This is a genomic window from Pseudomonas sp. NFR16 (assembly GCF_900108875.1).
Lineage (GTDB): Bacteria > Pseudomonadota > Gammaproteobacteria > Pseudomonadales > Pseudomonadaceae > Aquipseudomonas.
Genome location: NZ_FNYJ01000002.1, coordinates 727,888 through 784,701, shown reverse-complemented (window position 1 = coordinate 784,701; position 56,814 = coordinate 727,888). Strand labels below are relative to the sequence as shown.

Genomic DNA, 56,814 nt, shown 5'->3' with positions numbered 1-56,814 from the left:
GTGGTGCTGGGGATCTTGCTGACGCTGGCGTGCGGCATTCTCCTGCGCAGCTCGTTCGGCGAAGCAGGCCTGTTCGCCGGCAGCATCATGGCGGGCGCCAGTATCGGCATTATCGGTGTGCTGCTGCCCGGCATCGTCAAGCGCGACTTCGCCAGCCAGGCCGGCACGATGACCGGCGTTTACACAATGGCGTTGTGCCTGGGTGCCGCCGTGGCGGCCGGGGCCACTGTGCCGTTGAGCCATGCGCTCGGGGATGGCGTTGGCGACAGCTGGAAATCGGGGCTGGGATTCTGGATCGTTCCGGCGATTGTCGCGGCTGTGTTCTGGCTGCCACAGACCCGCCAGCGTCACGGTCAGCATCAGGCGGCCTACCGGGTTCGGGGGCTTTTCCGCGACCGTCTGGCCCGACAGGTCACGCTGTACATGGGCCTGCAGTCGTCGTTGGCCTACATCGTATTCGGCTGGTTGCCTTCGATTCTGATCGGACGCGGCCTGACCGCGACCGAGGCCGGTTTGTTGCTGTCCGGCTCGATCATGGTCCAGCTCATCAGTTCATTGGCCACGCCATGGCTGGCGACGCGGGGCAAGGACCAGCGGCTGGCGATTCTGCTGGTCATGCTGCTCACATTGGCTGGCCTTTACGGCTGCCTGTATGCGCCGCTCAACCAGCTGTGGTTCTGGGCCGTGGTGCTCGGGCTGGGGCAGGGCGGCACCTTCAGCCTGGCGTTGACGCTGATCGTGCTGCGCTCTCGCGATTCCCACGTTGCGGCCAACCTGTCCAGCATGGCTCAGGGCGTCGGCTACACCTTGGCGTCCCTGGGGCCTTTTGCAGTGGGCGTGGTGCATGACTGGACCGGCAACTGGAGCGCCGTCGGCTGGATTTTCGGCCTGATCGGCGTGACGGCAATCGTCGCCGGGATGGGTGCCGGACGCTCGCTCTATGTGAATGTGACCAGCGAGAAAATCTGAGAAGCGGTATTTCCATCACGAATGTCCGTGGCAAAACGGCTCGCTGGCGCTTATCGTGCGAGCTTATTTCCCACGGATGTCCAACCGCATGAGCGAAATCCGCCTGAGTGAACAACACGCCGCCCTGATCAGCCGCTTCTACGAGGCGTTCAGTCGCCTGGACGCCGAAGCCATGGCCGCCTGTTACAGCGATAACGTGGTGTTCAGTGATCCGGTGTTCGGCGAGCTGCGCGGGCGGGATGCCAGCGACATGTGGCGAATGCTGACGTCGCGGGCCAAGGACTTCTCGCTGCGTTATGACGCTGTGCGGGCTGACGAGCGCACGGGTGGCGCGCATTGGGTGGCGACCTACCTGTTCAGCCAGACCGGTCGCACGGTGATCAACGACATTCAGGCGCGCTTCGTGTTTCGCGATGGCAAGATCTGCGAACACCACGATCATTTCGATCTGTGGCGCTGGTCGCGCCAGGCCTTGGGCGCCAAAGGCACTTTACTGGGATGGACGCCGTTGGTGCGGAACGCTATTCGCGCGCAGGCGCAGAAGGGATTGAAGGCCTTTCAGGCTGGCCGCTGATGCTCTGGTAGAATCGCAGCTTTCCTGTCCTCACCGCTTGTTCAGACGATGACCGAAGTCGCGATCCCCATTACCGCTGCCGTTGAAGTCACAGTCACTAAACCGTGGTTCGTTTATCTCGTGCGCGCGGCCAACGGCTCGTTGTACTGCGGCATCAGCACTGATCCCCAACAGCGCTTCATCAAGCACCAAAGCGGAAAAGGCGCGCGCTTTTTCAGTTCCAGCCCTGCGATGGCGCTGGTGTATGTCGAGGCGTGCCGCGACAAGGGCGACGCGCTGCGTCAGGAGCGGCTGATCAAAAAATTGCGCAAGCGGGCGAAGGAAGCGCTGGCCGCCAGCTATATACACAGGGCTGATGCCGCGCCATCAGCCTGAGCGGGTAGGCCATCGCCGCTGCGCCAGCTAAGCTGGGCGTTCACCTCTGCGGATGGACCGAAGCATGTCAGAACTGATCCTGCACCATTACCCGGCGTCACTGTTTTCCGAAAAAGCGCGTCTGATGCTCGGTTTCAAAGGCTTGTCGTGGCGCTCGGTCGTCATCCCTCCCATCATGCCCAAGCCGGATGTCACTGCGCTGACCGGCGGTTATCGCAAGACGCCGGTGTTACAGATAGGCGCTGACATTTACTGCGACACCGCGCTGATTGCGCGTCGGCTCGAGCAGGAAAAGTCGTCGCCTGCCTTTTATCCGGAAGGTCAGGAGTTCACCGCGTCGAGCCTCGCAGCCTGGGCCGACTCAGTGCTGTTCCTGCACGCCGTCAGCTTGGTCTTTCAACCCGCGTTGATGGCGGTGCGATTCGCCAAGGCCCCGCCGGAGGCCGTCAAAGCGTTCTCCGCTGATCGCGCATCATTCTTCGAGGGCGGTACCGCGACGCGCATTCCGCTCGAACTGGCCAAGCATCAGTGGCCGACACTCATGGGCCGTTTGCAGCTTCAACTGGAACGCAACGGCGACTTCCTGCTGGGCGCCCCTTCAATTGCCGACTTCGCCGTCGTTCATACGCTGTGGTTCCTGAAACAGACGCCCGTCACCTCACCGCTGGTGGACGACTATCCGGAAATACTGGCCTGGTATCAGCGCGTGATCGGGTTTGGTCACGGCGCGGCCAGTGAGTTGAGCTCTGCCGACGCACTGGAGATCGCCCGCCGCGCGGCCCCGCAGCCGCTGCCGGTGGAAGACTTTATCGACCCCAACGGCTTTGAGGTGGGTCAGCAGGTGAGTGTTTCTGCTGTCGACTACGGCGTGAACCCCGTGCAGGGTGAGTTGGTCTTCAACGGCCGCGAGGAAATCATCCTGTGTCGTGAGGACGAGCGCGCCGGGGACGTGCATGTGCACTTTCCGCGTTATGGGTTTCAAATCAAGGCCGCTTAAGGGCAACTCCCAACAGCGCATGGCCGTCACTTAAGCGCCGCAAGAATCTCGTCCGGTGAAAAACCTCTGATCAACGTGCCATTGACGTCGATCAGAGGGATGCCGCGGCCGCCCAACGCCTCGTAGGCTTTACGCCCGGCAGCGTCTTTCTCGATGTCGAACTCGGTGTACGGAATACCCTTGCTGTCGAGGAAGCGTCGGGTCTGTTTGCAGTAGCCACACCAGTCGGTCGCATACAGCGTGACCTTCGCGTTTGCCAGCACTTGCGCAGAAACCGAAGACGCAGGATGCACGAAGTTCTCGATCTTGCCCCAGTTCTGATAAACGACGACGACCAGCAGGATCAGCACGAACTTCTTGAGCGTGCGCACGAACATCGCCTTCAGCGCCTCTTCAACTGATCGGTGAGTTGAGTCGGCAGACCTTTGATGATCAGCGTGCCTTTCTCTTCGTCGTATTCGATCTTGTCCCCCAGCAGATGCGCTTCGAAGCTGATCGACAAGCCTTCGGCGCGACCGGTGAAGCGCCGAAACTGGTTCAGGGTGCGCTTGTCGGCGGGGATCTCTGGCGAGAGCCCATAGTCCTTGTTGCGGATATGTTCGTAGAACGCGCGCGGCCGATCTTCGTCGATCAGCCCGGACAACTCTTCCAGCGCAATGGGTTCGCCCATTTTGCTCTGGCTGCTGGCGTAATCGACCAGCGCCTTGGTTTTCTCACGGGTGGATGCTTCCGGCAGGTCTTCGCTCTCGACGAAGTCGCTGAAGGCTTTGAGCAAGGTGCGGGTCTCACCGGGGCCGTCGACGCCTTCCTGACACCCGATGAAGTCGCGAAAGTACTCCGAGACTTTCTTGCCGTTCTTGCCCTTGATGAACGAGATGTACTGTTTGGACGCCTTGTTGTTCTGCCATTCGGAAATGTTGATCCGCGCGGCCAGGTGCAGTTGGCCCAGATCCAGATGCCGCGACGGCGTGACATCCAGCGCTTCGTTCACGGCGACGCCTTCGCTGTGGTGCAGCAACGCGATGGCCAGGTATTCGGTCATGCCCTGTTGATAGTGCGCGAACAACACGTGGCCGCCCACCGACAGGTTGGACTCTTCCATCAGCTTTTGCAGATGCTCGACTGCCACGCGACTGAACGCGGTGAAATCCTTGCCCTCATCCAGATACTCCTTCAACCAGCCACTGAACGGGTGCGCGCCAGACTCGGCGTGGAAGAAACCCCAGGCCTTGCCCTGTTTGGCGTTGTAGCTCTCGTTGAGGTCGGCCAGCATGTTCTCGATGGCCTGGGACTCCGCGAGTTCGGAATCTCGAGCGTGGAGGACTGCGGGCGTACCGTCGGGTTTTTTGTCGATCAGGTGAACGATGGCATGACGGATCGGCATGGATTTCTCGGCTGCTGAAGTGGAACTGAACGGGTGGAAGCCAGGCCCGTGCGAAAGTCGGCAAGTGTACCGCACACAGGCCCGGGAACGCGCTGCGCTGGCCGAAAACACGGCACCGGCTCTATTAATATGACTTTTTTGGGGTTGAACCGCGATAAAGCTGACCAAATGGGCAGCAGGGTGCGGATATTTGCTTGGCTCTGTGCTAGTTTTGCCCGGTCTTGCGCACCGAAGCGCGCCAAGCACGCAGTTTGTGGGGTTCTGCCGAACCAAAGACCGAATTCAGCATCTACATTTCGCGTCTGTACACACTCTGCAAACCATTCGAATTTGATAGGGAAGGAACACCACCATGGCTCTGACTAAAGACCAATTGATCGCCGATATCGCAGAAGCTATCGACGCGCCAAAAACCACCGCGCGCAATGCTCTGGACCAATTGGGCCAAATCGTCGCTGACCAGCTGGAAAACGGTAGTGAAATTACTCTGCCAGGCATCGGCAAACTGAAAGTCACCGAGCGTCCAGCTCGCACCGGCCGCAACCCTTCGACTGGCGCAGCCATCGAAATCGCTGCCAAGAAAGTGGTCAAGTTCGTACCAGCCAAAGTGCTGACTGACTCGGTCAACAAGTAAGCGAAAACGCTACTTGTGTGAGGAAACCGTGTGACGGAGTGATCCGGACACGGTTTTTTTGTGCCCGGATTCAGCTGAAACAGGCTGGTATCCAGATCACTTGCCGACGCTCCAACGCTCGGCCCGCCAGGCAGCCTGCTGCGCTTTGTCGTGGAACGTCCAGGCGACAAACCGGCTTTGCTTCTGTCCCTGCGACATCTCGACCACATGGCTTTCCAGCGCGCCGGTTTTCTTCAGCGTGCTCCGAATCAGCGGGAGGTTCGAGGCCTTTGACACCAGCGTGCTGAACCACAGCACCTGAACGGCAAGCTGCGCGCTCTCGGCGATCAGTTGCGCGACGAATCGTGCCTCGCCGCCCTCACACCACAGCTCCGCTGCCTGACCTCCGAAGTTGAGCACAGGCAACTTGCGTTTGGGGTCAGCTTTACCGAGCGCCCGCCATTTGCGCTGACTGCCGCGCAGTGCTTCCTCCTGCGAGGCGTGGAAGGGCGGATTGCACAGTGTCACGTCGAAGCGTTCTTCGCGTCCGAGCAGCCCTGCGAGGATGTGGTTGCGATTGCTTTGCTCACGCACGCCGATCGCTTTGCCCAGCTGGTTGGCCTTGACGATGGTTGTAGCCGAGGCAAGGGCGATCTTGTCGACGTCCGATCCCACGAAATGCCAGCCGTACTCGCTGTGCCCGATCAGCGGGTAGATGCAATTGGCGCCGGTGCCCACGTCCAGCGCCTTGATCGCCGCGCCCCGCGGGATCACGCCGTCGTTACGCTCGGCCAGAAGGTCGGCGAGGAAATGCACATAATCGGCCCGGCCTGGAATCGGTGGGCACAGATAATCGGCAGGGATATCCCAGTGCGCGATGCCGTAAAAAGCCTTGAGCAACGCACGATTGAACACCCGAACGGCTGCCGGATTGGCGAAGTCGATGCTTTCCTTGCCGTAGGGATTGGTGATCACGAACTGGCCCAGTTCCGGACTGCTCTTGATCAGCCGAGGAAAGTCGTAATGGCCCTGATGACGATTGCGCGGGTGAAGGCTGGCCTTCTCACGAGGCGCGGCGGGCTTGACTCCAGTCGCGGGTTTTGGCGTCTTGCGCGGCGGTTTGGGATGCTCGGGCTTGGTCATGACGAATTCAATTCCGGTTGAAACACAAAACCCTGTAGGAGTGAGCTTGCTCGCGATAACGGTGTGTCAGACAACAATAATGTGGCTGATACGGCGCTATCGCGAGCAAGCTCACTCCCACAGGGTTTAGGGTAGTCAGCCAGCCCGGTGATCGGGCTGGCTGATCGGTCGATTACAAACTGGCAATCCGTGCGTGCTGCTCGGCCAGTTTGCTCAACGCCTGCTCAGCTTCGGTCAGCTTGGCGCGCTCCTTGGCGATGACTTCAGGTGGCGCCTTGTCAACGAATGCCGCATTGGACAGCTTGCCGCCCACGCGCTGGACTTCGCCTTGCAGGCGCTGGATTTCCTTGTCCAGACGCGCCAGCTCGGCGCCCTTGTCGATCAGACCGGCCATCGGCACCAGCACTTCCATCTCGCCCACCAGCGCGGTGGCCGACAGCGGCGCTTCGGCACCCGCCGCCAGTACGGTGAACGACTCGAGCTTGGCCAGCTTCTTCAGCAAGTGCTCGTTCTCGTTGAGGCGGCGCTGATCTTCGGTGCTGACGTTTTTGAGGAACAGCTGCAGCGGTTTGCCCGGTCCGATGTTCATCTCGCCGCGGATGTTACGCACGCCGAGCATCAGGCCCTTGAGCCATTCGATGTCGCCTTCGGCAGCGGCATCGATGCGCGACTCGTTCGCCACCGGCCACGGTTGCAGCATGATGGTCTTGCCCTGTGCGCCGGCCAGCGGCGCAAGGCGCTGCCAGATTTCTTCGGTGATGAACGGCATGAACGGATGCGCCAGACGCAATGCCACTTCCAGTACGCGAACCAGCGTGCGGCGGGTGCCGCGCTGACGTTCGACCGGCGCGGTTTCGTCCCACAGAACCGGCTTGGACAGCTCCAGGTACCAGTCGCAGTACTGGTTCCAGATGAACTCGTACAGGGCTTGCGCCGCGAGGTCGAAACGGAATTGATCCAGCTGGCGGGTCACTTCGGCTTCAGTGCGCTGCAGCTGGGAAATGATCCAGCGATCCGGCAGGGAGAGCTCGAATGCTTCGCCGTTCTGACCGCAGTCTTCGCCCTTGTCCAGCACGTAGCGCGCGGCGTTCCAGATCTTGTTGCAGAAGTTGCGATAGCCTTCGACGCGGCCCATGTCGAACTTGATGTCGCGACCGGTGGACGCCAGCGAGCAGAAGGTGAAGCGCAGCGCGTCGGTGCCGTAACTGGCGATACCGTCGGCGAATTCCTGACGGGTCTGCTTCTCGATCTTCTTCGCCAGTTGCGGCTGCATCATGCCGCTGGTGCGTTTCTGCACCAGTGCTTCAAGCTCGATGCCGTCGACGATGTCCAGCGGGTCAAGCACGTTGCCCTTGGACTTGGACATCTTCTGGCCTTGCCCGTCGCGCACCAGGCCGTGGACGTAAACGGTCTTGAACGGGATCTGCGGCGTGCCGTCTTCGTTCTTCACCAGGTGCATGGTGAGCATGATCATCCGGGCGACCCAGAAGAAAATGATGTCGAAGCCGGTCACCAGCACATCGGTCGGGTGGAAGGTTTTCAGGAATTCGGTCTGCTCAGGCCAGCCCAGCGTGGAGAACGTCCACAGGCCGGAACTGAACCAGGTGTCGAGTACGTCGTTGTCTTGCTGCAGCGCTACGTCAGGGCCGAGGTTGTGCTTGGCACGTACTTCGGCTTCGTCGCGACCGACGTAAACCTTGCCCGATTCGTCGTACCAGGCCGGAATGCGATGGCCCCACCACAGCTGACGGCTGATGCACCAGTCCTGAATGTCGCGCATCCAGGAGAAGTACATGTTTTCGTATTGTTTCGGCACGAAGGCAATGCGACCGTCTTCCACGGCGGCAATCGCAGGCTCGGCCAGTGGCTTGGTGGACACGTACCACTGGTCAGTCAGCCACGGCTCGATGATGGTGCCGGAGCGATCGCCTTTCGGCACTTTCAGCGCGTGGTCGTCGACACTGACCAGCAAGCCGGCGGCGTCGAAGGCAGCCACGATCTGCTTGCGCGCTTCGAAGCGGTCGAGCCCTGCGTACTGCGCCGGCAGGCTGCCGTCGATGGCGTCGTTCAGCGTGCCGTCCAGATTGAACACTTGAGCGGCGGCCAGCACGTTGGCGTTCTTGTCGAAGATGTTCAGCAGCGGCAGGTTGTGGCGCTTGCCCACTTCGTAGTCGTTGAAGTCGTGCGCCGGGGTAATCTTCACGCAGCCGGTGCCGAATTCAGGGTCGCAGTAGTCGTCAGCGATGATCGGGATGCGACGGCCCACCAGCGGCAGTTCGACGAATTTGCCGACCAGCGCCTTGTAGCGTTCATCGTTCGGGTTCACCGCGACGGCGGCATCGCCGAGCATGGTTTCCGGACGTGTGGTGGCCACGATCAGGTAATTCAGGCCTTCGGCGGTCTTCGCGCCGTCCGCCAGTGGATAGCGCAGGTTCCACAGGCTGCCTTTCTCGTCGTGGTTTTCCACTTCGAGGTCGGAAATGGCCGTGTGCAGTTTGGTGTCCCAGTTGACCAGACGCTTGCCGCGGTAGATCAGGCCGTCTTCATGCAGGCGCACGAACGCTTCTTTCACGGCTTCGGACAGGCCGTCGTCCATCGTGAAGCGCTCGCGGCTCCAGTCGACCGACGAGCCGAGTCGACGGATCTGACGGCTGATGTTGCCTCCGGACTGATCCTTCCACTCCCAGACTTTTTCGAGGAATTTTTCGCGACCCAGATCGTGACGGCTTTGGCCCTGCGCTTCGAGCTGGCGCTCCACCAGCATCTGCGTGGCGATACCGGCGTGGTCGGTCCCTGGCTGCCACAGGGTATTGCGGCCCTGCATGCGGCGGAAGCGGATCAGGGCGTCCATGATGGCGTTGTTGAAACCGTGGCCCATGTGCAGGCTGCCGGTGACATTCGGCGGCGGAATCATGATGGTGTACGAGTCGCCCGCGCCTTGCGGAGCGAAATAATTCTCGGACTCCCAGGTTTGATACCAGGAAGTTTCGATGGCGTGCGGCTGGTAGGTCTTGTCCATGCGCGGCGGGAACCTGATCTGCTTTCAGTCGGAAAAGCCGGGAAGTATAGCTTTTCAAGGCAGCGGCAAGCTACAAGCGCTAAACCGCGACCTTATGAGCGGCGCACATCGCTGCTTTTGAGCCCGGCCCGGAAGCGGCACCGAGTTGTCAGATCAGGTGTTGTATTGCGAAAGGAGCCGCTCCATCCGCGCATCCAGGCGGCGCTTGATTTCGTTTTCGATGTGCGGGGCGAAGTCGTCGATGACGTCTTGCATGATCAGTTGCGCAGCAGCACGCAGCTCGTTGTCCAGGTGCAGCAGGTCGTCCGGATTGGGTTTGCTGACGACTGGCTCGGCCTGTTCCGGCGCCGGCGGTTGCAGGGCAATGACCGGTTCGGCGGTCAGTGTCGGGATGTCATTGACGTCCGCTTCTTCAGCGGCGACGACCTGACCGCTGACCACGTCGAACAGCAACGGGATCTGGCCTTCGCCGGAAACGCTGTCGGTGAGCAGGGGAGGTTGCAGGGAATCATCGCCAAGCAACTGCCGGATCGACTCGAGGTCATCGAGCAGGTGCGCGGAATCTTTCAGGTTTTTTGAATTGTCCATCATGTGCTCAAAGACGCTGCAGTCGGTGATCTTGCAGAGGATAGCCCTGTTCACGGTAGAAGCGGAAACTCTCTCGTGCCGCCAGGCGGATGGCCGGATCCTCGACAACGATCTCGGCCACACGGGCAAAACGTTTGAAGAACTCAGGGATGCGCAGGTCCAGATTGACCAACAGATCCTGATGTTGCCCCGGGTCATCGCCGACACCGAGCGCAACCGGAGCATCCTGATCTTCCTCGCTCACGCCGTGGGGCACGAAAGTTTCGCCCTTGAAGCGCCAGAGCCGGGCATCAAGGTCTTCGCGCTGTTGCGCGTCGCTGCAGTGCAGGTAAATCCTGTGGCCGAGCCGCCAGGCTTTATCCGTGAGCTTGCAGGCGAAGTCCAGCCGCGCGAGTGGATCGGCGCTGGGCAGGATGTAAAAGTCGACTTGGGTCATGAAAGTTCCAGAGCGCCTGACGTGCCGACCCGGCGGGCCGACACGTTTCAGGGCGCTTTATACGCCAGCGCGGTCCAGCAAGTATTGGGTCAGCAGAGGAACCGGACGGCCAGTGGCGCCCTTGTCCTTGCCGCCGCTCAGCCATGCGGTGCCGGCGATGTCCAGATGCGCCCACTCGTAGGCCTTGGCGAAGCGCGACAGGAAGCAGGCGGCCGTGATGGTGCCGCCTTTCGGGCCACCAATGTTGGCGATGTCGGCAAACGGGCTGTCTAGTTGCTCCTGATATTCATCGAACAGCGGCAGTTGCCAGGCACGGTCATCGGCACGCTTGCCGGCTTCCAGCACCTGATTGATCAACGCGTCGCTGTTGCCCAGCAGGCCGGAGGTGTGACCACCCAGCGCAACCACGCAGGCGCCGGTCAGCGTAGCGATGTCGATGACGGCTTGCGGTTTGAAGCGTTCGGCGTAGGTGAGGGCGTCGCACAGCACCAGACGGCCTTCGGCGTCGGTGTTGAGGATCTCGACGGTCTGGCCGCTCATGGTCTTGACGATGTCACCCGGACGGGTAGCCGTGCCGCTCGGCATGTTCTCGGCCGCGGCCACGATGCACACCAGATTGATCGGCAATTGCAGTTCCAGCACGGCGCGCAGCGTGCCGAACACGCTGGCAGCGCCGCACATGTCGAATTTCATCTCATCCATGTTCGCCGCCGGCTTGATGCTGATGCCGCCGGTGTCGAAGGTGATGCCCTTGCCAACGAGCACGAACGGCTTGTCGGCCTTCTTGCCGCCGGCATAGTTCATCACGATCAGGCGAGGTGGCTGGGCGCTGCCTTGAGCGACGGCCAGGAACGAGCCCATGCCCAGATCGGCGATTTTCTTCTCGTCGAGCACGTCGACTTTCAGGCCCTTGTACGCCTTGCCCAGCACCTTGGCTTCTTCGCCCAGATAGGTCGGGTGGCACAGGTTAGGCGGCATGTTGCCCAAGTCGCGGGTGAATGCCATGCCGGCGGCGATGGCTTGAGCATGCTTTGCAGCGCGCTCCACCTCAGCGACGTTGGCCTTGGCCGTCAGCAGGGTCACTTTTTTCAGGGCGCGAGGATCGGCCTTCTGGCTCTTGAAACGGTCGAACACGTATTCGCCATCGGCCAGGGTTTCCACCAGCAGGCGGTTCTTGCCATAGATGTCACGGTTTTTCACGGCCAGATGATCGAGCGCGAATGCAGCGTCGGTGCCGCCCAGGCTCTTGAGCGTGCTGAGCGCGCCGCTGATGATCTTGCGGAACTGGCGATCGCTCAGCTCAGGCTCTTTGCCTGAACCTACCAGCAGAAGCCGGTCGGACTTGAGGTTGGGCAAGCTGTGCAGCAGCAGGCTCTGGCCCACTTTGCCGGACAGGTCGCCGCGCTTGAGAACGGCACTGATCGCGCCTCCGCTCAGTGCGTCGACGGTCTTCGCGATGTCGCTCAGCGTGCGGCCTTCACCGACGGCAACCACCAGCGTGGCGGTCTTCAAGGTTTCTGCACTGACGCTTTTAACAACCAATTCCATGTCGGGGTCCCCGGGTAAACTGTGGGTGATCGCAATAATCGAGTGCGCGGCAGAGTGCGCAGGTGTCTCGCATCGCCCTGCCAGCGGCAAGGCCCGCAGTTTGACCTTGCTTGCCAATGCATGACAACCCCGTAGCGTGGCCGGCGCCTGCATCGGTTGAATAAGTATCCGGCGCGCTCAGTGACAGACACACCCAATCACAGGATAATGCCGCATATTTTTTCGGTGATTCGCCGCAGCGCGTGATGGCTGATCCAATTCATTGTCAGGCTGCCTGAGCGTGACAACCCTGGAGTGTCTGGTTTGATTGTCTTCCGTTACCTGTCCCGAGAAGTGCTGGTTACCTTGAGCGCTGTGAGCGCTGTGCTGCTGGTAATCATCATGAGTGGCCGCTTCATCAAGTACCTGGCCCAGGCTGCATCGGGTGCCCTGGACCCGGGCGTGCTGTTTCTGATCATGGGCTTTCGCCTGCCGGGCTTCATGCAACTGATCCTGCCGTTGGGGTTGTTTCTCGGCATTTTGCTGGCATACGGGCGTTTGTACCTGGAAAGCGAAATGACCGTGCTGGCGGCCACCGGCATGAGTCAGCAGCGTCTGCTGTGGATGACGCTGGCGCCCGCCGCCGTCGTGTCTCTGATCGTCGCCTGGCTCAGCTTCAGCCTCGCGCCTCAGGGCGCCACCCAGTTTCAGCTGCTGATCAACAAGCAGGATGCGATGACCGAGTTCGACACGCTGGTGCCGGGCCGCTTCCAGCTGCTGCGTGACGGCAGCCGGGTAACGTACACCGAGACCATGACGGACGACCGCATCAACCTTGGCGGTGTGTTCATCTCGGAAAAGAAACTGAACGAGAAGAAAGATCACGGTATCACCGTACTGGTCGCCGAGAAGGGCCGTCAGGAAATCAAACCCGATGGCAGCCGTTACCTCATTCTGGACAACGGGTATCGTTACGACGGCAACCCTGGGCAGGCCAATTACCGCGCGATCAAATACGACACCTACGGCGCTTTGCTGCCCAAGCCTGAAATCAGCGACGAAATCACCGACCGGGACGCCATCCCCACGAGCGAGTTGCTCAATGGCGAAAACACTCTGCGCAACAAGGCTGAACTGCAGTGGCGCATTTCCCTGCCCATCCTCGTTTTCATCGTCACCCTGATGGCCGTGCCATTGGCCCAGGTGAACCCGCGTCAGGGCCGCTTCCTCAAATTATTGCCGGCGATTCTTCTGTACATGGCCTATCTGACCATCCTCATCGCCGCTCGCGGCGCGCTCGAAAAAGGCAAGATCCCGCTGGGCCTGGGTTTGTGGTGGGTGCATGCGCTGTTCCTGGCCATTGGAATGGGCCTGCTTTACTGGGAGCCTCTGCGTCTGAAACTGGCGAGCCGCCGCAGCGTGTCGGAGGTGGCTCATGGTTAAGCTCGATCGGTACATCGGCAAAAGCGTCTTCATGGCGATTCTCGCCGTGCTCGGGATCATTCTCGGGCTGGCGTCGCTGTTCGCATTCATCGACGAGATGGCTGACATCAGCGACACCTACACCTTCTGGGATGCCGGCAGCTTCGTAGTCATGACAGCGCCGCGCCGTCTGTATGAGATGCTGCCGATGGCTGCCCTGATCGGCTGCCTGATCGGCCTTGGCGCCCTGGCCAGCAGCAGCGAGCTGACCATCATGCGCGCTGCGGGTGTGTCCATCGGCCGGATCGTCTGGGCGGTGATGAAGCCGATGCTGGTGCTGATGGTCGCGGGTCTGCTGATCGGCGAATACGTCGCGCCGGTCACCGAGGCTCAGGCCCAGGCGGCGCGTTCCTTGGCGCAAGGCACCGGCGATGCGCAAAGCGCGCGTCATGGTTTGTGGCATCGTCAGGGCGACGAATTCATTCACATCAACACTGTGCAACCCAATGGCTTGTTGTACGGCGTCACGCGCTACCGCTTTGATGATCAGCGTCACATGCTCAGTGCCAGTTTTGCCAGACAGGCGAATTTCATGACCGATTACTGGCTGCTCAAGGATGTCTCCACGACGCTGTTCCATGAAGGCCGCACCGAGGTGGTGTCTGCTCCGGAAGAGCGCTGGAACGTCGCATTGAGCCCGCAGTTGCTGAGCACGGTGGTGCTGCCGCCCGAGTCGCTGTCGATGACCGGGCTGTACGGGTACGCACGCTATCTGGCAGATCAGGGCCTGAGCAACGGCCGTTACTGGCTGGCGTTCTACACCAAGATCCTGCAACCGCTGGTGACGGTGGCGCTGGTGCTGATGGCCATCTCCTTCATCTTCGGGCCGCTGCGCTCCGTGACATTGGGTCAGCGCGTGTTCACCGGCGTGCTGGTCGGTTTCACCTTCCGGATCGCGCAGGACCTGCTCGGGCCTTCAAGCCTGGTGTTCGGGTTCTCGCCGCTGTTCGCTGTTCTGGTGCCAGCGGGTATCTGTGCACTGGCAGGGCTCTGGCTGCTGCGTCGAGCGGGTTGATCGTCAGCGGACAATGAAAAAGCCGACCTCAGGGTCGGCTTTTTTGTGTCTGAGTGATCGCCTGGCTATTGCTTTCGTTTCGGAATCCGCACCAGCTGCGTCTCGGAATACAGGTCGTGCCAGCAGCGCTTTTGCTTGTCGAACAGGCTCCAGAAAAAACCGAGCCCCACGCATAGCCACGACGCGATCGCGACGACGAAACGCAGCAGCGCTTGCCAGAGGCTGATGCCGGTTCCGTCCGCGTTTTGCACGCGAATGCCCCAGACCTGCATGCCCAGCGTCTGGCCGGCGTGGGTCCAGAACTTGGCGAAGAACGCGAACAGGACGAACAGCAGAAGCGTGGAGAGCAGGGGATCGCCGTCCAGCGCGCCTGAGTCGGACAGCTGACGCAATCTGGTCTCGCCCACGACGCTCATCCAGACAAGTTTGTACAGGAAGGTAGTTACCATCAGCAGCGCAACGCACAGCAGCGCGTCGTAACAGATGGCGGCCATGCGACGGCCCAGACCGACTGCGGGGAAATCACCCTGTGGGCTTAGCAGGTGCTTGGGCATCTCGGACGCTCGTTCACGGGGAAGCGGGCAGTGTACGAAATCGCGGGCATAAAAAAGCCCCTGATGTCGCCATCAAGGGCTTTTATGCTTTCAGCGATCAGCCTTCAGCTTGTACTTCATCAGCCTGCATGCCTTTCTGGCCTTGCACGGCAACGAAAGTAACTTTCTGGCCTTCTTTCAGGCTCTTGAAGCCGTTGCCCTGAATAGCGCGGAAGTGGACGAACAGATCCGGACCGCTCTCTGGAGTGATAAAACCAAAACCTTTCTCGTCGTTAAACCACTTAACGGTACCGCTCTGACGTGTAGACATTTTCTTATTCCTAAACGCATAAATTAATGACAGTCCCTTTCACACGAAAGAGTACTGGGCTGGTTGCAGGAAGAAGAAACGTAGAGCGGGATGTAGCATTGCTTTTGGCGCTACTGCCCAGGTCACGATCCCAGCGACCTATGCAAACACAGTTGAGAAACTCTACGCTAACTCTCGCAGAAAAAACAAGCCCCGCTGATGCCCGGTTTCAGGGGGTTTGGCCGGTTTTTTGAAAACTTTAACCACATCGAGGGGATCGATAGTTTTTAATATCGAAGCCCCTTGGAAAGTGCATTTTTTTGACAGTTTGATTGCTGTTTGAGCGAGCGCCAGACTGCGGCATGCGCACAGTTGAATGCACTGTTGCGGTGCCGCAGTTTCTTGACGCGCCTGTCAGCCGCGGAAGTAACGTGGCGCAACGAAAGGCATTTTGCTAACGAGCATCGGTACTTTCTTGCCACGAACGATTGCCCAGACCGGTGTATCCAGCGCTGTGAATCCTGCGTCCAGGTAGCCCATTGCCAGTGGTGCGCCGAGGGTCGGTCCGAAGCCGCCGCTGCAGATCGAGCCGATCACTTTATCGTCGGCATCGACAATGTCAGCGCCCTCGCGCACCGGCGTGCGCTCTTGCGGCAGCAGGCCGACACGCTTGCGAGCCGCACCGGTTTGGTGCTGGGCGAAGATTTGATCAGCGCCTGGGAAGCCGCCTGCGCGAGTGCCGTCGGCGCGACGGACCTTGGAAATCGCCCATAGCAGACTGGCCTGAATCGGCGTGGTTTCGGTATTCATGTCATGACCGTAGAGGCACAGGCCTGCTTCCAGACGCAGCGAATCACGTGCGCCGAGGCCGATTGGCGCGACTTCCGGCTCAGCCAGCAGGCGACGAGCCAGCGATTCGGCCTGGTCGGCCGGGACTGAAATCTCGTAGCCGTCTTCCCCGGTGTACCCGGAACGGCTTACATAGCAGTCGATGCCGTCGATCCGCGCGGAGGTGTACTGCATGAAGGTCATCTTCGCAACTTCCGGTGCCAGGCGAGCCAGCGCCGTGACGGCCTGAGGACCTTGCAAGGCCAGCAGTGCACGCGCTTCGAACAGCGGCGTGATCTCGCAGCGATTGCCGATGTGCGCGCGAAGGTGAGCGAGGTCTTCGTTTTTGCAGGCGGCGTTGACCACCAGCATCAGTTGCTCGTTACCCAGATTCGCCACCATCAGGTCGTCGAGGATCCCGCCGGTCTCATTGGTGAACATGGCGTAGCGCTGCATGCCCACCGGCAGGTCGATGATGTCCACCGGCACCAGGGTTTCCAGCGCACGGGCGGCATCAGGGCCGCTCAGCAGGATCTGTCCCATGTGCGACACGTCGAACAGGCCAGCCTGATCGCGGGTGTGCAGGTGTTCTTTCATCACGCCCGCCGGGTATTGCACGGGCATGTCGTAGCCTGCGAATTCGACCATCTTGGCACCCAGTTCCCGGTGCAGGGCGTTGAGCGGGGTTTTCAGCAGTTCAGCGGACATCGATGGCTCCTTGAATGTGTTTACGTGCGCCGGCCTGAAAACCGGAAACGCGATGAAAGTGGGCTGATATCAGCACTCGATAATGTTCACGGCCAGCCCGCCCCGGGCTGTTTCCTTGTATTTGCTTTTCATGTCGGCGCCGGTCTGGCGCATCGTCCGGATGACTTTGTCCAGCGAGACGAAGTGCTGACCGTCGCCGCGTAACGCCATGCGTACCGCATTGATGGCCTTCACCGACCCCATGGCGTTGCGCTCGATGCAGGGCACCTGAACCAGGCCGCCGATCGGGTCGCACGTCAGACCGAGGTTGTGTTCCATGCCGATTTCGGCGGCGTTTTCGACCTGCTGAACGTTGCCGCCCAGCACCTCGCAGAGCGCGCCGGCGGCCATCGAGCAGGCGACGCCGACCTCACCCTGACAGCCGACTTCGGCGCCGGAGATCGACGCGTTCTCCTTATAAAGAATGCCGATGGCGGCGGCGGTCAGGAGGAAGCGGACGACGCCGTCTTCGTTCGCACCGGTGATGAAACGCATGTAGTAATGCAGCACCGCAGGAATGATGCCTGCCGCGCCGTTGGTGGGCGCCGTGACGACGCGTCCGCCGTTGGCGTTTTCTTCGTTGACGGCCAGCGCGTAAAGATTGACCCAATCCAGCACGGACAGGGCATCACGCAAGGCGGCTTCCGGGTTTTTGCACAGCTGGCGATGCAAGGCTGCCGCGCGCCGCTTGACCTTCAGGCCGCCCGGCAAGATTCCTTCGTTGCGGCATCCCGCTTCGACGCAGTCCTGCATGACCTGCCAGATATTCAGCAGTCCGGCGCGGGTCTGCGCTTCGGGTCGCCAGGCGGATTCGTTGGCCAGCATCACCTGACTGATCGACAGCCCGGTGCTTGCGCAATGGGCCATCAGTTCCTTGCCGGTCTTGAACGGGTAGGGCAGTGGCGTGCTGTCCTCGACGATACGGTCGGCACCGGCAGCGTCTTCATCGACGACGAAACCGCCGCCCACCGAGTAGTACTCGCGGCTGCGGATCTGCAGGCCGGCGGCGTCGAAGGCGCGGAAAATCATGCCGTTGGGATGGTAGGCCAGCGGCTTGCGAATCATCGCCAGGTGCTGCTTTTCGATGAACTCGATGCTGTGCTCGCCCAACAGACTGATCCGCTCGCTGCTGCGTATGCGTTGCAAGCGTTCGGCAACGTGCTCGGTGTCGACGGTGTCCGGATGCTCGCCTTCGAGCCCCAGCAAGACGGCCTTGTCGCTGCCGTGACCTTTGCCGGTGGCGCCGAGCGAGCCATATAGCTCGACCCGCACGCTGGTGGTGCCGGAAAGCAGGTCGTCACGCCGCAGCCCTTCGGCGAACCGTGCCGCAGCACGCATGGGGCCCACGGTATGAGAGCTGGAGGGGCCGATGCCAATCTTGAACAGGTCAAACACGCTCAGGGACATGATTGGGCTCCGGTGTTGTTTTTATGGTTATTGCAGGCTGATCGGGCTGGGCTCAGTCGCAGCAAACTCACTCCTGCAAGGTCGGGGCGTTCATGCATATCTGTGCGCCACAAGCGTGTAGAAGTGAGCGTGCTCGCGAAGTGATTTCAGCACCACGCGGGATCTATCTTGAAAAGGGCCACTGCTCGCACAGTAGCCCCTTATCCGTCACGCGTCCTGATAGCTTTCGATCGAAGGACAGGCGCAGACCAGGTTGCGGTCGCCGAAGACGTTGTCGACACGACCGACCGGAGGCCAGTATTTGCCTTCGATCAACGAGGCGACCGGATACACCGCCTGCTCACGGCTGTACGGGTGGCTCCATTCGCCGACCAGCTCGGCCGCCGTGTGCGGTGCGTTTTTCAGCGGGTTGTCTTCTTTGTCCAGCGCGCCACTTTCCACTGCGCGGATTTCCTCGCGAATCTTGATCATCGCGTCGCAGAAGCGGTCCAGCTCTTCTCTGGATTCGCTTTCGGTCGGCTCGATCATCAGCGTACCCGCTACCGGGAACGACATGGTCGGCGCATGGAAGCCGAAGTCGATCAGACGTTTGGCGACGTCATCGACGCTGATGCCGCTGGTTTCTTTGAGCGGGCGCAGGTCGAGGATGCATTCGTGCGCTACCAGGCCGCTGCTGCCGGTGTACAGCACGGGGTAGTGCTCTTCCAGGCGGCGCGAGATGTAGTTGGCGTTGAGAATTGCCAGTTGCGAAGCGCGTTTCAGGCCTTCGCCACCCATCATGCGGATGTACATCCAGGTGATCGGCAGAATGCTCGCGCTGCCGAAAGGTGCCGCGCAGACCGCGCCTTCCTTGCGTTCCATCTTGCCGTGACCCGGCAGGAACGGCGCCAGATGAGACTTGACTCCGATCGGGCCGACGCCCGGACCGCCACCGCCGTGCGGGATGCAGAAGGTCTTGTGCAGGTTCAAGTGAGAGACGTCGCCGCCGAACTTGCCCGGCGCACAGAGGCCGACCATCGCGTTCATGTTCGCGCCGTCGATGTACACCTGGCCGCCGTTGTCGTGAATGATGCTGCAGATTTCGCGAATGCCTTCCTCGAACACGCCGTGGGTCGAAGGGTAGGTGATCATCAGTGCCGCGAGGTGATCGCGGTGCTCGATGGCCTTGGCGCGCAGGTCTTCGATGTCGACGTTGCCGCGTGCGTCGCAGGCGGTCACGACCACGCGCATGCCCGCCATGTTGGCGGTGGCCGGGTTGGTGCCGTGGGCCGACGAAGGAATCAGGCAGATATCGCGACGGTCATCGCCACGGCTCTGGTGATACGCACGGATGGCCAGCAGGCCGGCGTATTCGCCTTGGGAGCCGGCGTTGGGCTGCAGCGAGATCGAGTCATATCCGGTCGCGGCGCAGAGCATCGCTTCCAGCTCGTCCGTCAGTTGCTGATAACCGGCGCTCTGTTCAGCGGGCGCGAAGGGGTGAAGGTTGCCGAACTCGGCCCACGTCACCGGGATCATTTCACTGGCGGCGTTGAGCTTCATCGTGCACGAGCCCAGCGGGATCATGGTGCGGTCCAGAGCCAGGTCCTTGTCCGCCAGACGGCGCAGGTACCGCATCAGTTCGGTTTCGGAGTGATAGCGGTTGAAAACCGGATGGCTCAGGATCGGCGACTGACGCTGGAGTTCGGTGGGCAGGCGGGCTTGAACGCTTTCGGCCAGCGAATCGAAATCGGGCAGTGCCTGGCCTTCACCTGCGAACAGTTGCCACAGGACTTCCACGTCGGCTTGCTGGGTGGTTTCGTCCAGCGATACGCCCAGACGATCGGCGTCGACTTCGCGCAGGTTGATCTGCTGAGCGCGCGCCTTGGCATGCAGGTCGGCAGTCTTGGCGCCGGTGTTGAGGGTGATGCTGTCGAAGAACGAAGCCTGCTCAACGTTCAGGCCCAGCGTGCTCAGGCCCTCGGCAAAAATCGCGGTCAGCTGGTGCACACGATTGGCGATGCGGGTCAGGCCGCGCGGACCGTGGTAGACGGCGTACATGCTGGCGATGTTGGCGAGCAGAACCTGCGCGGTGCAGATGTTGCTCGTCGCCTTCTCGCGGCGAATGTGTTGTTCACGCGTCTGCATCGCCAGACGCAGTGCGGTCTTGCCGAAACGGTCGATCGAAACGCCTACCAGACGGCCCGGCATGTCGCGCTTGTAGGCATCTTTGGTGGAGAAGTAAGCCGCGTGTGGGCCGCCGAAACCCAGCGGCACGCCAAAGCGCTGGGCGCTGCCGATGGCGACGTCCGCGCCGAATTCACCGGGTGGCGTCAACAGGGTCAGCGCCAGCAGATCCGCTGCAACGGCAACCAGTGCGTTGGCGGCATGGAAGCGTTCGACCAGGTCGCGGTAGTCGAACACGTCGCCGTTGCTGGCCGGGTATTGCAGCAGCGCGCCGAAGAATTCGCTGACGTCGGTCAACCGGCTTTCGTCAGCCACGACAACGTCGATACCCAGAGGCTCGGCGCGTGTGCGCAGGACATCCAGGGTTTGCGGGTGGCAGTGGGCCGAGGCGAAGAATTTCTGGCTGGACTTGTTCTTGCTCAGACGCTTGCAGAAGGTCATGGCTTCGGCGGCAGCGGTAGCCTCGTCGAGCAACGACGCGTTGGCGATCGGCAGGCCGGTCAGGTCGCTGATCAGGGTCTGGAAGTTCAACAGCGACTCGAGACGACCTTGGGAAATCTCGGGCTGATACGGGGTGTAAGCGGTGTACCAGGCCGGATTCTCCAGCAGGTTGCGCAGAATCGGTGCCGGCGTATGGGTGTTGTAGTAACCCTGGCCGATGTAGGTCTTGAACAGCTGGTTTTTGCTGGCGATGGCTTTGATGTCAGCCAGCGCATCGGCTTCGCTCTGACCTGCCGACGGGCCCAGTACGCTGGTGCCTTTGATGGATTCGGGGATGACGCTGGCGCTCAGGGCTTCCAGCGAGTCAAAACCGAGCGTGGCAAGCATGGCTTTTTCATCGTCGGCGCGCGGGCCGATGTGGCGTGCGATGAACTCGTTGGCGGTGCTCAATTCGATGCGGTCAGTCATGGCAGTCTCCTCAGGCTTCGGCGTTGGCTTTGATCAGACGGTCGTAGGCGTCCTGATCCAGCAGTTTGCCGACAGCGTCTGCGTCGGAAGGAATGAAGCGGAAGAACCAGCCCTGGCCCAGCGGGTCTTCGTTGACCAGTTCGGGATTGGCGTCCAGCGCCGGGTTGACCTCGACGACTTCGCCATTGAGCGGCATGTACACACCGCTGGCGGCTTTGACCGATTCGACCGTAGCGGCTTCTGCGCCTTTGTCGTAGGACGCAAGCTCGGGCAGTTGCACGAAAACCACGTCACCCAGTGCGTCCTGCGCGAACGCCGTGATGCCGACAGTCACACTGCCGTTAGCCTCGGCGCGCAGCCACTCGTGATCTTCAGTAAAACGCAACTCGCTCATGAAATCTCCCCAGATGAAATCGCTCGTCGTTGGCGCGAGCATGATGGGTAGCTGCTTAGCAAGTTTGCGGCCAACCTTGCTTGGCGCCTGTAGATCAAGGCTTTCAGCGATTTTTCACCGACCGCAACAGATGAGGCTGTAGCGAAATCGTTACGGAATCCGGGTGTTTGAAAAGCATTGCAGGATCAAGGCCTTGCTGCGAGCGGATATGCCTTGAATGGAATGAAATCGTTACGATGTTTCGAAATCGTTCCGCGTAGCGTGTTGCTGGGCGAGTCGCCGGTCAGGGCCTACGGCTTCCCTGTAATTCCATATTTGCGTAAACGGTGGGCAATCGCGGTGTGGGACGTCTGCAAGCGCGCGGCCAGTTGCCGGGTGGAAGGATAGTGGCTGTAGAGCTTCTCCAGCAGGGATTTTTCGAATTGCTCGACGGCGGCCTCCAGGCTTTCGATTTCGCCGTCGCCCTGACGCGCAACTGACGTCCCGGCAATGTCCAGATCGCCGATGTCCACCAGCGAGCTTTCGCAAATGGCCGCCGCGCGGAAGATCACGTTCTGCAACTGCCTGACGTTGCCCGGCCAGCGGTTGCCTAACAAGGCCGGATAAGTAGCAGGCGCCAGACGACATACAGGGCGCTGAATCTGCGTGCAAGCCTGTTCCATGAAAAAACGCGCGAGCAGAAGGATGTCCTGACCGCGCTCACGCAACGGCGGGACCTCCAGGTTCAGCACATTGAGGCGATAGAACAGGTCCTCACGGAATGTCCCTTCAGCGACCATTTTTTCCAGATCGCGGTGCGTCGCGCTGAGGATGCGCACGTTGACCTGCACTTCCTTGTCGCCGCCAACGCGGCGGAAAGTGCCGTCGTTGAGAAAACGCAGCAGCTTGGCTTGCAGATAGGGCGACATTTCGCCGATTTCGTCGAGGAAGACCGTGCCCTGGTTGGCGAGCTCCATCAGGCCGGGCTTGCCCCCGCGTTGCGCGCCAGTGAAAGCGCCTGGGGCATAACCGAACAATTCGCTTTCGGCGAGATTTTCCGGCAGCGCCGCACAGTTGAGCGCCAGAAAAGGCGCGCCGTTGCGTGCGCTGACCGCGTGGCAGGCCCGCGCGACCAGTTCTTTGCCGGTGCCGGTTTCGCCCTGAATCAGCAGCGGCGCATCGAGGGCCGCCACCCGCTGGGCGCGCGCCTTGAGGGTCCGGATGGGCGCTGAATCGCCAAGCAGCGCGTCGAAGCCTTCTGCGTGATCGTGGTGCAGGGCGGACAGGCGTTCACCAATGCGGCTGGGCAGATACAGCGTCAGCAACGCGCCTGCATCGGTGATCGGCGTCGCATCCAGCAGCAACGCCTCGCCGTTGAGCGTGACTTCGCGCAACGGCAAGCGAAAGCCGTTTTCCAGCAGCGCCGCTTGCAACGCGGGGTCGCCGAACAGCTCTCCAATAGGTTCGCCAGCGGGTTCGCGACCATACAGCGCGACAAGCGCGGGGTTGGCGAGCAGCACATGCCCGCCGCTGTCGAGCGCCAGAACCGGATCGGTCATCGCCGCCAGCAACGCGTCCAGCTGCAAGTGGCGGCGCTGCCCCGGGAGGATGTCCACGACAGTAATCGCCTCCACGCCTCGCACCCGGAACAGTCGGTCTTTGAGTTCTTCGAGCAGTTCGTGGCTCAGGGTCGGCGCGTCGATATAGACATTCGGCGGCACCATTTCCACGGCATCGAGGTTCAGGTTGCGTGCGCCGAGAATCGCCAGCACTTCCTGGGTAATGCCGACGCGGTCGATGAACGTAACGTGAATGCGCATGGGGAGCGAAGAGGTTCGGGCGATTGAAGGGGGCGATTATGCCAGTAAATGATGAGGTCCTGCCCTACACAGCGGGGCCAGGGGAATCTTCGATGTTCTGAGATCCGTGGGAGCGGGCTTGCTGGCGAAGAAGAAGCTCTGAAATGTCCCTGTCGGCCATGGCAGCGTCTTCGCGAGCAAGTTCGCCCCTACAGGGGCGATGCAAGATTCGATGTCAGGCGCTGCCCGGCTATTCCAGATGCTCTGGCTTGACCGCATCGCCTGACTTCATATCGAGCTTGTCGCGAATGTCCTCGAACATTGCGTCGTACTGGCCGTCCATTGCGTGCAGGTCGGCGTCTTTGGGCAGGCCGTATGTTCCGGCGATGCGCGAGGCTTCGCTGGCAAAGTTGTAGGCCTTGTCCTTCGGCAGATCGAAGGACTCGTTGAAGCCCTTGCCGTTGATCTCGCCTTCCAGCGTGAAGTGCATGCCAGGACCTTCGTCCGTCTGCGCGACCTCGTAACGGATATGAATGTCGTAACCAATGTCCTTCGGTTGCAGGGCAGGACGGGCGATGTGCAGATGGCCGGGCTCGAACATGGGGTGCTCCAGCGAAATGTGATGACGGTTAAGGACAGACCCTGCGGTCTGCTCAGGGTTCATCACGGGCAGGCGTCTTGCCGTTACCGACAGCCTGAGGTCCGGGCTCGGGTCGCGACCAGATCCACAGGTTGACCAGCACCATGCCCGCCACGGCGAAGTAGATCCACCAATTGTGTTTGAGCAGCACCAGCATCATGACGGCGCAGATCAGCATGGTCACCGTGGCGCTGATCTTGGCGCTGCGTGCGATCAGTTTGCCGTTGCGCCAGTTGGTCAGCATGGGGCCGAAGACACGGTGGCTTTCCAGCCAGGCACTCAGGCGAGGCGAGCTTTTGGTCGCCGCCCACGCCGCCAGCAGGATGAACTCGGTGGTGGGCAGTCCCGGAATGAAAATGGCGATGATGCCGATCGTCAGACTCACGTAGGCCAGAATGCCAAACAGGATGCGGGACAGTTTGCTGCCTTGGGGTGTGCTGGTCATGGTCTCGGAAACGGCAGGGTAATGATGCAATGCGCGGGAATGCTTCCCGGCAAAGGCGCCTAGCTTAACAGTGCCGGGCGCCAAACGCGCGGGGTCAGGCCGGTTGCGCCGCTGCCGGACAAGCATAGGCGTGCTGCAGCAGCACGTTGAAACGTTCGAAGGCGGCGACGGCGCCACGATCAATCTGCTCTTCCTGCTCGGGGCTGAAGGGCAGGTCGTCGAGGATCCTGATGAAGCGCTTCCAGCCATCGGCGCGACCACCGGCGGGCTCGCCCAGATGACGTGCGCCAAAGGTGTCGCTCAGGTTCAGCGCCTCGGCGCGCTTGATCAGAAACGCTGCGCCCAGCTTCGACCCTTCGGAGACGAACAGCCAGCCAAGCGCCTGAGCCATGCTGGCCGTCGCTACGGCACCTGACACCGGGGCCGGAATGGGCGCACCGAGGTCATTCAGGTCCGCCCTGGCCTGTTCTGCCCGGCATCGCGCAGGTAAATCGGTGATCAGTTCGATCAGTTGCGGATCGGTGTACAGCGCTTTGAGTTCTTGCTGAAACAGATACTGCGCGCTGAGGAAGCGACGGTAGCTGGCCAGGGTTTCGAACGGCGCATGGGCTTTAACGGCCTTGTCCAGTTGCTCATGCGGGGCGTGGGTGATCTGGTTCAGTCGTTGGGAGCGACGAATCGGGTCGTGGGACATTTGTCTTCCTTGGAAAAGAGGCGTGTGTTAACGAGACGAGTGAGTGGCGTTCGAGCGTAAAAACAACCGCACCCCTACCGGGGCGCGGTTGTCATTTCAGTCAGATATCCCACACCAGGTTGACCGCGAAGTGACGGCCCGGCTCGGTCAGACGATCCAGGCTGGACGGCGCAGTCACACCTGCCTCGCCGACGCCGTCGTAGCCACGCACGTCGTCCCAGCGCCAGTATTTCTTGTCGGCCACGTTATAAACGCCGCCATTGACGGTGACGTCATCGGTCACTTTGTAGAAACCAGTGAGGTCAACGACGCCGAAGCCTGGCGTCCTGAAACCGCTCGACACACCATTCGGGGCGTGGAATTGCGAATCGTCCACGCGGGTCTTGCGCTTGACCAGCGTCCAGCTCACCAGTGCGCCATAGTCGTCCTGGTCATAACCCAGACCGAACACGCCAGTCAGCGGATTGATGCTGTTAAGCGGTTGTCCCGTGTCATCGTTGCGACCGTAGGCATACGCCAGGGAGCCCTGTGTGTAGAGGCCTTCAGGCGCGCCGAAGCTGTCCAGATTCAGACGGCCCTTGAGCTCCACACCCTTGATGGTGGCGTGCTTGATGTTGTTGGACTGGAAGACCGTAGCCGACGAGGTTGCCGGTTGGATGGCGTCCTCATTGATGAAGTCGCGATACTTGTTATAGAACACCGCCACGTCGAACGTGCCCTCGTCGAAGCGGCCCCGCAGACCGGTCTCGTAGCTCCTGCTTTTTTCCGGCTCAAGGTCCGGATTCGGCTCGACGATATAGTTGCCGCTGACGTTTTCAAAGCGCCCGTACAGGCTCTTGGCCGTCGGAGTACGGAAACCTTCGGCGTACTGGCCATACCAGGTGTAGGCGTCATCGAACGCGTACGTGATGCCAAGTTTTGGCGACAAGCGATGCCACTTCTTGTCCTTGTCGTTGAACTGGTCGGGATGGGTCAGGCTGTAGGCTTTCAGAAACTCGTCTGTCGCATGCGGTGACAGTGTCGTGTAGTCATAACGTGCGCCGGGCATGAAGGTCCAGCTGCCCCATTTGATCTGATCCTGGGCGAACAGGGCGTAGGTGTTAACGGTCGGATCCGGGAAATCGCTGGTCGGCAACAGGCTATCCGTCGAACTCGTGCTGGGCGCGCCAATGGCGGTGCAGGTGCGCCCGACCGCCGCACAGGTGGCACTGCCGCTGCGCTCACCGGTGACTTTCTGCTGTTTGAGCGTGGTGCCGTAAGTCAGCAGATGCTCGGTGTCAGCGATGCTGAACGCCTTGTCCAGCTGGGCATCGAAAATCCATTGACGCTCTTTGTAGAACGTATTGCGTGCGCGCCAGACATCCCGGGAGACAGCGCCGGTGAAAGGGTTTTTCGGGACGTACCGCTCGAGTGTGTCCTGATCGGTCTTGGCGATCTGATAGTTCAGGCTCCACTTGATGTTGTCCGCCAGCAGGCTGTCCAGCGCGAAAGCGTTTTCCACGCCGAAGCGCTCGCGGGTCACGACATCGTTGCCTTCACGGGACTGGTAATAGCCCATGCCGCTGCCCTCGTTGAAAGGCCCGCCGACCGCGCTTTTCTGATTGGTATGGGTATCGTCCTTGAACTTTTCGTAGGTGAAGCCCAGCCGGTCATTGTCGCCATAATTCCAGCCCAGTTTGGCCAGCACGTTGGTCGCGCGTTTGTCTTCCGGGTTGGCGGCGGTGCGGTCCAGCCCGGTGCCGCCATGCTCGCCGTAGGACTCGGTTTCCCGGCCGTTACGCTGGCTGACGTGCAGCATGGCGTCGAAGTCGCCCTCGCGCCCCGCCACGGTCGCGGAGTTCAGCCAGCTGTTGTCCGCTGAGCTGTAGCCGGTTTTCAGGCGTGCGCCGACGTCTTTGCCCGGCTTGATGATGTCTTCCGGATCGAGCGTGTAGTAGCTCACCGCGCCGCCAATGGCGTTACTGCCGTACAAGGCTGATGCAGGGCCACGTAGGATTTCCACATGCTTGACGATTTCGGGGTCGACGTAATTGCGATGGGTGTTGGCGTAAGGGCCTGAGAAGTAGTTGTCCGGGACTTCGACACCATCGACCTGAGTCAGGACGCGATTGCCGTCGATCCCGCGGATGTTGTAACCGGTGGTGCCGGCACGCTGCCCCGCGCCGCCTACGGACACGCCCGGCTCGTCACGTACCAGATCGCGAATGCTGTTGACGTTCTGCCGATCAAGGTCGGCGCGATCTCGCACGCTGACCGTGTTGGGCACCGAGGCTATCGACTGGGCCTGGCGCGTGGCACTGATGGTGACCTGATCCAGCGCCAGTGCGCCGCCGGTGCGACGCTCGAGCACGACGTTGTTGTTGCCCAGGCTGCGGTAGCTCAGATTGCTGCCCGCCAGCAGGCGCTCCAGTGCTTGCGCGGCCGACAGGGTTCCGTTCACGCCGGGCGAGGTGACGTTCTGCGCCAGATCCGCCGAAAGCCCCACCTGCCAACCCGTGATCTTGCTGAATTCGTTGAGCGCCGAAACCAGCGGTTGTTGCTTGATTGAAAATTGATAGGCGCCGGCCACGCGCGCCGGTTGCTCGGCAGCGGCGGTGGCAGGGCTGTGCAGACTGGCGCCCAGGATGGCGACGGTCAGCAGTGAGAGGGTGGAGTGGCGGGTGGTCCTGGGCGAGTCGGTGGGCGTAGGGGTGAACGTGGACAACATCGATAGCGCTCCCTGTCGTGCGGGTCGTTTATAGTTTTTGCTGAATGATTCAAATAAGAATCAGTTGCATTGGCTATGACTAGACGAACGACGAACGGCTATCGCGTAAAAATAGTTTTGCTCAGTTGAGAATTAACAGCGCCGGCAACTCGTGAAAGCTGGCCGAGGTGATCTGCGCGAGCGAGCGCACCACGTCGACAGGGCTGTCCAGACGGTAATTACCGGTCACCGCCACATGATCGAGCTTGCTGCTGGCGCTCACGATCCAGCCCGGATAGTAACGGCGCAACTCGGTCAGTACCTCGCCAAGCGGGCAATTGTCGAAAATCAGGCGGCCCTGAATCCACGCCAGATTCTTGTTCTGATCGACCTTTTCGCGGCGGCCAAAACCTTCCGGGCCGACCTTCAGACTGTCGCCTGCACCCAGGTTCATCTGTGAGTTGCCACGCAGCGCCTGCACGTTCAGTGCGCCGCGCTCGACCTGTATCTGCGCCACACCGTCCAGATAACGCACGACAAACGCGGTGCTGCTGGCGCTCATGCGTATCGGGCCAGCCTCGACTTCCAGCGGCAAGCCCTTGGCGCCGGGCACTTCGAAAAACGCCTCGCCTTGATACAGACGCGCGACCCGCTGCTGTTCGTGCAGTTCGGAGGAGAACGCAGATCGGGTATTGAGTAGCACCTTCGAACCGTCCGCAAGCTCCAGCCGCTGGCGCTCTCCGGCGCCGGTCAGGTGGTCGGCACGCAGGCGCAAAGGCAGATCGCTGAAGTTGAACAGGCCCAGCAACAGAACCGCTGCCGTGGCGAGAGGCAACCAGTGAGGGCGCACCCGGCGAAGCAGTGACGGTTTTTTCGACGTCGCGAGGTTCACGGCCGCCTCGAACACTGGCTGAGAATTCCACACGGCTTCGGCCCGGGTAAAGGCCTCGCGATGGGCCGGGTCCGCCGCCAGCCACGTCTGAAAGCGGGCCTGCCCGGCAGCGTCGGCGCTTTCCAGTTCGATCAGCCAGTTCAGCGCCTGGTCCAGCGCGTTGTGCTTCAAAGCATCGTCGACCGGATGCGGGCCAGATGAGTGAGAGTCCCTCAAGGGAGCGTCCTCGGATACAGGGTGTGGGGCGCAGTGTAGCGCTGGCCAGGCTGGCGAACCGCCTGTTTCTTATCGGTAACGGGTCAGGCTGTCGTCATCACTGATCCAGCCGGGCTGCGACGCCCAGACAGATGGCCATGATCAGTTTGAGTTCCTTTTGTACGGTGCTGGCCGACACGCCCAGTTGCTCGGCGATTTCCAGATAGCTGGCGCCGTTGAGACGACTGAGCGTGAATATCTTCTGCTGGCGCGGCGTCAGTTTTTCCAGGCTGGCGTTAAGGCTTTCGAGCAGGCGATTGGCGTGCGCGGCATCTTCGAGCGTCGAGTCCGGCGCTACGACGTTGTGGATTTCCGCCAGCGGAACGTCGTCGACGATGGTTCGGGCGTGGATGCGTCGGGCGCGCAGATGGTCGAGCGCCAGATTGCGTGCGGTCTGAAAAACAAAGGGTTCGAGATGATCGATCGCGCGTTCGCCCAGTGCACGCGTAACGCGAAGATAAGTTTCCTGCAGCAGGTCTTCGGCGGTACTGGGGTTGCGAACCATGCGCTGCAAGGTGCGCAGAAGAATCGTTCGCCGGGCCAGGAATACATCGTTGAAGTGCGACTGCGTCACGCGGATAACCCGACCAGAAAATCAGCGGATGATAATGCTTATCATCTACGGACCTGGTCAAGGTGGGAGGTGGCAAAGATTTTGTAAAGGGGCGTGACGGTCTCGGGCGTGAAGGAGCTCTCCTGCCCACGATGGCGTCGTGTCAGCCGATGCACATGAGGCTGACAGGCCGCCGTCGCGAACAAGCGTACTGCTAAAGGTCGGTCGCGGGCCAGAAGTTATGCCCGGCGTCAGGCCTTATTCGGCATTCATCAACGCCAGGCAGTTATCGAGCATGCGGTTGGAGAAGCCCCATTCGTTGTCGTACCAGGCCAGTACTTTGAGCAGGCGACCGCTGACTTTGGTGTGGTTGGCATCGAAGATCGACGACAGCGGATTGTGGTTGAAGTCGTGGGAAACCAGCGGCAGAGCGTTGTAGCCAAGAATCTTCGAGTGCTGGGCCGCTTCTTTCATGATTGCGTTGACTTCATCAGCGGTAGCATCGCGCTTGAGCTGGATGGTCAGGTCAACCAGAGACACGTTGATCACCGGCACGCGCACGGCCATGCCGGTCAGCTTGCCCGCCAGTTCCGGCAATACCAGACCGACCGCTTCGGCGGCGCCGGTCTTGCTCGGGATCATCGATTGAGTGGCCGAGCGGGCGCGGTAAGGGTCGGTGTGATAGACGTCGATCAGATTCTGGTCATTGGTGTAGGCGTGAATGGTGGTCATCAAGCCGTTTTCGATACCCAGCTCGCGGTTCAGTACCTGCGCGACGGGCGCCAGGCAGTTGGTGGTGCACGAAGCGTTGGAGATCACTTGATGAGACTGGCGCAGCACATCGTGGTTGACGCCATAAACCACGGTGGCGTCAGCGCCTTTGGCCGGGGCGGAAATAATGACCTTCTTCGCGCCGGCGGTGATGTGACCGGCAGCCTTGTTGCGATCGGTGAACAGGCCGGTGCATTCGAAGACCACGTCGATGTTCTCGGACTTCCAAGGCAAGTCTTCCGGGTTACGAATGGCGCTGACCGAAATTCGGTCACCATTGACGGTCAGACTTTCCTTGTCGTGTTCCACGGTGCCATCGAACGGGCCGTGGACAGTGTCGTATTTGAGCAGGTGGGCGTTGATCTCGCTGTCGCCCAGATCGTTGATGGCGACGACTTGCAGGTCCTGGCGGTAGCCTTGGGTATAGAGTGCGCGTAGGACGTTGCGGCCGATGCGGCCAAAGCCGTTGATTGCGATGCGGAGAGTCATACACCCGTCCTCAGTGAAATTGTTGTTGGAATTACAAGATTATTCTCATAAAAATAGAAAACAAGCCCTTTTAGTGGCAGTATTTTGTTTTATCTACAAATAGAAACTCGTCGAGCCTTCTCAACTGTCTGAAAATCAAAGCGTTTGCTGAAGCGTTTCTCTCAAGCACCGTTTTGACCGTCGAGTTCTGAAAGCGCCTGAACGGGTGACCACATCCGCTAGCCTGGAGTTCATGACCATGCATCCCCGCGTCCTTGAGGTAACCGAACGGCTGATCGCTCGCAGCCGTGACACCCGCCAACGCTATCTGCAGCTGATCCGGGGTGCGGCGAGCGACGGGCCGATGCGCGGCAAGCTGCAATGCGCCAACTTCGCCCATGGCGTGGCGGCCTGTGGTCCTGAAGACAAACACAGCCTGCGCATGATGAATGCGGCCAACGTCGCGATCGTTTCTTCCTACAACGACATGCTCTCGGCGCACCAGCCTTACGAGCACTTTCCTGAACAGATCAAAAAAGCCCTGCGCGAAATCGGCTCCGTCGGTCAGTTCGCTGGCGGCGTGCCGGCCATGTGCGATGGCGTGACCCAGGGCGAGCCTGGCATGGAGTTGAGTATCGCCAGCCGGGAAGTCATTGCGATGGCAACAGCGGTGGCGCTGTCGCACAACATGTTCGATGCCGCGCTGATGCTGGGCATCTGCGACAAGATCGTGCCGGGTCTGTTGATGGGCTCGCTGCGGTTCGGGCACCTGCCGACGATCTTCGTGCCGGGCGGGCCGATGGTGTCGGGCATCTCGAACAAAGAGAAAGCCGACGTGCGACAGCGCTACGCCGAAGGCAAGGCGACCCGTGAAGAGCTGCTGGACTCGGAGATGAAGTCCTATCACGGCCCGGGCACCTGCACCTTCTATGGCACGGCGAACACCAACCAACTGCTGATGGAAGTCATGGGGCTGCACTTGCCGGGCGCCTCCTTCGTCAATCCCTACACACCGCTGCGTGACGCACTGACACGCGAGGCGGCGTTCCAGGTCACGCGTCTTACCAAGCAGAGCGGCGATTTCATTCCGCTGGGGGAGATTGTGGACGAACGTTCGCTGGTCAACTCGATTGTGGCGCTGCACGCGACGGGCGGTTCCACCAATCACACGCTGCACATGCCGGCGATTGCCCAGTCCGCGGGCATTCAACTGACCTGGCAGGACATGGCGGATCTGTCCGAAGTCGTGCCGACCCTCACCCACGTGTACCCGAACGGCAAAGCCGACATCAATCACTTCCAGGCTGCCGGCGGCATGTCGTTCCTGATCCGCGAGCTGCTTGATGCGGGCTTGCTGCACGAGGACGTCAACACGGTCGTGGGGCGTGGCCTGCGTCGCTACACCCAGGAGCCGTTCCTGGACGACGGCAAGCTGGTCTGGCGCGACGGCCCGACGCAAAGCCTGGATGAGAACATCCTGCGTCCGATTGCCCGTCCGTTCTCGCCAGAAGGCGGTCTGCGGGTGATGGAAGGCAATCTGGGGCGCGGCGTGATGAAGGTTTCCGCGGTGGCGCTGGAGCATCAGATCGTCGAGGCCCCGGCCAAGGTCTTCGAGGATCAGCAGGACCTGGCCGACGCGTTCAAGGCCGGCGAGCTGGAGTGCGACTTCGTTGCGGTGATGCGCTTTCAGGGGCCGCGCTCCAATGGCATGCCTGAATTGCACAAAATGACGCCGTTTCTGGGCGTGCTGCAGGACCGCGGTTTCAAAGTCGCGCTGATTACCGACGGCCGCATGTCCGGGGCCTCGGGGAAAATCCCGGCGGCGATTCATGTCTGCCCCGAAGCCTCTGATGGTGGTCCGTTGGCACTTGTGCGCGATGGGGACCTCATTCGGGTAGATGGCGTGAAAGGAACGTTGCAAGTTCTCGTCGAACCGGCAGAATTGGCCGCCAGAGAGCCAGCAATCGGTCGTCTTTCTCACAATGTGGGCAGCGGCCGGGAATTGTTCGGCTTCATGCGCATGGCCTTCAGCTCGGCAGAGAAGGGCGCCAGCGCCTTTACTTCGAATCTGGAGACGCTCAAGTGACATTGGCGATGGTGGGTGATATCGGCGGGACGAATGCTCGTTTTGCCATCTGGGAAGACGATCAGCTGCATTCGATCAGGGTTTTTCCGACAGTCGATTACGCCAGTCCCGAGAAGGCGCTGCTGGTTTACCTGCAAGACCTGGAGCTGCAACCGGGCGATGTCGGCTCGATCTGTCTGGCCGTTGCCGGCCCGGTAACGGGCGACGATTTTCACTTCACCAACAGCCACTGGAAGATCAATCGGCAGGCATTCTGTGCGGCGCTGAAAATCGACAGCCTGATCATGGTCAACGATTTCACGGCCATGGCCCTGGGCATGACGCGCCTGCGCGACGATGAATACCTGACCGTGCGCCACGGCAAGGGCGACCCGAAAGGCGCCCGCGTGGTGATCGGGCCGGGCACCGGTCTGGGCGTCGGCACGCTGATCCGCACGGGCGAAGCGCACTGGACGGCAGTGCCGGGCGAGGGCGGTCACGTCGATCTGCCGATCGGTAATCCGCGTGAGGCAATGCTGTGGATGCGCCTGATGGCTGAGCATGAGCACGTCAGTGCTGAAACGATTTTAAGCGGCGCCGGTCTGTTGCTGCTGTATCAGGTCAGCTGCGCGCTGGATGAGATCGAACCGCAGCTGAAGTCACCGGCGGCGATCACCTCCGCAGCGCTCAAGGGCGATCCGGTTGCCAGCGCCGTGCTGGAGCAGTTCTGCGTCTTCCTCGGCCGCGTTGCGGGTAACAATGTATTGACCGTGGGCGGGCGTGGAGGTGTGTATATTGCCGGGGGCGTGATCCCGCGGTTCATCGACTTCTTCAAGCAGAGCGGCTTCAACGCCGCATTTGCGCAGAAGGGGTTGATGAAGGATTACTTCAAGGACGTGCCGGTGTGGCTGGTGACGGCCGAATACCCGGGCCTGATGGGCGCCGGGGTGGCGCTGGATCAGGCGCTGGCAAGTCGCCAGCTCTAAGCTACATGCTACAAAAGGAACGCGAACGGCTCTGCTTTTTCTTGAGGCTTGGAGCTTGAGGCTTGTAGCTGCTTCTCTCATAACAACAATTTCAGTGCTTACAAGGACGACCAACGTGAACGCTGTCAGTAAATCGATTCTCGTTGTGGATGATGACGAGGAGATTCGCGAGTTGCTGCAAGCCTACCTGAGCCGATCGGGTTTTCAGGTGCGGGCAGTGGGCGACGGGGCGCAATTTCGTCAGGCGTTCAATGACGAGCCGAGCGACCTGCTGATTCTCGACGTCATGCTGCCCGACGAGGACGGCTTCAGCCTTTGCCGCTGGGTCAGGCAGCACCCGCGCCAGCCGCATATTCCCATCATCATGCTGACTGCCAGTTCCGACGAGGCTGACCGGGTCATCGGGCTGGAGCTCGGTGCCGACGACTACATGGCCAAACCCTTCAGCCCGCGTGAGCTTCAGGCGCGCATCAAGGCGTTGCTGCGGCGTGCCCAGTTCGGCCAGGAGCGCACCACAGGTGAAGTCCTGGTGTTCGATGAATGGCGTCTGGACATGGTCAGCCATCGTCTTTTTCACAGCGATGGCGAAGAGGTGATTCTCTCCGGCGCCGATTTCGCGCTGCTCAAGTTGTTTCTCGACAATCCTCAACAGATTCTCGATCGCGACACCATCGGCAATGCCACCCGCGGGCGCGAGCTGATGCCGCTGGAGCGCATCGTCGACATGGCGGTCAGCCGCCTGCGTCAGCGTCTTCGGGATACTGGCAAGGCGCCGCGGCTGATCCGCACGGTGCGAGGCAGTGGCTATCTGTTGGCAGCCAACGTGCTGCCACAAGCCAGCAACGGTTACTGACCCTCGATGGTCGTCGAGAAAAAGCGCCGTCTTCCGGTGCCGCGCTCGCTGTTGGGGCGCATGTTGCTGCTGACGCTGTTGGCGGTTTTGCTGGCCCAGACGCTGTCCAGCCTGATCTGGCTTTCGCAACTGCGCGCGACTCAAATGGAAGGCCTGATCACCAGCGCCCGCAGCCTGGGGTTCTCCATGGCGGCCAGCGTCAGTTATTTCCGGTCTTTACCCGTTGCGTTCCGTCCGCTGGTGCTCGATCAACTGCGCAGCATGGGCGGCACGCGATTCTTCGTTTCCCTGAACGACCGTCCGCTGGAGATGCAGGTGCTGGAACCGACGGTGCGCAAGTCGGCGGTCATCAACGTGGTCGGTCAGGTGTTGCGCCAGAATCTGGGCGCTGACCCCGACATCCTGGTGCGTTTCGTCCGGCCCGAAGACCTGCGCATCTTCAACAGCGGGCTGAAGCTCGACGAGCTGCCGCGTTCATGGGCCCATTACGCGCTGACGCTGGAGCCGGTGAATCCGCCGGTGCTGGTGACGCAGATCGAGCTGTCTCCCGGCGAGTGGCTGTACATCGCTTCATTGCTGCCCGAGCCCTACACAATGCTCGAAGAAGAAGGCCTGCCCTCGCAGCAGGTCTGGTTCATCGGTCTGACGAGCGTTTTCCTGCTGGTGTTCATCGGGCTGCTGGTGCACTGGCAGAGCGGCCCGTTGAAACGCCTGGCGCGTGCCGCGCGAGACCTGTCATTGGGCGCCGATGTCGAGCCGGTGGTGGAAGGTGGGGGCAGCGAAGTCATCGAAGTGACCCGCGCGTTCAACACGATGCGCGACCGGATCAGCCGCTACCTGACCGAGCGCGGGCAGCTGTTCAGCGCGATTTCCCACGATTTGCGCACGCCGATCACTCGATTGCGGCTGCGGGTCGAGCTGCTCGAAGACGAGAAGATGCAGGCCAAATTCACCCGGGACCTCGACGAGCTTGAGCTGTTGGTCAAAGGCGCGTTGCAGTGCGTGAAAGACACTGACATCCACGAGAACATCGAACCGGTCGACCTCAATCATGCACTGGACTGCCTGATCGAACCCTACGTTGCGCCAGAGGGCGCTGGCCGGGTGACGCTCAAAGGCAAGGCAATGTCGATGTTTTATGGCAAGCCGCTGGCGCTTCGGCGGTGCATGGGAAACCTCATCGACAACGCGATCAAATACGGCGACAAGGCGCACCTGACTATTGAAGACGATGCCGACGCGTTCGTGCTTCACGTGGAGGATGAAGGCCCAGGCGTGCCCGAGCAGCGTCTGGAGCAGGTCTTCGAGCCGCATTTTCGCTTGGCCGGCAAGCATCAGCAGGGCTATGGCCTGGGGCTGGGCATCGCACGCAACATCGCCCACAGCCATGGCGGCGAAGTGACGCTGCAGAACATGCGCGAAGGCGGGTTGCGGGTGACGCTGTATCTGCCGCGTGGGGTGGAGTGAGCGGCGCTCCTACAGGTTTATACGGGAGGTTTCGTGAATGTCACCAAGTTGTGACATTCGCGCATCCCTTCGTTACCGTCCGCTCTAGTCCCTTGGTTAGAATCCATGCAGCGCAAGCACCAAGACTTGCTCATGCATAACAACAAGAAAGGTCAAATAGATGAATTCGATTACCCGTCTCGCTGCACTTATTTCTCTCGCCTCGTTGTTCCCTCTGAGCGCCATGGCCGCTGATTCCAAAGGCACTGTCGAAGTCGTCCACTGGTGGACTTCCGGTGGCGAAAAAGCGGCAGTCGATGTGCTCAAGGCTCAAGTTGAAAAAGACGGATTCACCTGGAAAGACGGCGCTGTCGCAGGTGGCGGCGGCTCGACTGCCATGACCGTTCTGAAAAGCCGCGCCGTTGCCGGCAACCCGCCTGGGGTCGCCCAGATCAAAGGCCCTGACATTCAGGAATGGGCGTCCACTGGCCTGCTCGATACCGACGTGTTGAAAGACACCGCCAAGTCGGAGAAGTGGGACAGCCTGCTCGACAAGAAAGTCTCCGATACCGTGAAGTACGACGGTGATTACGTCGCCGTTCCCGTGAACATTCACCGCGTGAACTGGCTGTGGATCAACCCGGAAGTCTTCAAGAAAGCCGGTATTGAAAAAGCCCCGACCACCCTCGAAGAATTCTACGCCGCAGGCGACAAGCTCAAGAAAGCCGGCTTCATTCCGCTGGCTCACGGCGGTCAGCCTTGGCAGGACAGCACCGTGTTCGAGGCCGTCGTGCTGTCGGTCATGGGCGCAGACGGTTACAAGAAAGCCTTCGTCGACCTGGATAACGGCGCGTTGACCGGCCCTGAAATGATCAAGTCGCTGACTGAGCTAAAGAAAGTCGCCTCCTACATGGACCCGGACGGCAAAGGCCAGGACTGGAACCTGGAAGCCGCCAAGGTCATCAACGGCAAGGCCGGCATGCAGATCATGGGCGACTGGGCCAAGTCAGAATGGACCGCTGCCAAGAAGGTCGCCGGCAAGGACTATGAGTGCGTAGCGTTCCCTGGCACTGACAAGGCCTTCACCTACAACATCGACTCCCTGGCGGTGTTCAAGCAGAAGGATGCCGGCACTGCGGCAGGTCAGCAGGACATTGCCAAGGTGGTGCTGGGCGAGGACTTCCAGAAGGTCTTCAGCATCAACAAAGGCTCGATTCCGGTGCGTAACGACATGCTCGGCGACATGGGCAAGTACGGTTTCGACTCGTGCGCCCAGACCGCGGCCAAGGACTTCCTTGCAGACGCCAAAACCGGCGGCCTGCAGCCGAGCATGGCGCACAACATGGCGACTACGCTGGCCGTTCAAGGCGCGTTCTTTGACGTCGTGACCAACTTCATCAACGACCCGAAAGCCGATCCGGCTGATGCGGCGAAGAAGCTGGGCGCTGCAATCAAGGCCGCTAAATAGCAAGTAGCAGCAAAATCTGTAGGAGCGCGCTTGCCCGCGATCGTGTCGTGTCAGTCAACACTGATGAACCTGGCACAACTTATCGCGGGCAAGGTAGAGCGCTACCTCGGTCGCTCCTGCAGGGCGTATTTGCACTCTTCATCTTTCTGTACTGGATTTCACCATGAGTTCTGTTGCTGTGTTCAGCAAAGCCTCGCCGTTCGATGCACTGCAGCGCTGGCTACCCAAACTGGTGCTGGCGCCAAGCATGTTCATCGTATTGGTGGGCTTCTACGGCTACATCCTGTGGACGTTCGTTCTGTCGTTCACCAATTCCACTTTTCTGCCCAGCTACAAATGGGTGGGTCTGGCGCAATACGCGCGCTTGTTCGACAACGATCGTTGGTGGGTTGCGAGCAAGAACCTCGCTGTGTTCGGCGGGATGTTCATCGGCATCAGCATGGTCGTCGGCGTGCTGCTCGCCGTGTTCCTGGATCAGCGCATTCGTCGTGAAGGCTTCATTCGCACCATTTACCTGTACCCGATGGCGCTGTCGATGATCGTCACCGGTACGGCCTGGAAATGGCTGCTCAACCCGGGCATGGGCCTGGACAAATTACTGCGGGACTGGGGCTGGGAAGGCTTTCGTCTGGACTGGCTGATCGATCCGGATCGGGTGGTTTACTGCCTGGTCATCGCGGCTGTGTGGCAAGCGTCGGGCTTCATCATGGCCATGTTCCTGGCCGGCCTGCGGGGCGTCGATCAGTCGATCATCCGCGCAGCGCAGATCGATGGCGCAAGCATGCCGAAAATCTACTGGAAAGTGGTGCTGCCAAGCCTGCGTCCGGTGTTCTTCAGTGCCGTGATGATTCTGGCGCACATCGCAATCAAGAGCTTCGACCTTGTTGCGGCGATGACGGCGGGTGGTCCTGGCTATTCCTCCGACCTGCCTGCCATGTTCATGTATTCCTTCACATTCAGCCGCGGCCAGATGGGCATGGGCTCGGCCAGTGCGATCCTGATGCTCGGTGCGATTCTCGCGATCCTGGTGCCCTATCTGTATTCGGAGTTGAGGGCCAAGCGCAATGACTAGTCTCGCCGGCAAACCTTCCATCAGCCTGAGCCGCGTTGCGATTTACGCGGTGCTCATCGCGGCTGTCCTGATTTACCTGGTGCCGCTGGTGGTGATGCTGTTGACCAGCTTCAAGTCGCCTGAAGACATCGGCACCGGCAACCTGCTCAGCTGGCCCGCCGAAGTGACCACCATCGGCTGGATCAAAGCCTGGGCCACTGTAAAGGGCTACTTCTGGAACTCGTTCCTGATCACCGTTCCGGCGGTGCTGATCTCCACCGCCATCGGTGCGTTGAACGGCTACGTGTTGTCGATGTGGCGCTTCCGCGGCTCGCAGTTGTTTTTCGGTCTGTTGCTGTTCGGTTGCTTCCTGCCATTCCAGACCGTCCTGCTGCCGGCATCGTTCACCCTCGGCAAGATGGGGCTGGCCAGCACCACGACCGGGCTGGTGTTGGTGCACGTGGTTTACGGGCTGGCGTTCACGACGCTGTTCTTTCGCAACTACTACGTCAGCATTCCGGATGCTCTGGTGAAGGCCGCTCGCCTGGATGGCGCAGGCTTCTTCACGATTTTCCGTCGGATCATTCTGCCGATGTCGACACCGATCATCATGGTCTGCCTGATCTGGCAATTTACCCAGATCTGGAACGACTTCCTGTTCGGCGTGGTGTTCTCCAGTGGTGACTCGCAGCCGATCACGGTGGCGCTGAACAACCTGGTCAACACCAGCACCGGCGTCAAGGAATACAACGTTGATATGGCAGCGGCGATGATCGCCGGACTGCCGACCCTGCTGGTCTACGTGGTCGCAGGCAAGTATTTCGTGCGCGGGCTGACGGCCGGCGCAGTCAAGGGGTAATCATGGCAACGCTTGAACTTCGCAATGTAAACAAGACATACGGGACCGGTCTGCCGGACACCCTCAAGAACATCGAGCTGTCGATCAAGGACGGCGAGTTCCTGATTCTGGTGGGGCCTTCGGGCTGCGGTAAGTCGACCCTGATGAACTGCATCGCAGGTCTTGAGAACATCACTGGCGGCGCGATCATGATTGGCGACCAGGATGTCAGCGGCATGAGCCCCAAGGATCGCGACATCGCGATGGTGTTCCAGTCCTACGCGCTGTACCCGACCATGAGCGTGCGCGAAAACATCGAGTTCGGCCTGAAGATTCGCAAGATGAGCCAGACGGACATCGACGCCGAAGTCGCCCGCGTGGCCAAGCTGCTGCAGATCGAACACTTGCTCAACCGCAAGCCGGGCCAGTTGTCCGGTGGTCAGCAACAGCGTGTGGCGATGGGCCGAGCACTGGCGCGTCGTCCAAAAATCTACCTGTTCGACGAGCCTCTTTCCAACCTCGACGCCAAGCTGCGGGTCGAGATGCGCACGGAAATGAAGCTGATGCACCAGCGTCTGAAGACCACCACGGTCTACGTGACCCACGACCAGATCGAGGCGATGACGCTGGGCGACAAAGTGGCAGTCATGAAGGACGGGATCATTCAGCAGTTCGGCACGCCGAAGCAGATCTACAATGATCCGGCCAATCTGTTCGTTGCCAGCTTCATCGGTTCGCCGCCAATGAACTTCATCCCGCTGCGGCTGCAACGCAAGGACGGTCGGCTGGTTGCGTTGCTCGACAGCGGCCAGGCGCGCTGTGAGCTGCCGATGAACATGAACGACGCGGGCCTCGAAGACCGTGAGGTGATTCTGGGCCTTCGTCCTGAGCAGATCGTGCTAGCGTCCGGCGAGGCTGCGGGGATGCCGACCATTCGCGCCGAGGTTCAGGTTACCGAACCGACTGGCCCGGATACGCTGGTCTTCGTGACCCTCAATGACAGCAAGGTCTGCTGCCGACTGGCGCCAGACGTCGCCCCTGCGGTGGGCGAGACACTGACGTTGCAATTCGATCCAGCCAAGGTTCTGCTGTTCGACGCCAAAAGCGGCGAGCGTCTGGGGGCTCTGGGAAAGTCTCAACCGGTTGAAAACATGGGGAACGTCACGCGGCTTAACCGCAACTGATCCCGTAAGCAGGAGCACTTCATCAACGAGCACATCTGACAGGCCGATTTCTGCCGTAAAAGAGGCCTGTCAGGCACACGAAGCAAGTGGTTACAACGCTGTTCATAGCTAATAACAATAAAACGAGGATTTAAGGGATGAAGAAGGTACGAAGCAAATCGCTTAACCAGTTTCAGTTGATCGGTGGGTTGTCTGTTCTGAGTGCGCTGACGATTTCCGGAACGGCCTCTGCAATGGAGCCGTTCAAAGCCAGCGAACACTTGACCGGTGACTGGGGTGGTCTGCGCCAGGAGCTGTATGACAAGGGTTACGACTTCCCCATCGAGTATGTTGGCGAAGCCGCCTCCAACCTCAATGGCGGCTACAACGATGACCGCACTGGCCGCTACAGCGATCAGTTCGCGTTTGGTGTGCAGATGGATCTGCAGAAAATCCTCGGTTGGCATGATGCGGAATTCAAGCTGGCGATCACCGAGCGTAGCGGTAACAACATTTCCAACGACCGTATCGGCGACCCGCGCGCCGGCACACTCAGCTCCTCGCAGGAAGTCTGGGGTCGTGGTCAGACCTGGCGTCTGACGCAAATGTGGGTCAAGCAGAAGTACTTCGACGGCGCCCTGGACATCAAGGTCGGTCGTTTCGGTGAGGGCGAGGACTTCAACAGCTTCCCATGCGACTTCCAGAACCTTTCGTTCTGCGGCTCGCAGGTCGGTAACTACGTGAACACCTGGTACAACTGGCCAGTCAGCCAGTGGGCATTGCGCGTGAAATACAACATCACGCCGGAAGTCTTCGCCCAGATCGGTGTCTACGAACAGAACCCTTCGTACCTGGAAACCGGCAACAGCTTCAAGCTCAGTGGCAGCGGCTCGCAAGGGACCGTGGTGCCTGTGGAAGTGGTCTGGTCGCCAACCGTCAACTCGCTGCCAGGCGAATACCGTCTGGGTTATTACATCAGTAACCCAAGCGCGGACGACCTCTACGAGAACGAAGCAGGTCAGCCTCAAGCCACCAATGGCGGCGACTTCAAGTCCCACAAGGACAAGCACGGCTGGTGGGTCGTGGCTCAGCAACAGCTGACCAGCCACAACGGCGACACGTCCCGTGGTCTGAGCATCTTCGCCAACGCCACTGTGCATGACAAAGCCACCAACTTCGTCGACAACTATCAGCAGATCGGTTTCGTCTACAAAGGCCCGTTCGATGCCCGTCCGAAGGATGACATCGGTATCGGTGTCGCGCGTATCCACGTGAACGACGATGCCCAGGACAACCGTCGCCTGGTCAACGCCGTCAACGGGATCGACGACTACGACAACCCGGGTTACCTGCCGATCCAGAAGACCGAATACAACTCGGAAATCTACTACGGTGTACACGTCACCGACTGGCTGACCGTGCGTCCTAACCTGCAATACGTGAAGAGCCCAGGCGGTGTGGACGAGGTCCAGAACGCGCTGGTAGCAGGCATCAAGATTCAATCGAAGTTCTGACGCTGCGATCGTGTGCGGACCCGCTCCTCCGCACACCTCTCTGATGTGCTTCACAAACGATCAAGGGTCGTGTGTGCTTTACGGGCAGCCAGGCTGCCCGTTTTTTTTGTGCGGCACCCAGCCTCGTTTTTCGGGGTGTTTTTTTGGTTTTGCATCTGCCGTCCTTGGCAAGGACGGCGCTTGTCCGCGAGGACAGTCTGCCTGCGAAACAACGTTCGACGCAGCACAATCGTCGACAGGCAGCGCCGCTGCAAAGGACAAATGAATCCATTCTCTGGACTGGTACAGCAATGGCTAACAGGGACACAGAGTCGCTTGAGCATCCGCTTCAGCGCTTTTATACCTCGGTCCGGCCTCAGCCGACTTTTCAGTGGGAACGTCATCAGCAACGCGATGTGCTGATCATCGATCATCCCCAGTGTCAGGCGGTGTTCAGTCGGCAGGGCGCTCAGCTGCTGCATTTTCAGCCCAAGGGTCAGAAACCGTGGTTGTGGTGTGCGTCGCAGTGGCCCAATGTCGGTGCGATCCGAGGTGGCGTGCCTGTCTGCTGGCCGTGGGTGGGGCGTCATCCCGGTGAGGGCGGCTGGCCTGTTCATGGCTGGGGGCGCTTGCTCGACTGGAAACTGATTGACAGCCAGACCCATGACGCGAGCGTGTCGCTGCATTGGCGACTGTCGTTGTGGGATTGGCAAGCCGATCTGCATGCCGAGCTGGGGCAGGGCATGGATCTGCGGCTCGAAACCCGCCATGAAGACAGCGAGCCCTGCCACTTCGGGCATGCACTGCACGCCTACTGGCGCATCAGCGATATCGCCGACGTTGCGCTCGAGGGGCTCGACGGTGCGCAGGGCTACGACGAGCTCAGTCGCAGCCATTGTGAGCAAAAGGGCGAGTTGCGGGTGATGGGCTGTTGTCAACGCGTGTTCGAGCATGCAGGACCGCTGGCGCTGCAGGACGATGCGTGGTCGCGTCGGTTGAGCATCGACATGAGCGACAGCGACAGCACGGTGGTCTGGCATCCCGGCAATCGACCGTTGCTGGGTGTTGGCGGCGATGAAGCACAGGGCTTCTTGCGACTGGAGGCCGTGTCAGGCATCGATGATGGATTGGGTCTTGCTCCCGGGCAGCAGGCGCGGTTGAGCTTGCAGGCGCAACTGATGCATTGATTGCGAAGCCCTGTAGGAGCGTGGCTTGTCCCGCGACCGGCGGGGAACCCGTCGCAAAATCAGACAATGCGGCGGATCAGTTGCACCAGATTTGCAGATTTCACTGCCGGTGCCCGGCAGGTCGCGGGACAAGCCACGCTCCTACAGAACAGTGCCTGATGAACGCGTTAATTCAACTCATCATCCGCCGGATAGCGGCTGGCATTGAGGCTTTCCTTGATCTTGCGCAGGTGCGGCTGGAAATCCACGCCGCGGCGCAACGTCATGCCGGTCGCGAGCACGTCCAACACGGTCAGCTGAACGATACGTGATGTCATGGGCATATAGATGTCGGTGTCTTCGGGCAGCGGGATGTTCAGGCTCAACGTGCTGGCCTTCGCCAGCGGTGAGTCGGCCGCGGTCAGGCCGAGCACCGACGCGCCGTTCTCGCGGGCGATGCGCGCCACTTCCACCAGCTCGCGCGTGCGACCGGTGTAGGAAATGATCACGAACAGCTCGCCGGTATGCGCCACGGACGCCAGCATGCGCTGCACCAGCACATCGGCATGGGCCGTCACCGCCAGATTGAAGCGGAAGAATTTATGCTGTGCATCCAGCGCCACAGGTGCCGATGCCCCCAACCCGAAAAAGTGGATCTGACGCGCCTGGATCAACAGGTCGACGGCTTTGCTGATCAGGTTCGGGTCGAGCACCTGACAGACGCTGTCGAGCGACGCGATGGCGCTGGCAAAAATCTTGCGCGTGTAGGCTTCCGGATTGTCATCGGCTTCAACGGCCCGACTGACATACGCCGCACCGCTGGCCAGGCTTTGCGCCAGCTGCAGTTTGAGCTCCGGATAACCGCTGACGTCGAACGAGCGGCAGAAGCGATTAACGGTCGGCTCGCTGACCTTTGCCGCCTGCGCCAGCGCAGCGATACTGAAGCGTGTGGCCTGCTGAGGGTTGCTCAGAATCACTTCGGCGACCTTGCGTTCAGCCTTGTTCAACTCGTCGAGACGGCTCTGGATCTGCTCCAGAAGATTGCGTACGCGGTCCATTCAAAGTCCTTTCATGAAGCTGCAACAGGCTGATCTATGGGCCTTTATTAAAAAGGTAGTGACGTGGGCCTTTAGCCTGTAGCAAAGGTGGCCTATCGTACTGAGGGCCTGTGGTGATCACCACTGTAATGTGGTTTCAGAAGAAATGTTGTGGTTATTACTACATTTGGCCTTGAGTAACGCCTTTAAAAAAGGTATTTGTAGCCTAACTTGATAAAAGAACCAACATTATGCTCTCGATTACGGTTGAACCGTGCACTTTTGCCTTGTTTGGTGCCTTGGGTGACCTGGCAGTGCGCAAACTGTTTCCTGCGTTGTACCAGCTTGATCGGGCTGGACTGCTGCATGCCGAGACCCGAATTCTTGCCTTGGCCCGTGAGCCCGGAACTCCTCAGGAGCATCTGGCCTACATCGACAAAAGCCTGCGCCGTTTCGTCCCCGAGGCGCAGCTTGAGAGTGAGCACGTGGAGCGTTTTCAGGCACGCCTGAGCTACCTGCACGTGGACTTCCTCAAAGGCGACGACTACGTTGCGCTTGCCGAGGAAGTGGGCGACGCACAGACCATGATCGCCTACTTCGCCACGCCGGCGTCGGTGTACGGCGCCATCTGTGAAAACCTTGCGCTGGTCGGCCTGACCGATCGCACGCGCGCCGTGCTTGAAAAGCCTATCGGCCATGACCTGGCATCTTCGCGCCGGGTCAATGACGCCGTGGCCAAATTCCTTCCGGAAAACCGCGTTTACCGGATCGACCATTATCTGGGCAAAGACACCGTACAGAACCTCATCGCGCTTCGCTTTGCCAACAGCCTGTTCGAAACCCAATGGAACCAGAACTACATTTCCCACGTTGAGATTACTGTGGCGGAGAAAGTGGGCATCGAGGGCCGCTGGGGTTATTTCGATCAGGCGGGTCAACTGCGTGACATGATCCAGAACCACTTGTTGCAGCTGTTGTGCCTGATTGCCATGGACCCGCCCAGCGATCTGTCTGCCGACAGCATCCGCGACGAGAAGGTGAAAGTGCTCAAGGCACTGGCACCGTTCACGCCCGAACGCCTCGCCACCCAGGTGGTTCGCGGGCAGTACATTGCCGGCTACAGCGAGGGCAAGCCGGTCCCCGGTTATCTGGAAGAGGAAAACTCCAACACCCAGAGCGACACCGAAACGTTCGTTGCCATTCGTGCCGATATCCGTAACTGGCGCTGGGCAGGGGTTCCGTTCTATCTGCGTACCGGCAAGCGCATGCCGCAGAAGCTGTCGCAGATCGTGATTCACTTCAAGGAACCGCCGCACTACATCTTTGCTCCCGAACAGCGGATGCAGATCAGCAACCGTCTGATCATTCGCCTGCAGCCCGACGAAGGTATCTCGCTGCAAGTGATGACCAAGGATCAGGGGCTGGATAAAGGCATGCAATTGCGCAGCAATCCTTTGCAACTGAGCTTCTCCGACGCCTACCGCAGCGCCCGCATCCCGGATGCGTACGAGCGGTTGTTGTTGGAGGTCATGCGTGGCAATCAGAACCTGTTTGTCCGCAAAGATGAGATCGAGTATGCGTGGCAGTGGTGCGACCAGCTGATTGCCGGTTGGAAGAAGGCGGGCGATGCGCCCAAGCCTTACGCGGCAGGCTCCTGGGGACCAATGAGTTCCATTGCGCTCATTACTCGTGACGGGAGGTCCTGGTATGGCGATATGTGAACTTGAATTTCCAGCGGGTCTGAAAGCCCTGGAATTCGATAATCCCGAATTGCTGGCCAATGCGCTGGCCGATCACGTGGCCGAGCGTTTGAGCGCGGCCATTTCCAGTAACCCGCATGGCGTGGCCACGCTGGTCGTCTCAGGCGGCAAAAGCCCGGTGGCGTTCTTCCAGGCACTGGCGCAGAAGCCGATTCAATGGTCCAAAGTCTGCATCAGCCTCGCTGACGAGCGTTGGGTGCCGACCGAACACGCCGACAGCAATGCCGGCCTGCTCAAGCGTTATCTGTTTCAGGGGCCGGCAGCGGCAGCGGGCTTCTTCAGCCTGTATCGCCCGACCACGACGCTGGATGAAGCAGCGGCCGCCACCGACGAGGCGCTCAAAGAGCTGCCGAAGATCGATGTGCTGGTGCTGGGCATGGGCGACGACGGCCACACGGCCTCGCTGTTCCCTGACAGCCCGAACCTGGCCGAGGCGCTGGATCTGAACAGCGAACGCCGTTGCCTGCCGATGCAGGCGCCCACTGTGCCTCATCAGCGCCTGACCATGACGCGTTCGCTTCTGGCGTCGGCCGCAACGCCAATCCTGTCCATTTCCGGGCAGGCAAAACTGGAAACCCTGCGCAAGGCGCTGGCGGGCGATGACCTCGCTGAAATGCCGGTGCGTGCGTTTCTCAACCCGTCTTTAGAGATCTACTGGTGCCCATAAGCAAAGGATCAGCCGCCATGGAGAAAAACCAAGTGAAACAGCCGTTGAATAGCATGGCGAGCAAGATTGCCCAGATCGACGAACTCTGCGCAAAAGCGAAGATTCTGCCGGTCATCACCATTGCACGTGAACAGGACGTGCTGCCGCTGGCCGATGCGCTGGCGGCGGGCGGCCTGAACGCGCTGGAAGTCACCCTGCGTTCCGAGTTCGGTCTCAAGGCCATCCGCACCTTGCGTGATGCGCGTCCTGAACTGTGCGTGGGCGCCGGCACTATTCTCGATCGCCACATGCTCAAGGCGGCCGAGGAGGCCGGTTCGCAATTCATCGTCACGCCGGGCAGCACCCAGGATCTGCTGGAAGCCGGGGCGCAAAGCGAGTTGCCGCTGTTGCCGGGCATCAGCAGCGCGTCGGAAATCATGATCGGTTATGCGCTGGGCTACCGCCGCTTCAAGCTGTTTCCCGCTGAGATCAGCGGCGGCGTCGGTGCGATCAAAGCACTGGGCGGCCCGTTCCCCGAAGTGCGTTTCTGCCCCACAGGCGGCGTCAGCGCTGCCAACCTGAAGAGCTACATGGCACTGCCGAACGTCATGTGCGTGGGCGGTACCTGGATGATCGACAACGCATGGGTCAAGAACGGTGACTGGCAGCGTATTACCGACGCCACGGCTGAGGCGATCGCACTGTTCGATTGATTGTTGTTGACCGACGATACGTCGAGGACGGACAGCTGGCGTTCAAGCGCAGGCTGTTCTAATCGTCGTCGGCGAAGAGTTGAAGAGATTGCGCTGCCTGACCCTCGCACGGCAGCGCAGCCAAAGAAGTCGTTGTTGCATGGCTGTTTGACGGTGCTCCTTGGTCAGGAGCGCCGTTTTTTTTCGTCTGCCGGTTCAGCGATAAATATGTACCGCACGGGCGCCGTATGAAGTGGATATCTTGGCCGCTCCTTTGTAGTTCGTTTCTTTGGTTTTTGCGGCGCCCTGTCAACAGGGCGCCGTTTTTTTTGGGGTCAAGCTCAGGCCAGCGCACGCAGCGCCGCCACGAGCCGCGCCATGTCTTCGGCGCGGGTGGTGAAGCCTGGCGTGATGCGGATGCAAGGCCCGCAACCTGCGCCGTAGCGTGTCACAGCGAGGATTCCATGTTCATCCAGCAGTCGTTGGGCCATGACCTGCTGATCTTCGTGGCGGGTGAAGCGAAACGAGGTAATCCCGCAATAAAGCCTTGGATCGTCCGGCGTCAGAACTTCGATGCCCTCGATCCCACGCGCTTCCTTGACCCACAAATCGCGCAGGTAGGCCAGCCGCGCGCCCTTGACCGCCGAGCCGCCGATCGCCCGATGCTCGGCAAATACGGTGGGTAATGTCATCAGCGCGGGGATGTTCGGCGTGCCATAGGGCACGCGGCCCAGGATGTCGTCGTCGGCATAACGCGTGTCGCCCATGTCCGGGTCGATCGCTGCGAGTCTCCCCTGGCGGACGTAGACAAAGCCCAGACTCAGCGGCGCGCCCATCCATTTCTGCAGGTTGAACCCTGCGAACGGGACGTTGAGGGCTTCCAGCTCGAAATCCAGTTGGCCCAGCGCATGGGCTCCGTCCAAGATGACATCGACGCCATGAGATCGGGCAAGGTCAGTGAGGTCCTGAACCGGCATCACCAGGCCCGTGCGATGGGTCACATGGGTCAGCGCCATCAGTTTGATCCCAGGGTTGGCAACGAATGCCTCGCGATAGCTTTGCAGCAGCGATTCGTACGTTGCGGGATGCCGATGGGTGATCTCGACAATGCCCGCACCGCAGCGCCTTGCCAGCCAGCGCATGGCGGTCTGCACACTGTTGTAGTCCAGATCGCTGATGAGGACCTGCTCGCCGGGCTGCAGCTCGTTGTAGTTGCGGATGAGCGTCTGCAATGACTCGGTGGCGCAGCGGGTGAGCGCGATTTCGTGGGCGCCGACCCCCAGCAGTTGAGCAAGGTCGGCGCGGATGACTTCGCTGTCGTGCGTATCGAACCGCTGGCGTACGTAGACAGCGTTACTGCGGTTGACGTACGCCAGGTTCTGCTCGTACTGACGCAACACTTCGCGGGTCATGCGGCCGAAATAGCCGTATTCAAGGTTGAGCGCCCCGGGCTCGACGTCGTATCGCTGTGCAACGTCTTTCCAGAATGCTTCGTCCCGGGCGCGTTGGTCGGTCTGTTCGGCTGTGGTGCTCATAGGAATGCTGGTCATCAGGCCGCTCGTGCGTTCAGTGAAAAGGTCAGGAAAAGCGAATCGGTAGCTTCACCGGGCTGCTGCGCAATAATTCCCGAGGGCGGGTACGCAACGGATCGAGTAGCGAGGACAGCCCGTTATGGTCGATTTCATGCATCAGCGCCAGCAGACTGCCCAGCTCTCCAGCGGGAAATCCTTTACGGGCAAACCAGTTCAGGTAGTCGCCAGGCAGATCAACCAGCAGGCGACCTTTGTACTTCCCGTACGGCATCTCCCGCTCGACTAACAACTTGAGTTTTTCAGGACTCATACGGTTGCCGTTTGTCCGTTTCAATGAACTTGGAAGATACGTGCATTCTGCAATTCCGCCAACGGACAGATCATGCATAAAGCGCGGTGTGACTGTATGGATATATGCCTAACTTATTGATTAATAATGAATTTATCGTTTTCTAAAAACTGGCACGCGCTCTGCAATGATTCTCCTATCGAATTTGGATGCATCAATACTTCGATTAACCTGCCAGAAAGGAACAGCAAAATGACAGATATCAATAAAGAAGCGATCTCGGTACTGAATGATCTGATCGAGACCAGCATTGACGGCGAGAAAGGGTTCCACACAGCTGCCGAAGATATCAAAAACCCTGAAATCAAAGCGTACTTCCTTTCCCGGTCCTCAGAGTGCAAAACTGCAGTGGCTGAGCTTCAGGCTGAAGTTCGTACCTTGGGCGGTGATCCGGATAAAACCTCCAGCGCTGCTGGCGGCCTGCATCGTCTTTGGGTAGAGCTCAAAGCGGCAGTGACCGGCAAGAGCGACGAAGCGGTGCTGAACGAAGTCGAACGCGGCGAAGACCATGCGCTGAAGGCTTATAAAGAAGCGCTGCAGAAGGCAACCGAAAAGAACTTGCCTGTGAACGTCACCGGCCTGATTCAGCGTCAGCTGACTGGCGTGCAAGCCAATCATGACAAAGTGAAAGCACTGCGTGACTCGGTTCGCCGCGCAAGCTGATTCGACTTGGCAGTACAAAAAGAACGCCAGCCAGTCTGGCGTTTTTTTATGCCTGACGATTCATCACTCAGTGGGCTCGACGCGATTGCGGCCATTGCGTTTGGCGAGGTAAAGCGCTTTGTCAGCCACGTTAAAGAGCTGGTCAGGCCTGTCCGCTGGATGCGGAAGGTGCGACGCAATGCCGATGCTGGCGGTGATGGGTAACGGATCGTCTTCGAAGGGAAGCAGCGACTCAATCGCCGCCCGGATTTTTTCGGCAAGCACGCGAGCGCCGGCAAGGTCCGTCTCCGGCAACACCACCAGAAATTCCTCACCGCCGTACCGGGCCGCGAGATCCCCGGGACGTCGAATGTTAGCGGAAATTGTCTGGGCGACATTGCGCAGCGCGACGTCGCCGCCATGGTGACCATGGCGGTCGTTGAACGCCTTGAAATGGTCGACGTCGATCATCAGCAGTGACAGTGATTTGCCCGAGCGCATCCCGCGCAGCCACTCCTGCTTGAGCACCTGATCCAACCGGCGCCTGTTGGCGAGTCCGGTGAGCACGTCCGTTGAGGCCAGCTCGGCCAGCTCCTGCTCGGCGTTGTGGCGCAGGCGCAATTGTTTGCCCAGTAGCCACGACAGCCACAGGATCCCCAGGCACAACAGGCCAGTGGCGCTGGCGACGAGGAGCGCATTGCGTTTCCAGACCGCATAGACTTCATCCTGAGACTGAGCGACTACCACGATCAGAGGCAGGTCGCCCACGCGTGAGAACGTGTACAACCGCTCCGTGCCATATAGCTCCGACAGGGCGGTGAAATGGCCACTTACCTGATTGAGAATTCGCTGGAAGTTGGGACGTTTGCTGAAGTCTTCGCCGATCTGGCCTTTACCCGCATCATCGGACTGCCGTGCCAGCAGGACGCCTTCGGCATTGATCAGGTTGATCGAGCTGTTCTTGCCCACGTCCAGGCTTCTGAACAACTGGTTGAAATAGGAAAGCCGCATTGTCGCAGCGGCAATGCCGACGAACTCACCGTCCGCGGAGGGCAGGCGCCTGCTGAAGCTGATGCACCAGTCCTTGAAACCCCAGCGCGACTTGAACGGGCCATCCACTCGCATGGCAAGCGAGGCGTTTTCCCGGTGCTTCAGGAAGCTCGACCGGTCGGAAAAGTTGTCTTCGCGGGGAATGACGGAAACTGAATCGGCAATGATATCGCCGCGCTTGTCGAGCAACACCATATCGCCTTTGAAGGGCGCGGCGGTCGCCCTGTCGAAGAACACCAGTTGACGCAGCTCGGGAGAGATCGACGTCACGTCGCGACGCTGCCACGCTGAAATCAGACCCTTGAGCGACGTGTCATACAGTTCGGCACTGCGCTGCACGTCGGCATCGATCAGTTGAACCACGTTGTTGGCCGAGCGCACGGCGGACTCGGTAGCGTTGCCGCGCTCGCGAATCAGCAAGGATGCGACGATTGTCAGGATCGCGATCACCGCCAGGACGCTGCCGAGCATCAGCATTTTTTCCGGGCCGGACCTGTTTTTGGGCCGGGGTGGGCCTGTGAATGTCATCAATCCGCTCTGCCCTGGAACATCACCACCCACATCTTGATTCCTGATACGCACCGGGAATCGCCCTGGCTGGTCCGTGCCTGATCGGGAAGGCTAGCGACTCACTGTTTCGAAGCGATGGATTAAAGATACTTTGTGCGCGCCGCGCAAGTCTGAAAATTCCGTGGATATCGCGCAATTTTCTTTATTGCGTGTAGGTCGGACAGACCGGCGAAGCGCAGATGGGGAGGGCAGGCGTTTACGTGGAACAAAGCCGCCAGATCGCAGGCTTCGTTCGCCCTAGAAAATCGGATCGTCATGGTGCGCCGAGGGTCACTCGCCTTCGTCGAACTTGTTGTTGATCAGTTCGATCAGACCGTCCAGCGCGGCCTGCTCCTGGTCGCCCTCGGTCGACAGATGAATGTCAGTGCCTTTGCCGGCAGCCAGCATCATGACTGCCATGATGCTTTTGCCGTCGACCATGCTTTCCGGGGTCCGGCCCACGCGGATCTGGCAGGGATACTTGCCCGCCACGCCGACGAATTTCGCTGCAGCACGGGCGTGCAGGCCCAGCTTGTTGATGATGGTGATTTGTTGAGCGGGCATCGCGATGGGGATCCTTTCAGCTTAGGTCGCGGTGGCGAACCTGAACATTCTTGAGCGATTGTTGCAGGACCTGACCCAGACGTTCGGTCAGGTAGACGGAGCGGTGATGTCCGCCGGTGCAGCCAATGGCAATGGTGACGTAGGCACGGTTGCTGGCGGCGAAGCGCGGCAGCCATTTGGTAAGGTAGGCGCAGATATCCTGGAACATCTCCTCGACATCCGGCTGCGCGGCCAGATACTCCGCCACTGGCTGGTCAAGCCCGGATTGCTCGCGCAGCTCGGGCTTCCAGTACGGGTTCGGCAGGCAGCGCACGTCGAACACGAGGTCGGCGTCGACCGGCATGCCGCGTTTGAAGCCAAACGACTCGATCAGGAAGGCTGTGCCGGGTTCCGGTCTGTTCAGCAGCCGCAGCTTGAGCGTGTCGCGCAACTGATACAGATTCAGGTGGGTGGTGTCGACAGTCAGGTCGGCAAGGTCGATGATCGGCCCCAGCAGGGTTTTTTCGTCGCGGATGGCTTCAGCCAGCGAGCGGGTTGCCGTACTCAGCGGATGGCGGCGGCGGGTTTCGGAGAAACGCTTGAGCAGCGTCGACTCTTCGGCATCCAGGAACAACACGTCACACTGAATGTGCCGGCTGCGCACCTCCTCGAGCATGCGCGGAAAACGGCTCAGATGGCTGGGCAGGTTACGTGCGTCTATCGAAACCGCGAGCAATGGCTCAGCCAGCTCGGTGTGGATCAGTGCTCGCTCGGCCAGTTCCGGCAGCAGCCCGGCAGGCAGGTTATCGACGCAGTAGAAGCCGCTGTCTTCAAGAACATCGAGGGCCGTACTCTTGCCGGAGCCGGAGCGACCGCTGACGATGATCATGCGCATGATCAGTGACCGTTCTGGACGTGAAGCACGACGTTGTAGAGCTCATCGCTGCTCTTCGCGTTCCGCAGGCTCGCCCTGACATCTGCACGGTCAAGCATGCTGGCGATCTGGCGCAGCAGTTCGAGGTGAGCGTCGGTTGCCGCTTCCGGCACCAGCAACACGAACAGCAGATCGACAGGCGCGCCGTCGATGGCGTCGAAGTCGACAGGTTTTTCAAGATGAAGCACTGCGCTGACGGGCGAGTCGCAACCTTTCAGTCGGCAGTGGGGAATGGCGATGCCGTTGCCGAACCCGGTCGATCCGAGCTTTTCACGGGCAATGAGGCTTTCATAGAGAGTTTGCTGATCAAGTTCAGGCACCTGCTGCCAGATCATTTCAGCAATCTGTTGGAGAACGGCTTTTTTGCTGCCACCTGGCACGTTCACAAATGAACGGCCAGGGGTCAGGATGTTTTCGAGTCGAATCATGGGTGGGGGGTATCAGCGAGCTGCCGCACCTTTGAGGATGCTTTGCTGCTTTTCCTTATGCTTGAGCAATTGTCTGTCCAGCTTGTCAGTGAGCAGGTCGATCGCCGCGTACATGTCATCATGCTCCGCATTGGCAACCACCTCTCCACCGTGGATATGCAGCGTGGCCTCGATCTTCTGTTTGAGTTTCTCGACGGCCATCGTCACTTGCACATTGGTAATCTTGTCAAAGTGCCCTTCGAGCTTTTTGAGCTTCAGCTCGACGTACTCGCGCAGGGGCTTGGTCACTTCCAGTTGGTGTCCACTGATGTTGACTTGCATACAGCTTCTCCTTCGTTGCCAGTGCATTAAGAGGCAGGCTTGGGTGCCTGCCACTGGAACGCTGTGGCCTGTGACCTTTACATCAGTCGCTTGCGTTCACTCGAAGGCGCGATCCCTAGAGATTCGCGGTATTTGGCGACTGTGCGACGGGCCACTTGAATGCCTTGTGCCTCCAGTAAACCAGCGATCTTGCTGTCACTCAACGGCTTTTTCTGATTTTCCGCGGCAACCAGTTTTTTGATGATCGCGCGGATCGCCGTGGACGAGCATTCACCGCCTTCGGAGGTGCTTACGTGGCTTGAGAAGAAGTATTTCAGTTCGTAGATGCCACGCGGTGTGTGCATGAATTTCTGCGTGGTCACGCGGGAAATCGTTGATTCGTGCATGCCGACCGCTTCCGCAATGTCGTGCAGGACCAACGGCTTCATTGCCTCGTCGCCGTACTCGAGGAAGCCGCGCTGATGCTCGACAATCTGCGTGGCCACCTTCATCAGGGTTTCGTTGCGGCTCTGCAGGCTCTTGATGAACCAGCGGGCCTCTTGCAACTGATTGCGCATGAACGTGTTGTCGGCGCTGGTATCGGCGCGACGCACGAAGCCTGCGTATTGCGGATTGACCCGCAGGCGTGGCACGGCTTCCTGATTGAGCTCGACCAGCCAGCGTTCATTGTCCTTGCGCACGATGACATCAGGGACGACGTATTCGGCTTCGGTGGATTCGATCTGCGATCCCGGACGCGGGTTGAGGCTCTGAACCAGTTCGATCACCTGGCGCAGGTCATCTTCCTTGAGCTTCATCCGGCGCATGAGTTGCGCGTAGTCGCGGCTGCCGAGCAGGTCGATGTAATCGCTCACCAGACGCTGTGCCTCGGCCAGCCATCTGGTCTTGGTCGGCAGCTGGCGCAGCTGCAGCAGCAGGCATTCGCTCAGCGTGCGTGCGCCGATACCGGCCGGTTCAAACTGCTGGATGCGATGCAGAACAGCTTCGATTTCGTCCAGCTCGATGTCGAGTTCCGGATCGAATGCGTCGAGCAACTCTTCCAGCGACTCGTCCAGGTAGCCCTGAGGGTTTATGCAGTCGATGAGGGTAACGGCGATCAGGCGATCGGTGTCGGACATGGGTGCCAGATTCAGCTGCCACAACAGATGACTTTGCAGGCTTTCGCCAACGGAGGTGCGGGTCGTGAAGTCCCACTCGTCATCGTCGTTGCTCGGCAGGCTGCTGGCGCTGGTTTGATAAATGTCTTCCCACGCAGTATCGACGGGCAATTCGTTGGGGATGCGCTCGCTCCACTCGCTATCGTCGAGGTTGTCGACGGTCGGAGTGGCTTCCTGATAGGTCGGCTCCTGAACGTCAGGGTTGGGCTTATGCTCGATGTTGTCGGCCATTGGGTCAACGTTATCGAAATCGTCGCCTTCTTCCTGTCGTTCGAGCATCGGATTGGACTCCAGTGCCTCCTGGATTTCCTGTTGGAGATCCAGCGTCGACAGTTGGAGTAAGCGGATGGCCTGTTGCAGCTGCGGCGTCATCGTCAGCTGCTGGCCCATTCTCAAGACTAGCGAAGGTTTCATGGCAGGGGCTTAACACCTTATTCGCCGGCGCACTGCGCGCCATCCACTACTAGGGCGCCGAGGCGCCTACTTAAGCAAATTATATGCCTGAAACCAGAGTGTTTGCCTAGAGTGTGACGACAATTAATCCGGGGTTGGCGATGAGGCGCACGCTCGCGTTCGTCTCCAGCCCCCGTCTTCACCGGGTTACAGACGGAACTCGTGGCCGAGATACACTTCTTTTACCAGCTGGTTGGCCAGGATGGTTTCAGCGTCGCCTTCCGCGATGAGTTGCCCGTCGTTGACGATGTAGGCGGTCTCGCAGATATCCAGCGTCTCACGAACGTTGTGGTCGGTGATCAGAACGCCGATGCCCTTGGCCTTGAGGTGATGAATGATCTGCTTGATGTCGCCCACGGAAATCGGGTCGACACCTGCGAACGGTTCATCCAGCAGGATGAATTTCGGCGCCGTGGCCAGTGCACGTGCGATCTCGACGCGGCGGCGCTCACCACCCGACAGGCTCATGCCGAGGTTGTCGCGGATGTGAGTGATGTGGAATTCCTGCAGCAGGCTTTCCAGCTCCTTGCGACGTCCGGCGCGGTCGAGTTCCTTGCGGGTCTCAAGGATCGCCATGATGTTGTCCGATACCGACAGCTTGCGGAAGATCGACGCTTCCTGCGGCAGATAGCCGATACCGGCGCGTGCGCGGCCGTGCATGGGCTGGTGGCTGACGTCCTGCTCGTCGATAAGCACGCGGCCCTGATCGGCCTGAACCAGGCCCACGATCATGTAGAAACACGTGGTCTTGCCCGCACCGTTCGGGCCGAGAAGGCCGACGATCTGACCGCTTTCGATGGAAAGGCTGACGTCACGGACGACCTGGCGACTCTTGTAACTCTTGGCCAGGTGTTGGGCTTTCAGCGTTGCCATTACTGGGCCTTCTGCTGGTCGGTTTTCTTTTTCGGCTGGATCACCATGTCGACGCGCGGACGGGCTTCGGTCACCTTGCTGCCTGTTGCACGGCCGGCGCTGGCAAGCTTGCGGACCGTGTCATAGACGATTTTTTCGCCCTGAGTGGTGTTGTTGTCCTTGTCGATGACCTTGGCCTTGTCGATCAGCACGACGCGGTTCTGCGCTGCGTGGTACTGAATGGTGACGCCCCAGCCCTGTACGGGCTTGGTGTCGCCGGCGGTCTGCAGCTGCTCGAAGTAGGCGAGGTTGCCCACCGAGGTCACGACGTCGATGTCGCCGGCAGGGGTGCGAGTGATGGTCACGGTGTTACCGGTCACCTTCATCGAGCCCTGGGTGATGATCACGTCGCCTTTGTAGGTCGCGACACCTTGCTTGTCGTCCAGCTGAGCATCGTCGGCCTGAATACGGATAGGCTGATCCTGATCGTTCGGCAGAGCCCAGGCGCTCACGCTTCCCAGTGCTGCGCCCAGGCCGAGCAAAATAGGGAGGGTTTTAAGGAGCCTCATACTGTCCTCTTGCATTCGATAGCAGGTGTATCCTGCTTTCTTTTAGATAGGCCTTCATACCCGTACCGGTGCTCACGCCGTTGAAGCCGTCGATTCTAACGGGTTGCGCGGTTTCCGCATATTGCTTCTGAGGGAAGACAGTCATGCGGGTACTGGTGATCACGGTGGTGCGTTTC

The 56,814-nt window shown here is 60.2% G+C and carries 54 protein-coding genes (2 of these 54 cut by a window edge); 21 read left to right on the top strand and 33 right to left on the bottom strand.

From position 1 onward, the window contains the following. The 4 genes from BMZ10_RS12270 to BMZ10_RS12255 all read left to right on the top strand — a co-directional run. A protein-coding gene (locus BMZ10_RS12270; RefSeq protein WP_093462066.1) for a CynX/NimT family MFS transporter crosses the window boundary here: on the top strand, positions 1–969 show its 3' portion. 339 nt of this gene lie to the left of the window's left edge; only the last 969 of its 1,308 coding nucleotides appear in the window; the start codon falls outside the window, past its left edge; the stop codon is at positions 967–969. Between the two features lie 103 nt (positions 970–1,072). After that, the gene (locus BMZ10_RS12265; protein WP_093462586.1) at positions 1,073–1,543 is read left to right on the top strand and encodes a nuclear transport factor 2 family protein; all 471 of its coding nucleotides are present in this window, start codon (positions 1,073–1,075) and stop codon (positions 1,541–1,543) included. Positions 1,544–1,591: 48 nt separating this feature from the next. Then, complete coding sequence (locus BMZ10_RS12260; RefSeq protein WP_093462063.1) at positions 1,592–1,918, top strand: GIY-YIG nuclease family protein; 327 nt, start codon at positions 1,592–1,594, stop codon at positions 1,916–1,918. Between the two features lie 64 nt (positions 1,919–1,982). Continuing rightward, complete coding sequence (locus BMZ10_RS12255) at positions 1,983–2,915, top strand: glutathione S-transferase family protein (protein ID WP_093462060.1); 933 nt, start codon at positions 1,983–1,985, stop codon at positions 2,913–2,915. Between the two features lie 26 nt (positions 2,916–2,941). Here the strand turns inward: BMZ10_RS12255 and BMZ10_RS12250 are convergent, their stop codons facing one another. Further along, a complete protein-coding gene (locus tag BMZ10_RS12250; RefSeq protein ID WP_093462057.1) occupies positions 2,942–3,292 on the bottom strand; it encodes a glutaredoxin family protein in 351 nt (116 codons plus the stop codon). Between the two features lie 5 nt (positions 3,293–3,297). After that, positions 3,298–4,299 (bottom strand): nucleoid-associated protein YejK, encoded by a 1,002-nt coding sequence (gene yejK, locus BMZ10_RS12245; RefSeq protein WP_093462054.1) that lies wholly within the window; start codon positions 4,297–4,299, stop codon positions 3,298–3,300. Positions 4,300–4,651: 352 nt separating this feature from the next. On the opposite strand from yejK, the gene BMZ10_RS12240 reads away from it, so the two are divergent. Next, a complete protein-coding gene (locus BMZ10_RS12240) occupies positions 4,652–4,933 on the top strand; it encodes an HU family DNA-binding protein (RefSeq protein WP_037014905.1) in 282 nt (93 codons plus the stop codon). Positions 4,934–5,029: 96 nt separating this feature from the next. On the opposite strand, the gene rlmF is transcribed toward BMZ10_RS12240, so the two are convergent. The 5 genes from rlmF to BMZ10_RS12215 all read right to left on the bottom strand — a co-directional run bounded on the left by rlmF (position 5,030) and on the right by BMZ10_RS12215 (position 11,646). After that, complete coding sequence (rlmF, locus tag BMZ10_RS12235) at positions 5,030–6,055, bottom strand: 23S rRNA (adenine(1618)-N(6))-methyltransferase RlmF (protein ID WP_093462051.1); 1,026 nt, start codon at positions 6,053–6,055, stop codon at positions 5,030–5,032. A gap of 172 nt (positions 6,056–6,227) precedes the next feature. Then, positions 6,228–9,074, bottom strand: a complete 2,847-nt coding sequence (locus BMZ10_RS12230) for a valine--tRNA ligase (protein ID WP_093462048.1) — start codon at positions 9,072–9,074, stop codon at positions 6,228–6,230. A gap of 153 nt (positions 9,075–9,227) precedes the next feature. After that, entirely contained in the window at positions 9,228–9,662 is a 435-nt protein-coding gene (locus BMZ10_RS12225; RefSeq protein WP_093462045.1) for a DNA polymerase III subunit chi, read from the bottom strand. 7 nt (positions 9,663–9,669) lie between these two features. Then, positions 9,670–10,098 carry a DNA polymerase III subunit chi gene (locus BMZ10_RS12220; protein WP_093462042.1) on the bottom strand — a complete coding sequence of 143 codons (429 nt, stop codon included), beginning with the start codon at positions 10,096–10,098 and terminating at the stop codon, positions 9,670–9,672. A gap of 57 nt (positions 10,099–10,155) precedes the next feature. Beyond that, the gene (locus BMZ10_RS12215; RefSeq protein WP_093462039.1) at positions 10,156–11,646 is read right to left on the bottom strand and encodes a leucyl aminopeptidase; all 1,491 of its coding nucleotides are present in this window, start codon (positions 11,644–11,646) and stop codon (positions 10,156–10,158) included. Positions 11,647–11,949: 303 nt separating this feature from the next. On the opposite strand from BMZ10_RS12215, the gene lptF reads away from it, so the two are divergent. Both lptF and lptG read left to right on the top strand, forming a co-directional pair. Then, positions 11,950–13,068 carry an LPS export ABC transporter permease LptF gene (lptF, locus tag BMZ10_RS12210; RefSeq protein ID WP_093462036.1) on the top strand — a complete coding sequence of 373 codons (1,119 nt, stop codon included), beginning with the start codon at positions 11,950–11,952 and terminating at the stop codon, positions 13,066–13,068. Next, a complete protein-coding gene (lptG, locus tag BMZ10_RS12205) occupies positions 13,061–14,122 on the top strand; it encodes an LPS export ABC transporter permease LptG (protein ID WP_093462033.1) in 1,062 nt (353 codons plus the stop codon). Before lptF ends, lptG begins: the two co-directional genes overlap by 8 nt. A gap of 65 nt (positions 14,123–14,187) precedes the next feature. On the opposite strand, the gene BMZ10_RS12200 is transcribed toward lptG, so the two are convergent. The 14 genes from BMZ10_RS12200 to gap form a co-directional block, all read right to left on the bottom strand. Then, positions 14,188–14,676, bottom strand: coding sequence for an RDD family protein (locus BMZ10_RS12200; protein WP_093462030.1), 489 nt, complete (start codon positions 14,674–14,676; stop codon positions 14,188–14,190). Positions 14,677–14,773: 97 nt separating this feature from the next. Further along, positions 14,774–14,986 (bottom strand): cold-shock protein, encoded by a 213-nt coding sequence (locus tag BMZ10_RS12195; protein ID WP_003237709.1) that lies wholly within the window; start codon positions 14,984–14,986, stop codon positions 14,774–14,776. A 393-nt stretch (positions 14,987–15,379) separates the two neighbouring features. Continuing rightward, complete coding sequence (gcvT, locus tag BMZ10_RS12190; RefSeq protein ID WP_093462024.1) at positions 15,380–16,501, bottom strand: glycine cleavage system aminomethyltransferase GcvT; 1,122 nt, start codon at positions 16,499–16,501, stop codon at positions 15,380–15,382. Positions 16,502–16,570: 69 nt separating this feature from the next. Continuing rightward, positions 16,571–17,947 carry an L-serine ammonia-lyase gene (locus BMZ10_RS12185; RefSeq protein ID WP_093462021.1) on the bottom strand — a complete coding sequence of 459 codons (1,377 nt, stop codon included), beginning with the start codon at positions 17,945–17,947 and terminating at the stop codon, positions 16,571–16,573. 207 nt (positions 17,948–18,154) lie between these two features. After that, positions 18,155–21,019 carry an aminomethyl-transferring glycine dehydrogenase gene (gcvP, locus tag BMZ10_RS12180; RefSeq protein WP_093462018.1) on the bottom strand — a complete coding sequence of 955 codons (2,865 nt, stop codon included), beginning with the start codon at positions 21,017–21,019 and terminating at the stop codon, positions 18,155–18,157. Positions 21,020–21,029: 10 nt separating this feature from the next. After that, positions 21,030–21,413 (bottom strand): glycine cleavage system protein GcvH, encoded by a 384-nt coding sequence (gcvH, locus tag BMZ10_RS12175; protein WP_093462583.1) that lies wholly within the window; start codon positions 21,411–21,413, stop codon positions 21,030–21,032. Between the two features lie 290 nt (positions 21,414–21,703). Then, positions 21,704–23,212, bottom strand: a complete 1,509-nt coding sequence (locus tag BMZ10_RS12170) for a sigma-54-dependent transcriptional regulator (RefSeq protein WP_093462015.1) — start codon at positions 23,210–23,212, stop codon at positions 21,704–21,706. A 229-nt stretch (positions 23,213–23,441) separates the two neighbouring features. Beyond that, on the bottom strand, positions 23,442–23,792 hold the full coding sequence (locus BMZ10_RS12165; protein ID WP_093462012.1) for a DUF5064 family protein: 351 nt from the start codon (positions 23,790–23,792) through the stop codon (positions 23,442–23,444). 52 nt (positions 23,793–23,844) lie between these two features. After that, positions 23,845–24,276, bottom strand: a complete 432-nt coding sequence (locus tag BMZ10_RS12160) for a YbaN family protein (protein WP_256214484.1) — start codon at positions 24,274–24,276, stop codon at positions 23,845–23,847. Between the two features lie 94 nt (positions 24,277–24,370). Beyond that, on the bottom strand, positions 24,371–24,970 hold the full coding sequence (locus tag BMZ10_RS12155; protein ID WP_093461999.1) for a biliverdin-producing heme oxygenase: 600 nt from the start codon (positions 24,968–24,970) through the stop codon (positions 24,371–24,373). Between the two features lie 100 nt (positions 24,971–25,070). Next, a complete protein-coding gene (locus BMZ10_RS12150; RefSeq protein ID WP_093461996.1) occupies positions 25,071–27,677 on the bottom strand; it encodes a TonB-dependent receptor in 2,607 nt (868 codons plus the stop codon). Between the two features lie 121 nt (positions 27,678–27,798). Next, positions 27,799–28,764: a FecR family protein gene (locus BMZ10_RS12145; protein ID WP_256214483.1), complete on the bottom strand. Its 966-nt coding sequence runs from the start codon at positions 28,762–28,764 to the stop codon at positions 27,799–27,801. Positions 28,765–28,861: 97 nt separating this feature from the next. Continuing rightward, positions 28,862–29,377, bottom strand: coding sequence for an RNA polymerase sigma factor (locus BMZ10_RS12140; RefSeq protein ID WP_093461993.1), 516 nt, complete (start codon positions 29,375–29,377; stop codon positions 28,862–28,864). A 237-nt stretch (positions 29,378–29,614) separates the two neighbouring features. After that, positions 29,615–30,616 (bottom strand): type I glyceraldehyde-3-phosphate dehydrogenase, encoded by a 1,002-nt coding sequence (gap, locus tag BMZ10_RS12135; RefSeq protein WP_093461990.1) that lies wholly within the window; start codon positions 30,614–30,616, stop codon positions 29,615–29,617. Positions 30,617–30,854: 238 nt separating this feature from the next. Here gap and edd point away from each other — a divergent pair, with 238 nt between their 5' ends. From edd to BMZ10_RS12085, 10 genes are all read left to right on the top strand, one after another. Beyond that, positions 30,855–32,681: a phosphogluconate dehydratase gene (gene edd, locus BMZ10_RS12130; RefSeq protein ID WP_093461987.1), complete on the top strand. Its 1,827-nt coding sequence runs from the start codon at positions 30,855–30,857 to the stop codon at positions 32,679–32,681. Next, entirely contained in the window at positions 32,678–33,646 is a 969-nt protein-coding gene (locus BMZ10_RS12125; protein WP_093461984.1) for a glucokinase, read from the top strand. The genes edd and BMZ10_RS12125 overlap by 4 nt, the downstream gene beginning before the upstream one ends. Before the next feature lie 115 nt (positions 33,647–33,761). Beyond that, positions 33,762–34,499: a response regulator gene (locus BMZ10_RS12120; protein ID WP_093461980.1), complete on the top strand. Its 738-nt coding sequence runs from the start codon at positions 33,762–33,764 to the stop codon at positions 34,497–34,499. Positions 34,500–34,505: 6 nt separating this feature from the next. Next, the gene (locus tag BMZ10_RS12115; RefSeq protein WP_093461977.1) at positions 34,506–35,966 is read left to right on the top strand and encodes an ATP-binding protein; all 1,461 of its coding nucleotides are present in this window, start codon (positions 34,506–34,508) and stop codon (positions 35,964–35,966) included. 160 nt (positions 35,967–36,126) lie between these two features. Then, a complete protein-coding gene (locus BMZ10_RS12110) occupies positions 36,127–37,413 on the top strand; it encodes an ABC transporter substrate-binding protein (RefSeq protein ID WP_093461974.1) in 1,287 nt (428 codons plus the stop codon). Positions 37,414–37,576: 163 nt separating this feature from the next. After that, positions 37,577–38,485, top strand: coding sequence for a carbohydrate ABC transporter permease (locus BMZ10_RS12105; RefSeq protein ID WP_093461971.1), 909 nt, complete (start codon positions 37,577–37,579; stop codon positions 38,483–38,485). Further along, positions 38,478–39,323, top strand: coding sequence for a carbohydrate ABC transporter permease (locus BMZ10_RS12100; RefSeq protein ID WP_093461968.1), 846 nt, complete (start codon positions 38,478–38,480; stop codon positions 39,321–39,323). Before BMZ10_RS12105 ends, BMZ10_RS12100 begins: the two co-directional genes overlap by 8 nt. Positions 39,324–39,325: 2 nt before the next feature. Beyond that, positions 39,326–40,486: an ABC transporter ATP-binding protein gene (locus BMZ10_RS12095; protein WP_093461965.1), complete on the top strand. Its 1,161-nt coding sequence runs from the start codon at positions 39,326–39,328 to the stop codon at positions 40,484–40,486. 137 nt (positions 40,487–40,623) lie between these two features. Then, positions 40,624–41,979, top strand: coding sequence for a carbohydrate porin (locus tag BMZ10_RS12090; protein WP_093461962.1), 1,356 nt, complete (start codon positions 40,624–40,626; stop codon positions 41,977–41,979). A gap of 290 nt (positions 41,980–42,269) precedes the next feature. Continuing rightward, entirely contained in the window at positions 42,270–43,145 is an 876-nt protein-coding gene (locus BMZ10_RS12085; protein ID WP_093461959.1) for a D-hexose-6-phosphate mutarotase, read from the top strand. Positions 43,146–43,312: 167 nt separating this feature from the next. On the opposite strand, the gene BMZ10_RS12080 is transcribed toward BMZ10_RS12085, so the two are convergent. Further along, a complete protein-coding gene (locus BMZ10_RS12080) occupies positions 43,313–44,182 on the bottom strand; it encodes a MurR/RpiR family transcriptional regulator (protein ID WP_093461956.1) in 870 nt (289 codons plus the stop codon). A 230-nt stretch (positions 44,183–44,412) separates the two neighbouring features. Between BMZ10_RS12080 and zwf the strand changes: the two genes are divergently transcribed. From zwf to BMZ10_RS12065, 3 genes are read left to right on the top strand one after another with little or no spacing between them, the layout of a single operon-like run. After that, a complete protein-coding gene (gene zwf / locus BMZ10_RS12075; protein WP_093461953.1) occupies positions 44,413–45,882 on the top strand; it encodes a glucose-6-phosphate dehydrogenase in 1,470 nt (489 codons plus the stop codon). Continuing rightward, complete coding sequence (gene pgl / locus BMZ10_RS12070; protein WP_093461950.1) at positions 45,869–46,588, top strand: 6-phosphogluconolactonase; 720 nt, start codon at positions 45,869–45,871, stop codon at positions 46,586–46,588. Before zwf ends, pgl begins: the two co-directional genes overlap by 14 nt. A gap of 17 nt (positions 46,589–46,605) precedes the next feature. Then, positions 46,606–47,280, top strand: coding sequence for a bifunctional 4-hydroxy-2-oxoglutarate aldolase/2-dehydro-3-deoxy-phosphogluconate aldolase (locus tag BMZ10_RS12065; RefSeq protein WP_093461947.1), 675 nt, complete (start codon positions 46,606–46,608; stop codon positions 47,278–47,280). 320 nt (positions 47,281–47,600) lie between these two features. Here BMZ10_RS12065 and BMZ10_RS12060 read toward each other — a convergent pair whose 3' ends face one another. Further along, positions 47,601–48,809, bottom strand: coding sequence for an aminotransferase class V-fold PLP-dependent enzyme (locus BMZ10_RS12060; RefSeq protein ID WP_256214482.1), 1,209 nt, complete (start codon positions 48,807–48,809; stop codon positions 47,601–47,603). A 28-nt stretch (positions 48,810–48,837) separates the two neighbouring features. Beyond that, positions 48,838–49,101 (bottom strand): DUF3820 family protein, encoded by a 264-nt coding sequence (locus BMZ10_RS12055; RefSeq protein ID WP_093461944.1) that lies wholly within the window; start codon positions 49,099–49,101, stop codon positions 48,838–48,840. A 231-nt stretch (positions 49,102–49,332) separates the two neighbouring features. On the opposite strand from BMZ10_RS12055, the gene BMZ10_RS12050 reads away from it, so the two are divergent. After that, positions 49,333–49,803, top strand: a complete 471-nt coding sequence (locus BMZ10_RS12050; protein WP_093461941.1) for a PA2169 family four-helix-bundle protein — start codon at positions 49,333–49,335, stop codon at positions 49,801–49,803. Positions 49,804–49,866: 63 nt separating this feature from the next. Here BMZ10_RS12050 and BMZ10_RS12045 read toward each other — a convergent pair whose 3' ends face one another. The 9 genes from BMZ10_RS12045 to lptC all read right to left on the bottom strand — a co-directional run. After that, on the bottom strand, positions 49,867–51,309 hold the full coding sequence (locus tag BMZ10_RS12045; protein ID WP_093461937.1) for a sensor domain-containing diguanylate cyclase: 1,443 nt from the start codon (positions 51,307–51,309) through the stop codon (positions 49,867–49,869). Positions 51,310–51,672: 363 nt separating this feature from the next. Beyond that, positions 51,673–51,945 (bottom strand): HPr family phosphocarrier protein, encoded by a 273-nt coding sequence (locus tag BMZ10_RS12040; protein ID WP_093461933.1) that lies wholly within the window; start codon positions 51,943–51,945, stop codon positions 51,673–51,675. 16 nt (positions 51,946–51,961) lie between these two features. Then, on the bottom strand, positions 51,962–52,819 hold the full coding sequence (gene rapZ / locus BMZ10_RS12035) for an RNase adapter RapZ (protein ID WP_093461930.1): 858 nt from the start codon (positions 52,817–52,819) through the stop codon (positions 51,962–51,964). A gap of 2 nt (positions 52,820–52,821) precedes the next feature. Then, the gene (gene ptsN / locus BMZ10_RS12030) at positions 52,822–53,286 is read right to left on the bottom strand and encodes a PTS IIA-like nitrogen regulatory protein PtsN (RefSeq protein ID WP_093461927.1); all 465 of its coding nucleotides are present in this window, start codon (positions 53,284–53,286) and stop codon (positions 52,822–52,824) included. A 12-nt stretch (positions 53,287–53,298) separates the two neighbouring features. Next, positions 53,299–53,607, bottom strand: coding sequence for a ribosome hibernation-promoting factor, HPF/YfiA family (gene hpf / locus BMZ10_RS12025; protein WP_003377554.1), 309 nt, complete (start codon positions 53,605–53,607; stop codon positions 53,299–53,301). 77 nt (positions 53,608–53,684) lie between these two features. Then, a complete protein-coding gene (locus BMZ10_RS12020) occupies positions 53,685–55,178 on the bottom strand; it encodes an RNA polymerase factor sigma-54 (protein ID WP_093461925.1) in 1,494 nt (497 codons plus the stop codon). Between the two features lie 186 nt (positions 55,179–55,364). Further along, the gene (gene lptB / locus BMZ10_RS12015; protein WP_093461922.1) at positions 55,365–56,090 is read right to left on the bottom strand and encodes an LPS export ABC transporter ATP-binding protein; all 726 of its coding nucleotides are present in this window, start codon (positions 56,088–56,090) and stop codon (positions 55,365–55,367) included. Further along, complete coding sequence (lptA, locus tag BMZ10_RS12010) at positions 56,090–56,638, bottom strand: lipopolysaccharide transport periplasmic protein LptA (RefSeq protein ID WP_093461919.1); 549 nt, start codon at positions 56,636–56,638, stop codon at positions 56,090–56,092. Before lptA ends, lptB begins: the two co-directional genes overlap by 1 nt. Then, positions 56,625–56,814 carry the final stretch of an LPS export ABC transporter periplasmic protein LptC gene (lptC, locus tag BMZ10_RS12005; protein ID WP_093461916.1) on the bottom strand. It continues 383 nt past the right edge of the window, so only the last 190 of its 573 coding nucleotides appear in the window; its start codon lies beyond the right edge, outside the window; it ends in the stop codon at positions 56,625–56,627. The genes lptA and lptC overlap by 14 nt, the downstream gene beginning before the upstream one ends.

Coding starts and splice junctions, on each gene's coding strand:
- BMZ10_RS12155 (WP_093461999.1), bottom strand. CDS start 24,970: ATGTCCCACGACCCGATTCGTCGCTCCCAACGACTGAACCAGATCACC.
- BMZ10_RS12150 (WP_093461996.1), bottom strand. CDS start 27,677: ATGTTGTCCACGTTCACCCCTACGCCCACCGACTCGCCCAGGACCACC.
- BMZ10_RS12260 (WP_093462063.1), top strand. CDS start 1,592: ATGACCGAAGTCGCGATCCCCATTACCGCTGCCGTTGAAGTCACAGTC.
- zwf (WP_093461953.1), top strand. CDS start 44,413: ATGCTCTCGATTACGGTTGAACCGTGCACTTTTGCCTTGTTTGGTGCC.
- BMZ10_RS12165 (WP_093462012.1), bottom strand. CDS start 23,792: ATGTTCGAGCCCGGCCATCTGCACATCGCCCGTCCTGCCCTGCAACCG.
- BMZ10_RS12230 (WP_093462048.1), bottom strand. CDS start 9,074: ATGGACAAGACCTACCAGCCGCACGCCATCGAAACTTCCTGGTATCAA.
- pgl (WP_093461950.1), top strand. CDS start 45,869: ATGGCGATATGTGAACTTGAATTTCCAGCGGGTCTGAAAGCCCTGGAA.
- BMZ10_RS12170 (WP_093462015.1), bottom strand. CDS start 23,212: ATGCGCATTCACGTTACGTTCATCGACCGCGTCGGCATTACCCAGGAA.
- gcvT (WP_093462024.1), bottom strand. CDS start 16,501: ATGTCCGCTGAACTGCTGAAAACCCCGCTCAACGCCCTGCACCGGGAA.
- BMZ10_RS12045 (WP_093461937.1), bottom strand. CDS start 51,309: ATGCTGATGCTCGGCAGCGTCCTGGCGGTGATCGCGATCCTGACAATC.
- BMZ10_RS12040 (WP_093461933.1), bottom strand. CDS start 51,945: ATGCCCGCTCAACAAATCACCATCATCAACAAGCTGGGCCTGCACGCC.
- BMZ10_RS12020 (WP_093461925.1), bottom strand. CDS start 55,178: ATGAAACCTTCGCTAGTCTTGAGAATGGGCCAGCAGCTGACGATGACG.
- BMZ10_RS12065 (WP_093461947.1), top strand. CDS start 46,606: ATGGAGAAAAACCAAGTGAAACAGCCGTTGAATAGCATGGCGAGCAAG.
- BMZ10_RS12220 (WP_093462042.1), bottom strand. CDS start 10,098: ATGACCCAAGTCGACTTTTACATCCTGCCCAGCGCCGATCCACTCGCG.
- BMZ10_RS12080 (WP_093461956.1), bottom strand. CDS start 44,182: ATGGACCGCGTACGCAATCTTCTGGAGCAGATCCAGAGCCGTCTCGAC.
- yejK (WP_093462054.1), bottom strand. CDS start 4,299: ATGCCGATCCGTCATGCCATCGTTCACCTGATCGACAAAAAACCCGAC.
- BMZ10_RS12240 (WP_037014905.1), top strand. CDS start 4,652: ATGGCTCTGACTAAAGACCAATTGATCGCCGATATCGCAGAAGCTATC.
- lptA (WP_093461919.1), bottom strand. CDS start 56,638: ATGAGGCTCCTTAAAACCCTCCCTATTTTGCTCGGCCTGGGCGCAGCA.
- BMZ10_RS12255 (WP_093462060.1), top strand. CDS start 1,983: ATGTCAGAACTGATCCTGCACCATTACCCGGCGTCACTGTTTTCCGAA.
- BMZ10_RS12085 (WP_093461959.1), top strand. CDS start 42,270: ATGGCTAACAGGGACACAGAGTCGCTTGAGCATCCGCTTCAGCGCTTT.
- BMZ10_RS12050 (WP_093461941.1), top strand. CDS start 49,333: ATGACAGATATCAATAAAGAAGCGATCTCGGTACTGAATGATCTGATC.
- BMZ10_RS12060 (WP_256214482.1), bottom strand. CDS start 48,809: ATGACCAGCATTCCTATGAGCACCACAGCCGAACAGACCGACCAACGC.
- BMZ10_RS12160 (WP_256214484.1), bottom strand. CDS start 24,276: ATGACCAGCACACCCCAAGGCAGCAAACTGTCCCGCATCCTGTTTGGC.
- rlmF (WP_093462051.1), bottom strand. CDS start 6,055: ATGACCAAGCCCGAGCATCCCAAACCGCCGCGCAAGACGCCAAAACCC.
- gcvP (WP_093462018.1), bottom strand. CDS start 21,019: ATGACTGACCGCATCGAATTGAGCACCGCCAACGAGTTCATCGCACGC.
- BMZ10_RS12115 (WP_093461977.1), top strand. CDS start 34,506: ATGGTCGTCGAGAAAAAGCGCCGTCTTCCGGTGCCGCGCTCGCTGTTG.
- edd (WP_093461987.1), top strand. CDS start 30,855: ATGCATCCCCGCGTCCTTGAGGTAACCGAACGGCTGATCGCTCGCAGC.
- BMZ10_RS12250 (WP_093462057.1), bottom strand. CDS start 3,292: ATGTTCGTGCGCACGCTCAAGAAGTTCGTGCTGATCCTGCTGGTCGTC.
- BMZ10_RS12225 (WP_093462045.1), bottom strand. CDS start 9,662: ATGGACAATTCAAAAAACCTGAAAGATTCCGCGCACCTGCTCGATGAC.
- rapZ (WP_093461930.1), bottom strand. CDS start 52,819: ATGCGCATGATCATCGTCAGCGGTCGCTCCGGCTCCGGCAAGAGTACG.
- BMZ10_RS12095 (WP_093461965.1), top strand. CDS start 39,326: ATGGCAACGCTTGAACTTCGCAATGTAAACAAGACATACGGGACCGGT.
- BMZ10_RS12105 (WP_093461971.1), top strand. CDS start 37,577: ATGAGTTCTGTTGCTGTGTTCAGCAAAGCCTCGCCGTTCGATGCACTG.
- BMZ10_RS12055 (WP_093461944.1), bottom strand. CDS start 49,101: ATGAGTCCTGAAAAACTCAAGTTGTTAGTCGAGCGGGAGATGCCGTAC.
- BMZ10_RS12195 (WP_003237709.1), bottom strand. CDS start 14,986: ATGTCTACACGTCAGAGCGGTACCGTTAAGTGGTTTAACGACGAGAAA.
- BMZ10_RS12215 (WP_093462039.1), bottom strand. CDS start 11,646: ATGGAATTGGTTGTTAAAAGCGTCAGTGCAGAAACCTTGAAGACCGCC.
- gcvH (WP_093462583.1), bottom strand. CDS start 21,413: ATGAGCGAGTTGCGTTTTACTGAAGATCACGAGTGGCTGCGCGCCGAG.
- lptB (WP_093461922.1), bottom strand. CDS start 56,090: ATGGCAACGCTGAAAGCCCAACACCTGGCCAAGAGTTACAAGAGTCGC.
- gap (WP_093461990.1), bottom strand. CDS start 30,616: ATGACTCTCCGCATCGCAATCAACGGCTTTGGCCGCATCGGCCGCAAC.
- BMZ10_RS12110 (WP_093461974.1), top strand. CDS start 36,127: ATGAATTCGATTACCCGTCTCGCTGCACTTATTTCTCTCGCCTCGTTG.
- ptsN (WP_093461927.1), bottom strand. CDS start 53,286: ATGATTCGACTCGAAAACATCCTGACCCCTGGCCGTTCATTTGTGAAC.
- BMZ10_RS12200 (WP_093462030.1), bottom strand. CDS start 14,676: ATGCCCAAGCACCTGCTAAGCCCACAGGGTGATTTCCCCGCAGTCGGT.
- hpf (WP_003377554.1), bottom strand. CDS start 53,607: ATGCAAGTCAACATCAGTGGACACCAACTGGAAGTGACCAAGCCCCTG.
- BMZ10_RS12185 (WP_093462021.1), bottom strand. CDS start 17,947: ATGTCCCTGAGCGTGTTTGACCTGTTCAAGATTGGCATCGGCCCCTCC.
- BMZ10_RS12100 (WP_093461968.1), top strand. CDS start 38,478: ATGACTAGTCTCGCCGGCAAACCTTCCATCAGCCTGAGCCGCGTTGCG.
- BMZ10_RS12090 (WP_093461962.1), top strand. CDS start 40,624: ATGAAGAAGGTACGAAGCAAATCGCTTAACCAGTTTCAGTTGATCGGT.
- lptG (WP_093462033.1), top strand. CDS start 13,061: ATGGTTAAGCTCGATCGGTACATCGGCAAAAGCGTCTTCATGGCGATT.